Source organism: Hymenobacter psychrotolerans DSM 18569, assembly GCF_900142395.1.
In the GTDB taxonomy this organism is placed as follows: domain Bacteria; phylum Bacteroidota; class Bacteroidia; order Cytophagales; family Hymenobacteraceae; genus Hymenobacter; species Hymenobacter psychrotolerans.
In genome coordinates, this window is record NZ_FRAS01000023.1 from 1 (window position 1) to 57671 (window position 57671).

At 61.1% G+C, this 57671-nt stretch carries 46 protein-coding genes and 2 pseudogenes; 19 read left to right on the top strand and 29 right to left on the bottom strand.

What is annotated here, in order from left to right:
- The 5 genes and pseudogenes from BUE15_RS17130 to BUE15_RS17150 all read right to left on the bottom strand — a co-directional run.
- Positions 1-957: pseudogene (locus BUE15_RS17130) on the bottom strand (hypothetical protein); the annotation flags it as partial.
- Positions 958-1000: 43 nt separating this feature from the next.
- Positions 1001-2515, bottom strand: a complete 1515-nt coding sequence (locus BUE15_RS17135) for a sialate O-acetylesterase (RefSeq protein ID WP_073287853.1) — start codon at positions 2513-2515, stop codon at positions 1001-1003.
- 145 nt (positions 2516-2660) lie between these two features.
- Positions 2661-3740 carry a glycoside hydrolase family protein gene (locus BUE15_RS17140; protein WP_073287855.1) on the bottom strand — a complete coding sequence of 360 codons (1080 nt, stop codon included), beginning with the start codon at positions 3738-3740 and terminating at the stop codon, positions 2661-2663.
- Between the two features lie 137 nt (positions 3741-3877).
- Positions 3878-6538, bottom strand: a complete 2661-nt coding sequence (locus BUE15_RS17145) for a glycosyl hydrolase (protein WP_139252378.1) — start codon at positions 6536-6538, stop codon at positions 3878-3880.
- Positions 6539-6566: 28 nt separating this feature from the next.
- Positions 6567-6764 (bottom strand): annotated as a pseudogene (locus BUE15_RS17150) (polysaccharide deacetylase family protein); the annotation flags it as partial.
- 182 nt (positions 6765-6946) lie between these two features.
- On the opposite strand from BUE15_RS17150, the gene BUE15_RS17155 reads away from it, so the two are divergent.
- From BUE15_RS17155 to BUE15_RS17170, 4 genes are all read left to right on the top strand, one after another.
- Positions 6947-7879, top strand: coding sequence for a DUF4846 domain-containing protein (locus BUE15_RS17155; protein WP_084549145.1), 933 nt, complete (start codon positions 6947-6949; stop codon positions 7877-7879).
- 79 nt (positions 7880-7958) lie between these two features.
- Positions 7959-8651 (top strand): SIR2 family NAD-dependent protein deacylase, encoded by a 693-nt coding sequence (locus tag BUE15_RS17160; protein WP_073287859.1) that lies wholly within the window; start codon positions 7959-7961, stop codon positions 8649-8651.
- Positions 8652-8712: 61 nt separating this feature from the next.
- Positions 8713-9264 carry a metal-dependent hydrolase gene (locus BUE15_RS17165; protein WP_073287861.1) on the top strand — a complete coding sequence of 184 codons (552 nt, stop codon included), beginning with the start codon at positions 8713-8715 and terminating at the stop codon, positions 9262-9264.
- An 83-nt stretch (positions 9265-9347) separates the two neighbouring features.
- Positions 9348-13076, top strand: a complete 3729-nt coding sequence (locus tag BUE15_RS17170; protein ID WP_139252379.1) for a BamA/TamA family outer membrane protein — start codon at positions 9348-9350, stop codon at positions 13074-13076.
- Here the strand turns inward: BUE15_RS17170 and BUE15_RS17175 are convergent.
- Entirely contained in the window at positions 12982-13842 is an 861-nt protein-coding gene (locus BUE15_RS17175; protein WP_073287865.1) for a hypothetical protein, read from the bottom strand. The two genes, BUE15_RS17170 and BUE15_RS17175, sit on opposite strands and share 95 nt — an antisense overlap.
- A gap of 127 nt (positions 13843-13969) precedes the next feature.
- Here BUE15_RS17175 and BUE15_RS17180 point away from each other — a divergent pair, with 127 nt between their 5' ends.
- Entirely contained in the window at positions 13970-14965 is a 996-nt protein-coding gene (locus tag BUE15_RS17180; RefSeq protein ID WP_244535969.1) for a Ppx/GppA phosphatase family protein, read from the top strand.
- A gap of 95 nt (positions 14966-15060) precedes the next feature.
- Here the strand turns inward: BUE15_RS17180 and BUE15_RS17185 are convergent, their stop codons facing one another.
- The 7 genes from BUE15_RS17185 to BUE15_RS17215 all read right to left on the bottom strand — a co-directional run bounded on the left by BUE15_RS17185 (position 15061) and on the right by BUE15_RS17215 (position 25345).
- Complete coding sequence (locus BUE15_RS17185; protein WP_073287866.1) at positions 15061-16053, bottom strand: T9SS type A sorting domain-containing protein; 993 nt, start codon at positions 16051-16053, stop codon at positions 15061-15063.
- A gap of 201 nt (positions 16054-16254) precedes the next feature.
- Positions 16255-18627, bottom strand: coding sequence for a polyphosphate kinase 1 (gene ppk1 / locus BUE15_RS17190; protein ID WP_244535970.1), 2373 nt, complete (start codon positions 18625-18627; stop codon positions 16255-16257).
- A gap of 154 nt (positions 18628-18781) precedes the next feature.
- Positions 18782-20764: a DNA topoisomerase (ATP-hydrolyzing) subunit B gene (gene gyrB / locus BUE15_RS17195; protein WP_073287868.1), complete on the bottom strand. Its 1983-nt coding sequence runs from the start codon at positions 20762-20764 to the stop codon at positions 18782-18784.
- Between the two features lie 192 nt (positions 20765-20956).
- Complete coding sequence (locus tag BUE15_RS17200) at positions 20957-22303, bottom strand: T9SS type A sorting domain-containing protein (RefSeq protein WP_073287869.1); 1347 nt, start codon at positions 22301-22303, stop codon at positions 20957-20959.
- A gap of 140 nt (positions 22304-22443) precedes the next feature.
- On the bottom strand, positions 22444-23445 hold the full coding sequence (locus BUE15_RS17205; protein ID WP_073287871.1) for a T9SS type A sorting domain-containing protein: 1002 nt from the start codon (positions 23443-23445) through the stop codon (positions 22444-22446).
- 95 nt (positions 23446-23540) lie between these two features.
- Positions 23541-23771, bottom strand: coding sequence for a hypothetical protein (locus tag BUE15_RS17210; protein ID WP_073287873.1), 231 nt, complete (start codon positions 23769-23771; stop codon positions 23541-23543).
- A 134-nt stretch (positions 23772-23905) separates the two neighbouring features.
- Positions 23906-25345, bottom strand: a complete 1440-nt coding sequence (locus BUE15_RS17215; RefSeq protein ID WP_073287875.1) for a T9SS type A sorting domain-containing protein — start codon at positions 25343-25345, stop codon at positions 23906-23908.
- Between the two features lie 604 nt (positions 25346-25949).
- Here BUE15_RS17215 and BUE15_RS17220 point away from each other — a divergent pair.
- Positions 25950-26516, top strand: coding sequence for a hypothetical protein (locus BUE15_RS17220; protein ID WP_073287877.1), 567 nt, complete (start codon positions 25950-25952; stop codon positions 26514-26516).
- A gap of 10 nt (positions 26517-26526) precedes the next feature.
- Here the strand turns inward: BUE15_RS17220 and BUE15_RS21730 are convergent, their stop codons facing one another.
- The 6 genes from BUE15_RS21730 to BUE15_RS17245 all read right to left on the bottom strand — a co-directional run bounded on the left by BUE15_RS21730 (position 26527) and on the right by BUE15_RS17245 (position 30194).
- Positions 26527-26898 carry an integrase core domain-containing protein gene (locus tag BUE15_RS21730; protein ID WP_139252380.1) on the bottom strand — a complete coding sequence of 124 codons (372 nt, stop codon included), beginning with the start codon at positions 26896-26898 and terminating at the stop codon, positions 26527-26529.
- The gene (locus BUE15_RS21735) at positions 26880-27398 is read right to left on the bottom strand and encodes an IS3 family transposase (RefSeq protein ID WP_139252381.1); all 519 of its coding nucleotides are present in this window, start codon (positions 27396-27398) and stop codon (positions 26880-26882) included. The genes BUE15_RS21730 and BUE15_RS21735 overlap by 19 nt, the downstream gene beginning before the upstream one ends.
- Positions 27395-27697 carry a transposase gene (locus BUE15_RS17230; protein WP_073287879.1) on the bottom strand — a complete coding sequence of 101 codons (303 nt, stop codon included), beginning with the start codon at positions 27695-27697 and terminating at the stop codon, positions 27395-27397. The genes BUE15_RS21735 and BUE15_RS17230 overlap by 4 nt, the downstream gene beginning before the upstream one ends.
- A gap of 114 nt (positions 27698-27811) precedes the next feature.
- Positions 27812-28213: a type VI secretion system tube protein TssD gene (gene tssD / locus BUE15_RS17235; protein WP_073287881.1), complete on the bottom strand. Its 402-nt coding sequence runs from the start codon at positions 28211-28213 to the stop codon at positions 27812-27814.
- A gap of 105 nt (positions 28214-28318) precedes the next feature.
- On the bottom strand, positions 28319-29689 hold the full coding sequence (locus tag BUE15_RS17240; RefSeq protein WP_073287883.1) for a DUF5458 family protein: 1371 nt from the start codon (positions 29687-29689) through the stop codon (positions 28319-28321).
- Between the two features lie 64 nt (positions 29690-29753).
- Positions 29754-30194, bottom strand: coding sequence for a hypothetical protein (locus BUE15_RS17245; RefSeq protein ID WP_073287885.1), 441 nt, complete (start codon positions 30192-30194; stop codon positions 29754-29756).
- Positions 30195-30477: 283 nt separating this feature from the next.
- Here BUE15_RS17245 and BUE15_RS17250 point away from each other — a divergent pair, with 283 nt between their 5' ends.
- The 4 genes from BUE15_RS17250 (at position 30478) to BUE15_RS17265 (ending at position 35389) form a co-directional block, all read left to right on the top strand.
- A complete protein-coding gene (locus BUE15_RS17250; RefSeq protein ID WP_073287887.1) occupies positions 30478-33045 on the top strand; it encodes an ATP-dependent Clp protease ATP-binding subunit in 2568 nt (855 codons plus the stop codon).
- A 61-nt stretch (positions 33046-33106) separates the two neighbouring features.
- Entirely contained in the window at positions 33107-34084 is a 978-nt protein-coding gene (gene tssD / locus BUE15_RS17255) for a type VI secretion system tube protein TssD (protein WP_073287889.1), read from the top strand.
- A 4-nt stretch (positions 34085-34088) separates the two neighbouring features.
- A complete protein-coding gene (locus BUE15_RS17260) occupies positions 34089-34370 on the top strand; it encodes a hypothetical protein (RefSeq protein WP_139252382.1) in 282 nt (93 codons plus the stop codon).
- A gap of 242 nt (positions 34371-34612) precedes the next feature.
- A complete protein-coding gene (locus BUE15_RS17265) occupies positions 34613-35389 on the top strand; it encodes an ankyrin repeat domain-containing protein (RefSeq protein WP_170865300.1) in 777 nt (258 codons plus the stop codon).
- Positions 35390-35527: 138 nt separating this feature from the next.
- Here the strand turns inward: BUE15_RS17265 and BUE15_RS17270 are convergent, their stop codons facing one another.
- The 5 genes from BUE15_RS17270 to BUE15_RS17290 all read right to left on the bottom strand — a co-directional run bounded on the left by BUE15_RS17270 (position 35528) and on the right by BUE15_RS17290 (position 40866).
- Complete coding sequence (locus tag BUE15_RS17270; RefSeq protein WP_073287897.1) at positions 35528-37372, bottom strand: type VI secretion system baseplate subunit TssF; 1845 nt, start codon at positions 37370-37372, stop codon at positions 35528-35530.
- A 27-nt stretch (positions 37373-37399) separates the two neighbouring features.
- The gene (locus BUE15_RS17275) at positions 37400-37825 is read right to left on the bottom strand and encodes a GPW/gp25 family protein (RefSeq protein WP_073287898.1); all 426 of its coding nucleotides are present in this window, start codon (positions 37823-37825) and stop codon (positions 37400-37402) included.
- A gap of 28 nt (positions 37826-37853) precedes the next feature.
- A complete protein-coding gene (locus tag BUE15_RS17280) occupies positions 37854-38747 on the bottom strand; it encodes a hypothetical protein (protein ID WP_073287900.1) in 894 nt (297 codons plus the stop codon).
- 33 nt (positions 38748-38780) lie between these two features.
- Entirely contained in the window at positions 38781-39914 is a 1134-nt protein-coding gene (locus BUE15_RS17285; RefSeq protein WP_139252383.1) for a hypothetical protein, read from the bottom strand.
- 112 nt (positions 39915-40026) lie between these two features.
- A complete protein-coding gene (locus BUE15_RS17290; RefSeq protein ID WP_073287904.1) occupies positions 40027-40866 on the bottom strand; it encodes a TssN family type VI secretion system protein in 840 nt (279 codons plus the stop codon).
- 213 nt (positions 40867-41079) lie between these two features.
- Here BUE15_RS17290 and BUE15_RS17295 point away from each other — a divergent pair, with 213 nt between their 5' ends.
- From BUE15_RS17295 to BUE15_RS17320, 6 genes are all read left to right on the top strand, one after another.
- Positions 41080-42114 carry a type VI secretion system baseplate subunit TssG gene (locus tag BUE15_RS17295; RefSeq protein WP_073287906.1) on the top strand — a complete coding sequence of 345 codons (1035 nt, stop codon included), beginning with the start codon at positions 41080-41082 and terminating at the stop codon, positions 42112-42114.
- 76 nt (positions 42115-42190) lie between these two features.
- Complete coding sequence (locus BUE15_RS17300) at positions 42191-42805, top strand: trimeric intracellular cation channel family protein (RefSeq protein ID WP_073287908.1); 615 nt, start codon at positions 42191-42193, stop codon at positions 42803-42805.
- Between the two features lie 111 nt (positions 42806-42916).
- Positions 42917-44962, top strand: a complete 2046-nt coding sequence (locus BUE15_RS17305) for a HelD family protein (RefSeq protein ID WP_073287910.1) — start codon at positions 42917-42919, stop codon at positions 44960-44962.
- A gap of 215 nt (positions 44963-45177) precedes the next feature.
- On the top strand, positions 45178-46779 hold the full coding sequence (locus tag BUE15_RS17310; protein ID WP_073287912.1) for a sensor histidine kinase: 1602 nt from the start codon (positions 45178-45180) through the stop codon (positions 46777-46779).
- A gap of 221 nt (positions 46780-47000) precedes the next feature.
- Positions 47001-47330, top strand: coding sequence for a YbaB/EbfC family nucleoid-associated protein (locus BUE15_RS17315; RefSeq protein WP_073287914.1), 330 nt, complete (start codon positions 47001-47003; stop codon positions 47328-47330).
- 43 nt (positions 47331-47373) lie between these two features.
- The gene (locus tag BUE15_RS17320; RefSeq protein WP_317614843.1) at positions 47374-48396 is read left to right on the top strand and encodes a glycosyltransferase; all 1023 of its coding nucleotides are present in this window, start codon (positions 47374-47376) and stop codon (positions 48394-48396) included.
- A gap of 103 nt (positions 48397-48499) precedes the next feature.
- Here BUE15_RS17320 and BUE15_RS17325 read toward each other — a convergent pair whose 3' ends face one another.
- Positions 48500-48718 (bottom strand): PspC domain-containing protein, encoded by a 219-nt coding sequence (locus tag BUE15_RS17325; protein ID WP_073287915.1) that lies wholly within the window; start codon positions 48716-48718, stop codon positions 48500-48502.
- A 237-nt stretch (positions 48719-48955) separates the two neighbouring features.
- On the opposite strand from BUE15_RS17325, the gene BUE15_RS17330 reads away from it, so the two are divergent.
- Positions 48956-50683, top strand: a complete 1728-nt coding sequence (locus BUE15_RS17330) for a tetratricopeptide repeat protein (RefSeq protein WP_073287917.1) — start codon at positions 48956-48958, stop codon at positions 50681-50683.
- Between the two features lie 974 nt (positions 50684-51657).
- The gene (locus BUE15_RS17340) at positions 51658-52641 is read left to right on the top strand and encodes a pyruvate dehydrogenase complex E1 component subunit beta (RefSeq protein WP_073287921.1); all 984 of its coding nucleotides are present in this window, start codon (positions 51658-51660) and stop codon (positions 52639-52641) included.
- Between the two features lie 103 nt (positions 52642-52744).
- On the opposite strand, the gene BUE15_RS17345 is transcribed toward BUE15_RS17340, so the two are convergent.
- Together BUE15_RS17345 and BUE15_RS17350 are read right to left on the bottom strand one after the other, a co-directional pair.
- Positions 52745-54142, bottom strand: coding sequence for a hypothetical protein (locus BUE15_RS17345; RefSeq protein WP_073287923.1), 1398 nt, complete (start codon positions 54140-54142; stop codon positions 52745-52747).
- A 26-nt stretch (positions 54143-54168) separates the two neighbouring features.
- Positions 54169-55623: a hypothetical protein gene (locus BUE15_RS17350; RefSeq protein WP_073287924.1), complete on the bottom strand. Its 1455-nt coding sequence runs from the start codon at positions 55621-55623 to the stop codon at positions 54169-54171.
- Positions 55624-55718: 95 nt separating this feature from the next.
- On the opposite strand from BUE15_RS17350, the gene BUE15_RS17355 reads away from it, so the two are divergent.
- Positions 55719-56255, top strand: coding sequence for a DinB family protein (locus tag BUE15_RS17355; protein ID WP_073287926.1), 537 nt, complete (start codon positions 55719-55721; stop codon positions 56253-56255).
- A gap of 44 nt (positions 56256-56299) precedes the next feature.
- Here the strand turns inward: BUE15_RS17355 and BUE15_RS17360 are convergent, their stop codons facing one another.
- Positions 56300-56746, bottom strand: a complete 447-nt coding sequence (locus tag BUE15_RS17360; RefSeq protein ID WP_073287927.1) for an acyl-CoA thioesterase — start codon at positions 56744-56746, stop codon at positions 56300-56302.
- A 37-nt stretch (positions 56747-56783) separates the two neighbouring features.
- On the bottom strand, positions 56784-57530 hold the full coding sequence (locus BUE15_RS17365) for a class I SAM-dependent methyltransferase (protein WP_073287929.1): 747 nt from the start codon (positions 57528-57530) through the stop codon (positions 56784-56786).
- Between the last annotated feature and the right edge of the window lie 141 nt (positions 57531-57671).

Here is a 57671-nt window from a genome sequence, read left to right on the forward strand (position 1 = left end):
GCGCGCAGAAAATCGTCGATGAAGCAGTACATTGCCACGGTCTGTTCTGTCATAGGAAGGGGGCTTGAAGGGGTCGAATACTTCAAACCTAGTCTTTCCCGTGCGGAACAGACTTTTTTTAGCCCCAACCTTCTCCGCAACTTGGGTTAAATAGTACTTGGTGGTGTCAAGCTGATGCATAATCAAGGCTCCAACCTTTTTCTTTTGCACGATGCCGGACTTGTGCGCTTCGGCATGGCTGTAGTCGGTGCCCATGTCGGCCCAGCCGGCAGTGGGCCACGGGAAGCGTAGCGCCACCTTGACGCGGCCGGATTTCAGCAGCTCCGACTCCACGCGGGCCGCCACCACGTCCTGCTGCTGGTGCTCCACCGTCACGACATCCACGGCGGTGCCTTCCAGCGAGAAGTGGCTTTTGATTTCGCCGGTCCAGGGGTTGAGCTCCTGCCGCACGTCGCGCAGGTCCTGGATGGTGGCGGGCTGGCCGTTCTTTTTGAGCAGCACAAACCCGAGGTTGCCGAGCTGCAGGCGGTGGGGGTTGGCGCGCAGGAAGTCTACGGCCTCTTTGTTGGCGGGCTCCTTGCGCTGCACCGAGTAGCTGATCTTGCGGCCGTTCAGGTCGTAGTCGCGCAGGCTTTGCTCAAACGTGTAGCCCTTAGTGTTGGGGAAGCTGTGCCAGCCCCACTCCGACTGCATACCCAGCGGCACGCCCTTCTCATAGTAGGTCGGGAAGGTTTGCAGCCCCGTGACGTCCACAGTATACGCAAAGGCCCCGTTGCCGACCGACACCGACGACAGCATATCGGTGGTGGTGTTGACAACCTTGTGGCGCTCTACCACGGCTTGGCGGTTGATGGGCGCGGACGTCTGGGCCGCTACCGGCAGCGAGCCGGCCAGCAGCAGGCCCAGGGCAAAGAATATCCAAAGCTGCCATTTTCTTCTATCGGCACCCTCCCGCACTCACCTGCAATTTGCTGTTTGCAGAAATTTTGTTGGTGAGTACTTAATTCTTGCCTTGTGTGGGCGTAGGCCAGGCATCGGTGCGGAAGGGCGAAGCGGGCAGCCCGGCCGCGTTAAACAGGTTCGGCATCGGCGACTTGCTCCACCCGAAGCGTACGGCCACCGGCTGCGGCACCTGCTCGCTCCAGACTACCACCGTGCTGCCATCGAGGCGCGCCTGGGCCGGGTGAAACACGCTGTCGGCGCCGGCAACCGTGAATTCGCGCAGCAGGCCGCTGGTCTTCTGCAGGCCCTCGGCGTGCTCGAATATGATGCGGACCTTGTCGCCTTCCTTCTTCATGTACTTATAGAGCGGCCCCGAGGCTTCCAGCTTGCTTTGGCCGTACTCGTTGCGCAGGGCCCAGCGCGCCAGGCGGAGCCCCACGGTCTGCTTGTCGCGCGGATGAATATCGAGCGAGTCGCCCACGTCCGTCGTCACGACCATACCGGTGTTGGGCACCGTCTGCCAGGTTACCAGCTGCGCCTCCCTGATTTCGGGGTTCTGGCCTTTGTGCGGCGCAATCTGCACAAAATAGAACGGCATGGTGGGTTGCTGCCAGGCTTGGCGCCAACTGGCAATCAGGGCCGGAAACAGGGTGCGGTACTGGTAGGCCCGCTCGGCGTTGCTCTCGCCCTGGTACCAGATAGTGCCTCGCAGCGTGTAGGGCTCCAGCCCCCGGATCATGCCGTTGTAGAGCTTGGCCGGCGACTTATTGCTGGTGGCGCTGAGCGGCTCGGCGGGTTTGAGCTTGGTGGATTTGGGGTTGCGTTCTTTCTCGCGTTTCCAGGCGGCCAGCGCCGTTTCGTAGGCGGGCCGTTGTGTCAGGCCGTCGGCATAGCGCGTCAGAATCGGGCGCAGCTCCGGGTTTTGTTCCAGCACTTCGCGCCGCGTCCAGGACTCGGCCGGGGTGCCGCCCCACGACGAATGAATCAGGCCCACGGGCACGCCCGTCTTGGCATGGATTTCCTGCCCGAAAAAGTACGCCACCGCCGAAAACGTGCCTACCGTCTGCGGGCTGCACACCACCCAGCTGCCCTGGACGTCGCGCTGGGGCTCGTCGGCCACTTTCTGCGCTACCGTAAACATCCGGATGGCGGGGTACGTGGCCTTGGGCAGCACTTCGGCCTCGTTTTGTACGCCCGTCATCCAGTTGGAAGCGCCTTTGGAAATGGGGAAAGCCATATTCGACTGGCCTGAGCACAGCCACACTTCGCCCAGCAGCACGTTGTTGATGGTGAGCTGGTTGTTGCCCTGCACCGTGAGCGTATAGGGGCCGCCGGCTTTGCCAGTGGGCACGCGCACCAGCCAGTTGCCCTGCGCGTCGGCGGTAGCCTTGACTGGTTTTTTCTGCCAGCCGCCCATTACGGTTACGGCTTCGCCGGGCGTGGCCCAGCCCCACAGCGCCACGGTGCTTTTCTGCTGCAGCACCATATTGTCGGTGATGAGGGCCGGCAGCGTGACATCGGCAAAAGCGGAATGCGCCAGAAGCGCGAGAAGAAAACAGAAACTGCGACGCATAAAGGGAAAGGTTAGAACGCCAGCTGAGCAGCGGAAAGCCTCGCCGCCAGTTCGCCTAAAGTACTACCACAGCGGCGGCTTGCGCAATTTCGCCAGGCTCTGGATTTGGCAGCGGGCAGACCGGCGCCAAATCCAGAGCCTGCTGCTACCCCACTTTAAGCACAAACGCAGACGCCGTCATGTATTTTCCGCCTTGTGCGGCGCAGAACAGGTAGTCGGGCTTGCCGTTGCGCATCAGCAGCTGCGGGCGCTCCAGGCGGCCGTAGCGCTTAAGCTTGGGCGGCGCGGGCGGCTCCTGCACGCCGTAGTCGCGCAGGGCGAGGAAGGCAATTTTAGGGTAGCTCCACTCCTTCCCGTCCTTCGACTCCAAATAGAGGCCGACTTCGTGATTGTACACGCCCATGTCGTGGGCCAGCAGGCAGAACCGGCCGTTTTGCCGCCACACAAAGGCATCCTCGAACTGCTTGTTGTGCCCCTGCTTCGAAAAGTCGATGACCGGATTGCCGGCATATTTCACATAAGGGCCCTGGAGCTGGTCGGCCACGGCCAGCCCGTACTTGCGGTTGCCCCGAATCGTGGGGTCTTTCGACGTCACGTACTCCTGCGTATTCCACGACTTGTAGTAGAGCCAGTACTTGCCCTCGTGCTTCACAAAGGCCGGGTTGGTGGTGCAGTGGTCTTCCCAGGCGCCGGTTTCGCCGGGCAGCAGCAGCGGCGCATCAGGGCGGGTCCAGGGGCCTTCCAGAGTAGGCGCGGTAGCCAGCCCGATGCGCTTGGTATCGGTTTTGCCATTGCTGGTGCCCATGAAAAGCAGGCAGTATTGCCCATCCACGAGCTGAATACTGGGATTGTGGCAGGTGGTGGCGTCCCAGAAGCCGGGGTCGCGCGGGGCCAGCACGGTTTCCTGGTACACAAACGGGCCGGCGGGCGTATCGGCCACGGCGCGGGCTATTTCGCAGCCGTTGAGCCAGCCACCCATGCCTTTTTTGGCATCCCAGCGCGAGAAAAACACGTGCACCCGGCCATCAGGCCCATAAATCGGGCTGTTGCACCACACGTAGTAGCCCTCCATTTCCAACGCCCGCCCCACCGGTTTCAGATTCTTGCTGAATTTCGAGAAGTCTGCCTTTGGAAAATCGATGAGCCGGCCGGCCGCAAAACCGGCGGCCATTCGGGCGAAGGGCGCAAGGGCCAGCGTGGCCAGAAACTGACGGCGGGTAGGCATAGATAGAGCTTGAAAATAGCTGTCACCCTGAGCAAAGCGAAGGGCTCTATCACGTGAGCACGAGGCGTTTTATACTAGCTCAGACGTGAAAAGATCCTTCGCCATATCAGCGTGACAAGGTTTATGGACGTTTCGATTTACTGCATTTTACCAGCGGCGCCAGTGCTAGCTGCCATGGGCGTCAGTGTCACGGGGCCTATCAGGCCGGACTCTTTCGGAGTCCATTTTTCGGCGGTGAACAGGCCGTCGGCGCCGCGGTTTTCCTTCAGCTTCGACGACATGTTGATGTTGTAGGCATTCTTGTAGGACACGTGGTTACGGTCCATATCGATGATGCGGTTGGCCATGCCGTTGCTGACGTTTACCGTGAGCGTATTGCTGGCCTGCAGCTGGCCTTTCGGGATGAAGATTTGGTACGTAGGCCCGATGAGCGTGCCCAGATCCTGGCCGTTGAGCTGCACACGGGCACTTTCGGCCACGCGGCCCAGGTTCAGCAGCCAGCCTTCCCCGTCACCGGCAGGCATGGCGAAATTGATGGTGTAGGCTGCCGTGCCGGCGAATTTGCGGGTCGCCTCCCCCTTAAACTCCGTCCACGATTTCAACTCCGACGTCTGCACCGGCGCCGGCAGCTCCGGCCCGCCCGACACGAAGCGCACGTTCCAGGTGCCCTGCACCGGCTGCGCGGGGCCGGTAGCCTGCTGATAGGCATACACCGGGCCGGACAACGTGCCGCTGTTGGCTTCCAGGATGCAGGACTCGCCGGGAGCCAGCTGCAGGCGCACTTCGGGCGTGCCTTTGGCTGAGGTGCGCCAGTTGGCCAAGCCGAGCTGCTCAGTCATGGGGTTGTAGAGGGCCACCGATTTGGCGGCGGTTTGCAGCGGCACCCACGTGTCCACGGCCTTGTCGCTCCAGTTGGCCACGAAGTAGTAGTGGCCGTTGTCGTGGCGGCGGCGCACAAACTGCAGGCCGCTGTCGGTCAGGGCTTCGCGCTGCACACCGGCCGTGGCCAGCAGCCGGTTCACGTCTTTGCCCACCAGTACCGCGCCTTTGCCGAGCGCCGCTTTTTCGACGCCGGCGGAGCCGCTGGGCTTGAATTTCAGCGGAGCGAGCAGCTTTTTGAAGGCCGCGCGGCGCTTATCGAGCTGGCCCAGGCCGGGCACGTCGGTGGGCAGCTGGTTCTGGACTACCAGCGTGGCGCCGTTGCGGGCCAGCTGCAGGTAATGCTCCAGCGTGGCCAGCGGCACGAGGCGCGCATCGGGCAGCAGAATGGTCTGGTAGCGGGTGCCCCCGCCGGTTTGCAGCGTGCGGCCGGTGGTTTTCACCTGCTTCAGTTGCTTGTCGGAAATAAAGTCGAAGCCGTAGCCCTGTTTCAGCAGCTCCTCCCCGATGGGCCCGACGGGCATGTCCTTGAAACCATGTTTGATACCGTCGTAGTGCTGCAGCAGCACTTTGCCGGGGCGGGCGTAGGAGTCGTAGATGGGCAGGTACACCAGCACATCGTGGGCGGGCTGGCCGGCTTGCAGGAAGCTCTGGCAATGCGCCACGTAGCGGTTCAGCTGCCCGAAGTCGTTCCAGAACGTGTTGTTGGGGTTGAAATGCACGGCCGCGTAGAACAGCCAGCCGGGCCACGCCGCGGCCTGCGGCGAGTAGTTGGTGCCGTGGTAAAACGTATGGTTGACGCCGCCGAGCAGCATCAGATCCATGGCCTTTTTCACGTCGCTCAGCTTCGAGAGAAAGTGGGCATTCTCCCAGGTCGCCGACTCCGACGAAGTGAGCGGCTTGCCCGTGACGTGTGCCGCCGAGGAGGCAAACTTCAGCCGCAGCAGGTCCTCGCCTTCGGTTTCCGGAATGTCGGTGGCGGCGTATAGGTCCAGGATATTGGCCGGCGAGCCGTGAGCCTGGTTGCGGATAAGCGCGCCCTGCGTTTTGGCCCAGTCGTGCCAAGTTTGGGTGTAATTTTCGAGTAGCAGCTCCGACACGGTTTCGCGGTAGTCGCTGAGCACGCGCTGGTGCTGCTGGTTTTCGGCCTCTTTACTGAACAGCGCCGGCAGGTGCTGGCGCAGGTCGTAGCCGCGGCGCTTCTGAAACTCACTGAAAATGAGCGGCGTCCAGTTGGCCTCACCCTGCGCGTCGTCTACCTCATACGAGTCGTTGAAGAAGGCCCGGATGGCCTGCACGTTGCGACCCTTGAAGGCCTCATCGAAGCGCGCCAAGTAGTTTTGGGTGGCTTTTTTGGAGAAATGGTCGATGACGTCGCCTTCGCCGCCGGGGCCGGCGCGCTCTACCTGCTTGCCATGCCAGCCCTCAAACACGGCGTAGAGCATCCAGACGGAACCGGCCGGCGCCGTCCAGCTCAGCTTGCCATCGGCCACTACTTTGCTGGTCAGGTCGAGGGCCTGTCCTTTGTCGGAGTACGCCATCAGGGCCTGCAGCGGCAGCGGCTTCTCGAAGCGCACTTGGTCGAAGGCGTGGAGCTGCAGATTCGCGTTTTTGGCAATCGGGTCGGCCAGCTGCTTGATATCGATGGGCTGGCCCACGGTTTTGAGCAGTGGCTTCTGCACGAACCGAACCGCCTCGGTCAGCTGGCCGCCGCCCGGCACGGTGTAGGTCTGGTGCGCCACGTACTTGCAGGCGTCTTCGGGCGTCACCCAGGGCCCGCCAAACGGCCAGCCCGAAGCCTGTGCCATATCCACGCCCAGCCCCAGCCGGCCGGCTTCCGTGAGCGTATGCTGCAGCATGTCCATCCAGCGCGGCGCCAGGAAGCTGATGAACTGGCTTTCCCTTAGTCTTATCCGCAAAAGCCGGCTCCCGAAACTCACACACGAAAAACGTGGCCCCAAACCCGTACTTCTGCAGCAGCGGCGCTACATAGGTGGCGTGGCTCAGGGCGGCATCGTCGAAAGTCAGTACCACGAGCTTGTCGGGCACCGGGGCGGCCGGGGCCTGCGCCCGGCCGCCCACAGTTACCGCCAGCCAGAGCACCGGCAGCAACAGGAAACGAGCAGAAAGCAGGTAATTGGTCATTCAGGTGGGGTGGGAAAGGCAGGACGATAGCACAAGGAAGCGGCTTGCGCGAAGCCAACTGTCCTGTACTGTGTGGTGCCCACCCGATTTGCCGGGGCCCGCACGCGAAACAACAGGTGGCAGCCGTTGTGCAAAGGCCGGCATTTACCGTACTTGGCCGGCGCTACTTATTCTTTGCGTTTATGCTCCTGATGCGTGCTTTCGTGCCGTCTGCTTTGTTGATGGGGGTGCTGGCCTGCGGCTCCACAGAGTCGGCTCCGGCCGTAGAGGCGGCCTCCGTGCCTCCCTCCCAGCCTGCCGCCTCCCCGAATGCCACCGACGCTGCGGCGGCAGCGGCCAACCGCTACGCCTGGCTTCCGGAAGGCACTTATACCGCGAAGCAAAGCGTGGCTCACCGGTTTGCGCCCCCGGCCGGCTGCCAGCGCGTAGCCGTGGCGCCGGGCTCTTTCGGGCACTGGCTGCGCTACCTGCCGCTGCTGCCGGCCGGCACGCCCGTGAAGCTGTACAACGGCCAACTGAAAGACCCACAGAATGTGCACGCGGCCGTCCTCAACATCGACGCCGGCACCCGCGACCTGCAGCAGTGCGCCGACGCGGTTATCCGGCTGCGGGCCGAATACCAGTTCACCCACAACCCCGCGCAGGTACATTTCCAACTCACCAGCGGCCACGATATCCGATTCGAAGACTGGTACGGCGGGCAGGGTTTCCGGGTGAGTGGCGACGAGGTGCTGCCTGCGCCCCGCCCCGTGGAAAAACCCACCCACACCGTATTCCGCCGCTACCTCGACCAGATTTTCACCTACGCCGGCACTCTTTCTTTGAGCCGGGAGCTGACGCCCGTGCCACTGGCGGAGGTCCAGCCCGGCGACGTGCTCATCCGGGGCGGCTCGCCGGGGCACGCCGTGCTGGTGCTCGATGTGGCGCAGCACGGCAGCACGGGCCGCCGCTACGTGCTGCTGGCCCAGAGCTACATGCCCGCCCAGCAGATGCACGTACTCCGCAACGTGTGGGGCGAGGCGGCGCTGGGAGCCTGGTTTGCCGTCAATCCGCAGGAAGCCCGCTTCAGCACTCCCGAATGGACGTTTGCGCGGGAAGACCTGAAGCGTTTTTAAGCCGGCCGCGTACTAGCTTCGTCAGAAGTTGTTGGAAGGGCGGCTGTATCCTGCGGCTGGCCTGCTTTGCTTGTTGCCCATGAAAAAGAAGATTGTTGCCCTGACCGGGGCCGGTATCAGTGCCGAAAGTGGCCTGGCCACGTTTCGGGGCTCCGATGGCCTCTGGGAAGGCCACCGCATCGAAGAAGTTGCCACACCCGAAGGCTGGGCCGCCAACCCCGAATTGGTGCTGGAATTCTACAACCAGCGCCGCGCTGCCGCCCGGGCCGCCCAGCCCAATGCAGGCCACCTGGCGCTGGCGGCGCTGGAACAGGAATTCGAGGTCGTCATCGTGACGCAGAACGTGGATGATCTGCACGAGCGGGCCGGCTCTGGCCGCGTCATCCACCTGCACGGCAAGCTGTTCGAGTCCCGCAGCTCGCACTTCGACCAGCTGATCTACCCAATGAGCTCCGACCGGATAGAGCTAGGCGAGCTGTGCGAGCAGGGCCACCAGCTGCGGCCCAACATTGTGTGGTTTGGCGAGGCGGTGCCCCTGATGGAGCGCGCTATGGAGGAAGCCGCCACCGCCGACGTGTTTCTGGTAATCGGCACGTCGCTGCAGGTGTATCCGGCGGCGGGCCTGGTCAGCTACGTCCCTACCGGCTGCCCCATCTACATCATCGACCCGCACCAGCCGCCGCTTACGGCCCGGCGCAACCTGCACTTCATCACGGAGCCCGCCAGTACCGGCGTGCCGCGCGTCGCGGCCGAGCTGCTTCAGCAAGGATAATTCCTCTTCCGTTTTCCTGCCATCTTGTTTCTGAAGCGGCGCTTCAGGTTGTCTTTCTCTTATGGCTTCTATTTTCGGGCACTGCGCGCTGGGTGCCACGCTGGGCAAGCTCCTGCTGCCCGACCGGCAGCACTGGCGCTACTGGGTGCTGGCGGCGGCCTGCGCCTTTTTGCCCGATGCCGATGTTATCGGCTTTAAATTCCACGTCCCCTACGCCAGCCTGTGGGGCCACCGGGGGCTTACTCACTCCATCGTGGCCGCGGCCCTGCTGGCAACTGCTCTGGCAGGACTGAATGGCCTGCGCCGCTCAGCCGAAGCACCAGCGGCCGGCCGGCTGTGGCTGCTGCTGTTTCTGGCTACCGCCTCCCACGGCGTGCTCGACGCCATGACCACCGGCGGCGAAGGTGTGGCCTTCTACAGTCCGTTCGACCAGCAGCGCTACTTCTTTGGGTTCCGGCCCATTCAGGTTTCGCCGATTGGGGTGAAGAAGTTTGTGGGCGAATGGGCGGCCCGGGTTCTGAAAAGTGAAGTGCTGTGGGTGGGGGTGCCGTGCGTGCTGCTGCTGGTCGGGCAGCGCCTTACGCGGCTAAGCCGTACGCTTACCCATAGCTAAAGCTGGCGGTTCAGGACGAAATTAAATTCAGATTAAATCGTCTTTTCTATTTTCTGCGTATGGAGGAGCCTAGCTCTCTTTCTATGCATTCATTTTACCGTCGTTTGCTGCTGGCTTCGCTGGGTCTGGCAGTAACGCAGCCTGCGCTGGCGCAAACTACTTCGGCACCCGCCCACACCGTTTACCTGTTCGGCAACACCGCTACCGCCGACCTGCCCGCGGCCCGTTGGCAGACCCTGCGCCGCACGCTGGAGCAGCAGGCGGGCTCCTTCACGCTGGTGCACCTCGGCGACATAGCGGGACCCGAGGGCTTGGGCACCAAAAAAGACTCCAGCCGGGCCGACGAAACCACCCGCGCCGACGCCCTGATTGCGCTGGTGCAGGGCCTGCCCAACGGCAAGCTCTACTTCGTGCCCGGCGACCGGGACTGGGCCAACTCCGGCCCCGATGGCCTGAAGCGCGTACGCCGCCTGGAAAGCTACATTGAGAAGCGCCTGCCGGGCCAGAACGCCTTTGCTCCCACCGGCGGCTGCCCCGGCCCCGAGGTAATTGATGTGGCGCCCACCGTGCGCCTCGTGGCCCTCAACTCGCCCTGGTTTACGCACCCCTTCGACCGGCCCGAGGCCCCCGACACCGACTGCAAAACCCTGACGCAGCAGGAGTTCCGGGAGCAGCTACAGGACGTATTGGACGAAACCAAAGGCCGCAACGTGCTGCTGGTCGGGCACCAGCCCGTTATCAGCAACGGCGTGTACGGCGGCAAGCAGCCGCTGAGCCGCCACCTGCTCCCGCCCGTGCTGGGCTCGGTGTACGCCGCCTACCGCCAGAACGTGGGCACCCCGCGCGACCTGGCTAACCCGGCCTACCAAGTCTTCCGCAAGGAAATGCTGGCCACCCTGAAAGAACACCCCGGCGCTGTATACGCCGCCGCCCACGACTACAGCCTGCAGCTCACCCGCTTCGAGGACAACTACCATTTGGTGTCGGGCTCGTTTGCCGAAAAGCAGCACGTGGGCGCCGACGGAATTTCGCAGTTCAACAAGTCGGAAGAAGGTTTTTCCAAGCTCGAATACTACACCGACGGCACCGTAAAGGCCTGTTTCTACGCCTTCGATGCAGCCGGCACGGCCACTACCGAGGCGTACAACGCGGTACTGTTTCAGTCGGCGTGCCAGGAGCCGCGCCTGCCGGGCGTACCGGTCAACAGCTTTATTCCGGAGTGCCCCGCGGCCCCGAAAGGAGTAGCTGATGTGAAACCCGACGCGCCGTTTCAGCCCACCCAGACACTGGCCGCCGGCAAGCAGTACGCTGGCTCGGGCGCTTCCCACTTCTTTCTGGGTGACTTGTACCGTACGTCCTGGACGCAGCCGGTGCAGGTGCGCACCCTCGACCTAGCCACGGAAAAAGGCGGTTTGCGGGTATTCGGGCGCGGCGGCGGCCGCCAGACTACGTCGCTCAAGCTTATTGCCGCCGACTCGTCGGAATATGTGTTCCGGTCCGTGGACAAGGACGTAACCAAGATTCTACCGCCGGAGCTGCGCAACTCGGTGGCGGCCGACGTGCTGCGCGGCATTACGCCCACGGCCCACCCCTACTCGGCGCTGGTTATCACCTCCCTGCTCGACAAAACCGACATTCTGCACGCCCGGCCGCGCCTGTTTGTGCTGCCCGACAACAACACGCTGGGCCCCTACCGCCAGGAGTACGCCGGCCTGCTGGGCACCCTCGAGGACCGCCCCACCGACCCCAAGCCTAATCTGCCCGGCTTCGGTGGCGCCGACGACGTGCGCCGCTCGTTCAGCTTCTACCGCCAGCTCTACAAAGACCACGACAACCGCATCGACGCCGGGGCTTTTGGGCGGGCCCGCGCCTTTGATATGCTGGTGGCTGACTTTGGTAAGCACGAAGACAACTGGAAGTGGGCCGGCTTCAAGGATGGCAAGAAAACCGTATACAAACCCATTCCGCGCGACCGGGACCAGGCCTTCACGCTCTGGAACGGCCTGCTGACTTACCTGGCCAACCGCGAATGGGCCGTGCCCAGCATTGAGGATTTTCAGAGCGAGTTTCACGACCTGAAAAGCCTGAACTGGCCCGCCAAGGACCTGGACCGGCTGCTGCTGCAAAGCCTCACGCGCGACGACTGGCAGAAAATCGGGCAGTACATGCAGGCCCGCATCACGCCCGCAGCCATCGACGAAGCCACCGCCCAACTGCCACCCGAGCTGATGCCGCTGTCTGGCAACGACCTGAACCGTAAGCTCAAATCCCGCATTCAGGCCCTACCCAAAGCCCTCGATGACTACTACCTGCTGCTGGCCAAACGCGTGGATGTGGTGGGCTCCAACAAGGCCGAGGTGTTTCAGGTGGACCGCCAGGCCGATGGCAACGTGCGCGTGCGCATGTTCGACAAAGGCAAGGACGGTGACACGCCCAACGGCGAACCGCTCTTCGACCGTACATTCTCACCCAAGGAAACCCAGGAAGTAAGCCTCTACGGCCTCGCCGGCAAGGACGTCTTTACCGTAACTGGCACGGCCAGAAACAGCGTGCTAATCCGCATCATCGGCGGCGACGGCAAGGACAAAATCACCGACAACTCGCGCGTCAGCGGCCTGCGCACCCTTACCAAGGTGTACGACGTGCCGGATACGGACCTGCAGCTGAGCAAGGAGTCGGACAACCGCACCTCCACTGACCCGGCCGTAAACCACTACGACCAGGAGGCCTTCCAGTATAACGGCTACAAGCCCCGCGCCACCGTCATCTTCAACCAGAGCGACGGGCTGGGCGGCGGTGTGGGCGTGGACTTTGTGCGCCAGGGCTTCCGCAAGCCGGGCTACAAAAACCTGTACAGCTTCGATATTCAGGGCACCGCCAACGGCAACTTCCAGGTCAGCTTGGCCTCGCGCCACCGCCACGCCATCGGCCTCTGGGACATTGGCGCCCGCACCGAATACGGCAACTTCTTCCAGTTCTACAACTTCTTCGGGCTCGGCAACAATACCACCAAGAACGACGACCTCTACGACGCCAACTTCTACAAAGCCCGCTACAAAGGCTACACGGCCGGTTTGTTTACGGAACGGGTGTTTTTCCAGCGCAGCCTCGTGCGGCTGGGCGGCGGCTACGAGCACTACACCTCCAACTACGCCAGCACCAGCTACCTGGGCCAGCTGGAGCAGAACCCCGCCACCACCGACCTGCGCCCCAACACCGGCTTCCAGCGCCTGCTAGGCCTGAACGCCCTGCTCGACCTGGACTTGCGCGACCGGCAGCGCTTCGCGCAGCGCGGCGTGCGGCTGCGCGCCCAGCACGACACCTACTTCCAGCTGAACCGCGACCAAAGCAACTTCGGCCTCACGCAGGGCTTTGCCGAGTACTACGGCACAGCCCGCCTCGGCATTCCGGTTACGCTGGTGCTGAAGGGCGGCGGCGCGAAAACCTACGGCCCCGTCGATGAAATTCCGTTCTATAAGTTTGCCTACCTGGGGCTGCGCGAAAACCTGCGCGGCTACGTTCGCAACCGGTTTACCGGCGACGCCAGCCTGTACTTCAACTCCGAGCTGCGCTTTGCGCTGGGCCGGGTGAAAAACAACTTCCTGCCGTTCTCCTACGGCGTGTTCGGGCTCTATGACCGGGGCCGGGTGTACTACAAAGGCAGCTCGCCGGGCGGCTGGCACAGCGGCTACGGCGCGGGCTTCTACCTCGCCCCCGTCACCGAGCAGCTGGCCCTGTCGGTTTCCTATCAGCTCTCGGACGAAGAAAGCGGCCTAATCCAGTTCGGCGTCGGTTTCCGGCTTGATCAATAAACCAGGGGTCGAGGTGCCACTGCCCGGCCCTGCCGGAGGGACGGGCAGTGGTATGAGCCACCGGCACCAGCAACTGCCGAAGCGCGGCCACGTGAGAAAACAGCACCAGCGGCACAATAAACGTAGGCAGCCACACGAACGGCAGGCGCAGAACGGCCACGTTGGGTTGCCCGAAGCTCATCTGCTGCCACGGCGTGGGCAGACTCAGGGCGGCCAGCACCACCACGTTCAGCAGCAAAGCCAGCGCCCCCACGTGCCAGATCAGCAGCAGACGCCGGTCCAGGAGCTGCGTACGAAACCAGTAGGCGGCCAGCGGTGCCGTGAGGCCCGCCGCCAGGTCTAGGTTTTGGTCGGCGAAGGTCATGGTATCGGGCACGAGGGAACGCGCCGCCAGCGCATACAGGCACAGCTCCACCGGAATCCGCACGACACTCAGGCGCGTCAGATCCACCAGACTGAAGCGAGCGAGCAGGCGCCGGCCGGCACCCGTCAGCACCAGCCCCCCCAGAGCCAGCGCCGGCGGCAGCACCCCGAACAGCAGTAGCCGGGGCGGCCGGGCGTAGAGGTCGGTGTAAAAGCTGGTGTAGGCCAGCGCCCCTTGCAGCAGCAGCCACCAAAACACCAGCAGCGCCGGCGGCAGCAGCCACAGGTCGGCCCGGTAGCACAAGTGCAACAGCAGCCCAATAGCCAGCAGCAGCGTGCTTACAAAGAATGCCGCCAGCCACAGCGGGGCCGGGGTATCGAGGTAGGTCAGATCGGAGAGCATCGGCAGCACAGATTAACAACTCACATAAGTTACTATATATAAATAATATACATCAATCACTATGCTTTAGAATGTTTTTTAGCAAACGGCTATCTTTGCCCCTCTTCCTACACAAACCCTGCTGCCCGTGGATTACCCGCTACTGAAGCTCGCCGCTATTGATATCGGCTCAAACGCCGTTCGTTGTCAGATATCCGCGGTGCTTCATTACGGCGACCGGTACCGGTTGAAACGGGTGGAATACGTGCGCTACCCGTTGCGCCTGGGCGAAGACGTGTTTGCCACGGGCACCATTTCGGAGAAGAAGCAGGAGAAGTTCATCAAGTTTCTGCACGCGCTGCGGCTGCTGATGGAAGTGCACGACGTAGCTCCCAACCACTACCTGATCTGCGCTACCTCAGCCATGCGCACGGCCACCAACGGCGCGGCCGTAGCGGCCCGCATTCAGCAGGAGCTCGGCATGACCGTGCAGGTGATTGACGGGCAGGCCGAAGCTGCCTACATCAACCGTGTGATTGAGCATCTGCTCGAAGACAAAAAACACTACCTGCACATCGACGTCGGCGGAGGCAGCACCGAGTTCAACATCTACCACGACCGGCGCAAAGTAGCCTCGCAGTCTTTCGAAATCGGCTCTATCCGGCGCATGCAGCAGGAAGAAAGCGGCCTGAAAAGCTCCGATGCGCAAAACGACCTGTGGCAGCGCATGGAGGAGTGGGTCACGGAAAACGCCCGCCGCTACCACGTCACGCGCGCCATTGGTACCGGCGGCAACATCAACAAGCTCTACAGCCTGGCGCAGCCCCAGCTCGACAAACCGGTTACGCGCCGCCGCATTGCCACCGTCCTCGACCACCTCACCAGCATGAGCATGGACGAGCGGGTGAACCTGGCCCTGCTCAACCCCGACCGGGCCGACGTCATTGTGCCAGCCGGCCACATCTATCTTTCCGCCATGGAATGGGCCAATGTCAGCCAGATGATAGTGCCCGACATCGGCCTGAAAGACGGTATGCTGCAGACGCTCTTCGAGGACCACTTCGACGAAATTAGCCCCCGCACCGACCTCTCCCATATCACGGCCGCTCCGCCAGTGCAGGGCCGCCCAACCGGGATAGAATAGTTTTTGCAGTGTCTGCCGCCCGCCAATACGCACTAACGCCCCGAGGCCGGGCTGCTTCCGTAGCAGCCCGGCCTCGGGGCGTTACTGGCAGTCTATTATTCTAGTACCAGCCGGCGGGTACTCACTCCTTCCGACGTAGTCAGCCGGACCAGATACAGCCCGGCGGCCTGCCCTGCCAGTGGAAGCGGCAACGCATGCGAACCACTGCCCAGCGTGCCGGGTACTGCCACCGGCACGCTGCGCCCCAGGGCATCCAGCAGCTCAACCTGCACGGTTTCGGGGCGCGGCAGGGAGAAGTGCAGCGCCGTGCGGCCGGCCGCGGGGTTGGGAGCCAGCACGAACGACTGCCCGCCCTGCGTCTTGGCCGTACTCAGCGGAGCACTCAAAAAGCTCCAGTAGGAGTTATCCAGGACCAGCGGACTGCCCGCCGTGCGCGACTCCAGCGTGGGGGAGCCGGCCACCTGCAGCGCCGTGGTGGCATTCACCTGCACGCCGGCCGTAATGTCGAGCCCGGTAGTGGCGCTGGTGCGCTGGTCCACGATGTAGATGTGGTTGGTGGTTTCTTCCAGCACAATGCTCCAATACGTAAACAGGCTGGTATTGCCGGGCTTGCTGTACGAGTTGAACTGCACCCAGTGCTGGCGGTTAGGAGCCGCCCCGAAGGTTTTGGTAATGATAAAGTCGCCGGTGGTAGCGCCCAGCCCCCACACGCACACCGATTTGTCCGGAATCTGAGGTGAAGGCAGGGCGGTATTGGTAGCACCGGGCACAGCCGTTGCACTCGTAGTGAAAGTCAGCACGCCGCTACTCGACACTTTGTAGCTCGTAACTGCCTGCCCATTGAAGTAGAACGAAAACGGAATACCGGCCGACTGCGACCATACCGGTGTGCTGAATGAGGCGGTGGAGCCCGCAAAAAGCGTGGCCCAGCCGGTCAGCACGCCCCCATCTACCGGATACTCCTCGTCCTCATTCAGAGCCCCCGGATTGCGGCCGGCATTCAGGGAAGACACCTGCGTGTACTGGGCCAGTGCTGGCGTTGCGACGAAAGCCAGCCCCAGGCTGGCAACAAGTAGGAGTTTTTTCATAGAAACGCGAATAGCAGGAGAAGCTGAACCAACAGGAAAGCACGGCCCTACAAGTAGGCGGCCCGAAGCTAAAGCAATTTCTTAGATCTTCCCAATATTTAGTAGCATTCCTCCGATTCTACTGTACTTCTCCCCTACTACTACAAAGTGACCAGCGCCCGAGTGCCCTCGCAGGACAAAGCACCGGGCGCTGGCCAAACCTTATATGTTGGGCAGATGAGGAGCGCCTTCTTCGCCCTCCGCTACGCCCGCCGGATATACTACCGCGTCCTGTGCGCCGTGCTTATCGGCAGTATCACTGCCAGCAGCAGTTTCGCCAAGCCCGTTCGCAGTGTCGGAGTCGTCTTCGTCAGCGGCGCACACTTCGCCAGGTATTTCGGCAGTGGCATCCTTTTCTTTGGTTGCCTTGGCCGTCGCGGCATTGTTCTGCGTCTGCTGCTCCAGCAAAGCCCGCAGGCCTTCGGGCGTGGCAGCGGCCAGGCGCTCCTCATCCCGACGATAAAAGTCGCGGTGCACGTTGACGGCCGGCTCATTGGGGGCCGGCTCGCGCCGGATATAGGCTCCATCTTCCCGCATGATGTAGGAGTTCTGGTTGTCGAGCATGTTCAGCATCAGAATGCTGATGGCTTCCCGCTTGAGCTGCGGATTTACAATCAGGAACAACGCCTCAATGCGCCGGTCGAAGGAACGAACCATCACGTCGGCGGAGCCGGCGTACACCTTCGGCTGGCCGGCCTGGTGAAAATAGAACAGGCGCGAGTGCTCCAGCAGGTCCCCCACAATGCTGCGCACCTCCACATTTTCGCTCAGGCCGGGCCGGCCGGGGCGCAGGCAGCAGATGCCCCGCACAATCAGGCAGATAGGCACGCCCGCTTTGGAAGCCCGGTAAATCTCATCGATTACTTCCTTGTCTTCCAGTGAGTTCATCTTCATCACCACGCCGCTGGGCAGCCCCTTCTTGGCGTTGCGCACTTCCTCCCGAATCAGGTGGATGAGTTGCTGGCGCATGTCCTTGGGCGCCGTAATCAGGTACTCGTAGTCGTCGGGCTGCGAGTGGCCGGTGATGACGTTGAAGAACTCCGACACGTCGTGGCCATACACGTCGTTGGTCGTGAGCAGGCTTACGTCGGTGTAGAGCTTGCTGGTTTGCTCGTTGTAGTTGCCGGAGCCGATGTGCACGTAGCGCGTCACCTTTTCGCCTTCCTTCCGGATAACCATCAGCATCTTGGTGTGTGTCTTGTACTTGCTCACGCCATAAATGACGAAGCAGCCCGCCTTTTCCAGCCGCGCGCCTTCCCGGATGTTGCGCTCCTCATCAAAGCGGGCCTTGATTTCGAACAGCACCGATACGTGCTTGCCGTTTTCGGCAGCTTTCAGCAGCGCGGCTGTCACGCGCGAGTCGTCGGCAAGGCGGTAGATGGTTTGCTTGATGCCCAGCACGTGCGGGTCTTCGGCCGCCATTTCCAGCAGCCGCACCATGGGCTCGATGCTGTTGTAGGGATGGTGCAGCAGCACGTCGTGGTGCTTGAGGTACTCAAACAGGTTGTCGTCGGCACCTTCGGGCAGGCTCAGGGGCGCCACCGGGGCCGGCTGCCTCGACGATTTGCCCCGGAAGTTGGGGTGCTTCAGAATCTGCAGCAGGCCTTTCAGATCAATCAGCGAGTTGATGACGAACACGTTGCCGTTGTCAATCATCCACCGTTCCTTCAGCACCGACATCAGTAGCGGCGAGGCGTTGGGCTCTACTTCCAGCCGTACCACGCGGCCCCGCTTGCGCGTTTTCAGGCCCTGCTGCAGCTCCTTAATGAAGTCAGTATCAATGTCTTCCGATTCCTCCAGCGTAAAGTCGCCGTTGCGGGTGATACGGAACAGGTTGGCCGACTCAATTTCGACGTTGCGGAACAATTTGGGCAGGTTGGCCCGCACAATTTCCTCAATCGGCACGAACAGCACCTTTTCCTTGCGCGTCAGTTCGAAGAAGCGCGTCAGATTCTGCGGCAGCTGCACAAACGTGAGGCGCTCCTGCCCTTTCTCGGTTTCCAGGTCGCCGGTACCGGTGCGCGTCACTACGCCCAGAATCAGCATCTGGTTCATCATGAGCGGGAAGCCGTGGTACGAGTCGTACACCATCGGCGTAAGCAGCGGGAAAATGGTGTTTTTGAAGTAGCCGTCGGCTTTTTTCAGCTCCAGCTCCGTCAGTTCTTCCATCCGCAGAATGTTGAAGCCGTTCTTCTCAAACTGCGGCTTCAGCTCATTCAGGTACGTCATCGACTGGTCGTTGACGAAGCGGTGCGCAAAGTCGAGCAGCTTGCGCCGGAAGGGCAGCTCACGCAGCCCGGAGTAGTCTACCCGCTCCTTGCCGTAGTCGAGGTAGTTGTAGAGCGAGCCGACGCGAATCATGAAGAACTCATCCAGGTTCGACGACGTGATGCTCAAAAACCGCAGCCGGTCGAACAGCGTGCGGCCCGAGTCTTTGGCCTGGTCCAGCACGCGGTAATTGAAGCGCAGCCAGCTCAGGTCGCGGCTGATGTACTTGCTTTTACGAATGAGGTCGGCAGATTTGAAGAGTTTCATAGCAGAAATGGCGCTGATGAGGCGGGCTGGCAAGATACACGCTCACGCTGCACGTTCTGTTGTACCTCTGAATAAATTAATACGCGTGTGCTGCGCCCGCAGTGAAGCAAAGCATAATAAAAAAGCCCGCCGGAAGCGGGCCTTTTTAGAAGTGTTATACGTCCAGCTTCGCGTACTTGGCGTTTTTCTCGATAAAGTCGCGGCGGGGGGCTACTTCGTCGCCCATCAGCATGGAGAAGAGGTGGTCGGCCTCAACGCCGGAATCCACGTCTACGCGCTTCAGGGAGCGGGTATCGGGCTGCATGGTGGTGGTCCAGAGCTGCTCGGCGTTCATCTCACCCAGGCCTTTGTAGCGCTGCACGTTCACCGTTTCGGGCTTGCCGCGGCCCAGCTCCTCCTGCGCGGTCATGCGGTCCTGCTCAGTCCAGCAGTAGCGCTCCTCTTTGCCGCGCTTCACGAGGTAGAGCGGCGGCAGCGCAATGTAGATATAGCCTTTCTCGATCAGCTCCGGCATGTAGCGGAAGAAGAACGTCAGGATCAGCGTCCGGATGTGCGAGCCGTCGATGTCAGCATCGGTCATGATGATGATCTTGTGGTAGCGCAGCTTGTCCAGGTTCAGGGAGCGGCTGCTGCTGCCATCATCTTCGTCGGTCTTCTTCTCGAAGCTCACGCCGAGGGCCGTAATCATGTTCCGGATTTCCTCGTTTTCGTAGATGCGGTGCTCCTGCGCTTTCTCTACGTTCAGGATTTTACCGCGCAGTGGCAGAATAGCCTGGAACGCACGGTTGCGGCCCTGCTTGGCTGTGCCACCGGCCGAGTCACCTTCCACCAGGTACAGCTCGCAGATAGCCGGATCAGACTCCGAGCAGTCGGCGAGTTTGCCGGGCAGCGAGTTGGAGCCCAGCACCGACTTGCGCTGCACCATTTCGCGGGCTTTTTTGGCGGCCACACGGGCTTTGGCGGCCAGAATCACCTTCTCCACGATAACGCGGGCTTCCTTGGGGTTTTCCTCCAGGTACTGGTTGAGGATTTCACCCACCACCTGGTTCACGGCCCCGCTTACTTCGGAGTTGCCCAGCTTGCCCTTGGTCTGGCCCTCAAACTTGGGCTCGGCCACCTTCACCGAAATAACGGCCGTCAGGCCTTCGCGGAAGTCGTCGCCCTGAATTTCCACTTTGGCTTTGGCCACTTCACCCGATTTCTCGGCGTAGCCCTTCAGCACCCGCGTGATGGCCGAGCGGAAGCCCGCTACGTGCGTGCCGCCTTCGTGGGTGTTGATGTTGTTGACGTAGGAGAAGATGTGCTCCTGGTACGAATCGTTGTACTGGAAGGCCACTTCCACCGGAATACCGCGCTCCGTAGCCACGTACACGGGCTTGGTCATGAGCACGGTGCGGCTGCTGTCGAGGTACTGCACGTACTCGGCCACGCCGCCTTCCGAGTAAAACTCGGTGCGCTGAGGCTCGCCCTCCGTACCGACCGCCGCGTCGCGCAGGTCGGTGAGCACAATGCGGATGCCGCGGTTGAGGTAGGCCAGCTCGCGCAGACGGGTAGCAATCCGCTCGTAGGAATACTCCAGCGTTTCGTCGAAGATGGTAGGGTCGGGCTGAAACCACACGCGGGTACCGCGCTCCGTGGTGTCGCCAATCTGGCGCACATCGTACTGCGGCACGCCAATGGTGTACTCCTGCTCGTAGATGTGGCCTTCGCGCTTCACGGTAACGTGGGTGTGCGTGCTCAGAGCATTCACACACGATACGCCTACGCCGTGCAGGCCGCCGGAGGTCTTGTAGCTGTTCTTATCGAACTTGCCGCCGGCGTGCAGCACGGTCAGGGCAATTTCGAGGGCCGATTTGCCGAACTTCTGGTTGATGCCAACGGGGATGCCGCGGCCGTTGTCTTGTACTGAAATGGCGTTGCCGGGGTGAATGGTCACCTCGATATGGTCGCACTGGCCGGCCAGGGCTTCGTCAATGGAGTTGTCGACAACTTCCCACACCAGATGGTGCAGGCCCTTGGCTCCAGTGTCGCCGATGTACATGGAAGGACGCTTGCGTACCGCTTCGAGCCCTTCGAGTACCTGAATGCTATCCGCGGAGTAGTCCGAGGCACCGATTATCTCTTGTGTTTCGCTCATGTTTCGGGCGTAGGTTTAGCTAGGATGCTATCCTACAAAAGTACCGAAAATATCCCGTTTTCGCTAGCGTCAGCCCCGAATTACCCGGTCTGGCACCCCAGAAAAATCCCGGCGGTTTTTCAGGCAAAAAGCCCCGTTTCGGGTTGCGAAGCGGGGCTTGCAGTGACGCGGCCAGCGCCAGGCGCCGGCGGCCTAGCGCACCACCAGTTTTTCGCGCACCACGCCCTGCGGCGTGGGCAGTTCCAGCACGTACACGCCCGGCGCCTGGCCGCTCAGGTCCAGGCAGGCGGGGGCCAGGGCCGCGGCGTTCCAGACCTGCGTGGCTACTACCCGGCCCAGGGCATCGAGCACGGTGAAGCGGCTGGCTGATTTCAGGCCCGGCGCCCGGAGCGTAAACCGGCCATCAGAGGCCGGATTAGGATACACTTCCAGGCCCAAAGAAGCAGCCAGGGCCGTGTTGGTGCTGAGCGTGGCGCCGGTGTAGCGGAGCACGCCGTTGTTGCGGATGTCGCCGTTCGCATCCACCAGAAGGCTGCCCGACCAGCCCACCGTGGCGCTGGCAAAGCTGACCAGGGCGTGGTTGCGGGTGCTTTCGATGGCCGTCCAAGTCTGGCCGTCGTTGGTGGAGTAAGACGAGCCCGCGCCGCCTGGCTCCCCGTCAATCCCCACCGACACGTAGGTGCTGGTGCCGGGCACCGCCGCCACCGAAATGGCGTGCAGCGGCCCGCTAGGCGCAAGGGTGTTCCAGGTCAGGCCGCCATTGCTGGTGCGAGCGATGTTGCCGTCCTCATCCACTGCCACGCCGTTGCTGGCGTCGCGGAAGGCCAGGTTGACAACGTCATTGCCCAAGCCGATAACGGACACGCTCCAGTTAGCGCCGAAGTCCGACGAGCGGAACAGGCGGCCTTTGTCCGTCACGAACCATACGCGCGTGCCCAGCACCTGCAGCGTAGGAACCGGCGCCACCAGCTGCTCGCCCGGAATGCGGCCGGGGATGCTGCCCGCAATGGTTTGCTGCCAGCTGGCGCCGCCGTTGCTGGTGGTCAGCACCTCGAAGGCGCTGGTTGAGTTAATACCCTCCCCTACCGCAATGCCGCGCGTGGCATCCGAAAACTTCACTTGCCGGGGCAGGCTGCCGTTGTTGATGAACACCCCCGAGGCGGCCGTCCAGGTTTGGCCGCCGTTGCTGGTTTTCAGCAGCTTGCCCCCGGCCGAAAACGAGCTGGAGCCTACCGAAACCCAGGCCGTGCTGGCATCAAGGCCGCACACGGACGTCACGTAATCGTCGGCCGACAAGCCGCTTACAATGAGTGAATTCCAGGTCTGGCCGCCGTCGCGGGTGTGCACCAGCCGCTTGGTATTCTCCCCCGCAGCCGTATCAAACGTGGTAGCCCAAGCGGCGGAGGCATCTACGGCGGAGAGTTGAAATACAATTTCAGCTGGTGCTGGCAGGGCTACCGGCTGATTGATCCACTGCGCCTGGGCGCTGGCCGAGAAAACAGCCAACACCCCTGCCAATACGAGCAACTTCTTTTTCATGACTTGTCAGAATAAATATTAGCTGGTCTTACAAACCACTATGGCTGGCTGTTCTACTCCAGCTATACAGTCTCGCAGCAAAACGAGCCGGGCAATGCCGCAAAACTGAGGTATTTCCGGCTTGTCCATTTTGCGTCAGCCTAGCGCACCACTAGTTTCTGGTGGCTGGTGCCGGCCTCCGAGCGGATTTCCAGCGTGTAAACGCCGGCCTTGTACTGGCTCAGGTCGAGGGTGAAGGGTGTGGCGGTGCTGCCCTGCCAGGCGCGGCGCGTCACTTCGCGGCCCAAAGCATCAGACACGCGCAGCTCCACGCCAGTACGGGCTACCTTCGAGCCCACCACAAAGCGGCCATCGGTGCTGGGGTTGGGATATACGCTGAAACCGAGCTGCTCCGGCGAAGCGGCGCGGGAGCCCAGCGTAGTAGTGGTCAGGCGGTTCATGCCTAGGCCGCCAAACGTGTTGTCGTCAATAGCTCCCGACCAGATGGCGGTGGGGCTCACGGCGTCTACGCGCGTATGGCTGATGGCCGTTTCCAGCGTTACCCAGGTCTGGCCGTTGTCACGCGAATAAGAGGAGCCGGTTGAGTTGCCGGTACCAGCCACATCCAGGCCGGTGGCAATGTACTGCTGGGTACCGGGCACGTTGTCGAGACCAAAGCCAGGGAATAGCCCGGTGTAGGAAACCGTTGTCCAGGTGGCCCCGCCATCGGTTGTGCGTTTCAGCACTTTTGCACCCGAATCCAGGTTGAAGCTATTGGCCAGGCCATTTTGTGCATCCCGGAAAGCCAGCGCAAACACGCCATCCGGCAGAGCAGCATTGGAAACGCTCCAGGTCAGGCCTTTGTCAGAGCTGCGGAAGATGCGTCCTTCAAGGGTGCCGAACCAGATAGTGTTGCCAGATACTGCAGGCTGGGCTTCGGCACCATACTCCCCACTCAGGGTAGCTGGGGTAGTGGCCGGCGTCCAGGTAGTGCCGCCATCACTGGTTGTATATACTTCAAACGGACCCCCATCCGTGAGAGGGTCTCCTTGTGCCACACCATCGTTGGCATTGAAGAAGTGGATCAAGTTAGGGTAGCTGTCGGTGGACGAGAAAGCTGTGCCCTGAGTTACCCACGACGTGCCGCCATTGGTGGTTTTCATGATCTTGCTTCCATTCCCAAGCACTGTAACCCAAGCCGTGTTACCATCTATAGCCGTCAGTGCCGTTACAATACCAGTAGCGGGCGTCACACCGGTTACCGTGCGGCGCTCCAGGTTACACCGCCATTGGTGCTACGGGCGTAGTCGCTGCCGCTGCCTTCATCCAGGTCGTAGCCGATTGTCCAGACAGTGTTGGCATCCACGCCCTTCACGAAGTAAGGCGTAGCAAAAGAATTGGGGAAGCCGATGGGCTGCGTCGCCCATTGGGCTTGTGCGGTTGCCCCTACTGATAGCAGACCGGCGAGCAGAAGTACGTGTTTGTTCATGTCAAGGAAGGTGAAGTATGATTTACAGGTTTAGTACTAGAGCGCCAGTGCGCCCGAATGGTTGGCTGGGGACTAGCATTCATAGAAAAAGCCTCCACTCAGGCAGAGTGGAGGCTTTTTCTATCAATACTGATTTATTCTACTACCAGCTTCTGCTGAGCTACACCGGCTTCGGTGCGCAGTTCCAGCGTGTAGATGCCGGCTTTCTCGTTGCTCAGGTCTACGGTGGTAGCCTTGGCAGCAATAGCCGTAGCGTTCAGCGTCTGGGCAGCTACCTGGCGGCCTACTACGTCGAACACGCGAACCGAAGCACCCGATTTCAGGCCCGAAGCCAGCTGCACCGTGAAGATGCCGTTGCTGCTGGGGTTAGGATACACCGACAGCGACTTCTGCAGCTCCGTGTTACGGTTCGACAGAACGTTGGAGCCCGTGTACTTGCCGATAGCACCACCACCGGTCGTGCTGGAGAACCCACCGGCGTAGCCTACTGAAGGCGAAGCGAAGCTAATGGCCGTGTAGGAGGTGCCGGTATCGATATCTTTCCAGGTAGCACCAAAGTCAGTGCTGATGGAAATACCAAACTCCGTGTTGGCGGTAGGAGTCGTTACGCGGCCGTCCAGACCAGCACTAACGAAGGCATTTGTGCCGCGTACACCAGATACATCGTACCGATGGAAGGGCGTGGAATAGGCCTGGGGAGCCCAGGTTGCGCCACCATCATTGGAGCGCACCAGGTTGCCAGTGCCGTCATAGGCCAGGCCGTGCTGCGCGTCACCGGCGAAGGCAATACCCGAAACCGAGGTAGGAATGCCGGTGCTGGCAGGCGCAACCCAAGTCAGGCCACGGTCAGTTGACTTGAACACGCGCGAAGGCGTGGTAATGGGCGGCGCGCCGGTTCCACCCTGAAACAAGGTGGTGAACCACACCGTGTTACCCACGGCATAATACTGGCTTACTACGCCGTATTCGTTGGCGTTCAGCGGCGTGTTGTTAGCAGTGCGAGGCACTCGGGTCCAGGTAGTACCGCCATTGTTGGTGGTGTATAGCTCGAAGAAGTTCACTGAGCTGGTTGCCGTGCGGTTGGGGTCGCCCTGGCAAACGCCGTTCTGGGCGTCGAAGAAGTGTACCCAGTTGGCAAAGCCATTGGGAGAGCCAAACTGCACACCGGGAGTGGTTGCGGCGCCGGGGGTAGTCTGAGGAACCCAGGTAGCACCGCCGTCGGTGGTTTTGGCAATCAGGCCGGTTCCGTCGGAGCCGTGGTACATGGCAGCCCAGGCAGTGTTAGCATCCAGGGCATACATACCACCGGCAGTGTAGCCCGAGAGGCCTGTTGGCGAAATGATGCCGCCCTGCCACGTAGTGCCGCCATTAGAAGTACGTACGTAGGTATTCGCGTTCAAAGAAGTGCCTACAACCGTACCAGCCAGACCCCAGGCCGTGTTGGCATCGATAGCCTGAATGGACTGGAACTGATAGTCCGGAGCTAGCGTGGAGTTCTGCGGTGTAAATGTCTGACTGTAGCCTTGCAGGCCTAGTCCGAGCAGGAAAGAAAGGCTAAGTAGCGTTTTTTTCATGGTAAGAGGAATGTTGATTAGGGTGATTTGAGGGAAACCAGGGTTTTCGCTGGCCAATGTAACTACTTTCCTGCATTTCGAGAAAGCCTAAGGCTATTAATAGCAGAAAGCAAACCCCTGCTATTATCAGCGTTGTATAGGCTTCCAGATGGGCTGTATGCTGTGCTACGCGTAACGGCCATCTTAAGTTATAGTACTACAGCTTCATTTTCTTCAGCCTGTGTGCCAACAGGTCATCACAGTACTTGGACACTCTCCGCTGTAAATTCCTGCGTGTCGCGCAGTGAGCAGTACGGGCTGTAACCAAAGGCAGAATGGCCGGTTCTTCGGTGTGCTCACCTAAATTCGCATAATAGTTCTGAGTTTCTAAAAATGGTCCGCTAAAAAGAGCGACACAACGGTAATATCCAATTTCAGGGCATAAATTTCCACTCGTTGCTATCTAATTTTGCAGTGCAGAACACTCGTTACATCCTACCATCTAATGCATTAGCGAAATCGCACAGCTCTCAACAATTCCTAGCGAATCAAAACACGCATACGATTATCAGCTGCTGCCGTTAGCCTCATAGCGGCCTCTTTTTCGGCTCAGGCAGCTAACCCTGTGCTCACCATCAAAGGCCTATCAACCACCGGCGACAACACCGCGTTTGTTGATCAGATAGAAATTCTATCCGGCACTTCGGGCACCACTGTAGTGGGAGCTGCTGTGTTCAATAACAGCTTCGAAACTTCTGATCCCCTGTTTTTCACCAACTTTGGCTATGTGCCTACCGGGGCCGGCTGGAGCTTTAGTGGAGGCTCCGGCATCTCCGTAGAAGGTAACAGCAGTGGATTCAATTCGCCTTCAGCTCCGCAGGGCACCCGGGTAGCTTTTTTGCAGAACGCAACACAAATTCAGCAGACCCTGAACCTGGGCGCCGGTACATACCGCTTGCGCGTACGAACAGCTCAGCGCAATTACCCTGCCGGCACCACTAACACCCAGCGGCTGCAGTTCCTTATTGATGGGGTTGTTTTGACGGTTGGCACTGGCAATGCCCAGTCGGTACAGCCTTCCGCCACTACTTTCTCTAGCGCTAACACATATACTACGAACAGCTTTACGGTAGGCGCTTCAACGCCATTTTCCGCAAGCTCGTTCGAGCCTAGCCGCAATGCACGCAACTGAGGTGGTCTAGCTAAGCCGGACAGAGTTGGGACGTTGTTTGAAGGTGGGTTTCGAAGTGATTAGGCGCGAGGTATCCGAGCGCGGAATGCCGCCGCTCGGCGTTGTAGTAGCTGATTTCGAGTTTGGCTTCGGTCAGGCCGGGGAAGCTGCCGCCGTCGAGCAGTTCGGCTTTGAAGCGGCTCCAAAACGATTCGGCGTGCGCGTTGTCGTAGCAGTTGCCGCGCCGGCTCATGCTTTGCAGTGGGCCGTGTTGGGCGACCAGGGCTTTGAAGCGGGTAGCCGTGTACTGACTGCCCTGGTCGGAGTGCACGACCAGTCCAGCCGAGGGCCGGCGCACGACCAGGGCCCGGCGCAGGGCCTCGCTCACGAGGTCTTCGGGCATGGCGAAAGCGCACGTCCCAGCCCACGATTTTGCGCGAGCAGCGGTCGAGCCACACGGCCAGGTAGAGCCAGCCGCCGCCCTGGCGGGGCAGGTACGTGACGAGAGCCCACCCACACTTGGTTCGGGGCGGTGGGGGCCGGTTGGCCGAGCAGGCGGTTGGGGGCGGCGCGCACGGCCGGGTCGGAATCGGTGGTGCGGGGCACGAACGAGCGGGGCTGCTGGGCGCGCAAGCCGTGGGCGTGGAGCACACGGCGGATGCGCCAGCGGCCCACGCCGTGGCCTTCGGCCTGCACCTCGGCCCGCAGCCGGCGCGTGCCGTAGCGCTGGCTGTGGCGTACAAAGGCTTGACGTACGGCTAGTTGCCAGGCCGGCTCAGGCACGGGTTGGCCCTGCCGCCGGCACCAGGCGTAGTGGGCGCTGGGCGCGATGTGCAACACGCGGCAGAGCTGGCGCACGGGCACCCGCACCTGGCACTGGGCGATGTAGCGGTAGGTGCTCACCGGGTCGGCTGGCCGAAGATGACCAAGGCTTTTTTTAAAATATCCAGCTCCTGCGCCAGCCGCTTGTTGGCGGCGCGCAGGGCGCGCACCTCCGGGTCACGGGCCACTTCCTCACTGCCCACCTCGGCCACGAGCTGGGCCTGCTGCCAGCGGTAAAGCAGCTTGGGACTGATGCCCAGCTCGCGGGCCGCGGCTTGCGTACTGCGGCTCTCAGACGCCAGGCGCAGGGCCTCGACCTTGAACGCCTCGTCGTATTTACGCCGTTTGTCGGGCGACACCCCGCTGGTTTTTGCTGCCATAACAGAAGAAATATACGTCCTTCTTCTGTCCGCCTTGCCTAGACCACCTCAAAACGCAAAACGCCCCAGCTACTAGTAGCAGCTGGGGCGTTTTGCGTTTATTGCAGGCTTACTTTACACCCACTTGTTGTCCAGTACGGCACCGTTGGCGTTGATTTTGTTGGCCGAGATAGTTAGGCTCAGCGTCATCGACGTATTGGTATCGGCACCACGGGCATCAAAGTGCTCGGCGTAGCTTACGCAGTAGGCTTCCTCGAAGGAAATTTCCTTCAGCGTCGAATCCTGGTCGATGCGCTTGAAGGTGATTTTACCACTTTCGCGCTTGTAGGGGTCCAGCATCCAGCTGGTCAAGGAGGCGCTATCGGTAGAAACGATAGTCACTTTGATAGTGCCGCCCTGCACTTTGGAGGAAGGACGACCTTTGTCGTCGATGGCTTGGTCGAAGGAGTAGCTGCAGCTTACTACTTCGCAGTCGCCGCTGCCAGCGGCATTGAAGAATGCACTAAATGAGGCCATACTACAAACTGGTTAAGGTTGAAAAATGGTTGAAAAGAAAAAGAATAATTCTACTTCCGGTCATTTGCCTCACTACCACAGCACATCGTCACACGTATTCTCCCTCTACTGCTGTTTGTATTCAGCGTTCCAGTCGCGGCCCGGATCATCCGGGTCGTCGCCCTTAGTACCATCCAGCGACACCAGGAAGGTTTTAGCCGGGAAATACGGCACCATGTGTATATCGAGCAGAATGCGGTCCTTCTGGTTCGGGTCGCGCTCAAACTTTTTGATGGAAAACTTCTCAATCAGTTTTCCGGGGCCTGCAATACCATCCAGGAAGCGTACAATCTGGCTTTGGATGTCCATGCGCATGTTGTGGTCCCAGTTTTCGAAAGCCCGGCGGTTGAGGAAGTCTATCAGCACCTTCGTGACGTAGTCGAATACCCGCACTACTGAATAGGTCTGCAGGCCAATATTGTCACCGTTGAACAGCGTTTTGGCTGAGAAAGCCATTACCCGGCCGTACTCGTTTACCATGGGTACCAGACCCAGCTTTTCGAGGTTGGCAATTTCGCTTTTTCGCAACGGAAACCGTACACCATCTACCTCGTTCAGCGTACCGTGCTTGCGGCCTGCCGTCACCTGCGAGGCCAGCGTACTGTATATCCGGCCGGCTAGTGCTGAGGAGGGAGGTACAAACAGGTCTTCCTCCTCCCCTACTTCCTCCAGCTTGCCCCGGCCTACTAACCAGTTACAGGCCATAATGACGTTGGACTTGTGCGAATCAGCCCCTGTCAGGTTGGCTTCCTCAAACAGTTCGATTACGTCGTCGGGCGTATCGTAGTGCTCGAAGTCCGTGACGAGCATCACCTTGTTCTTGTGCGCAATCTTAGCCCACTTGTCCACCACTTTGTTGGAGCCCAGATATCCGGGCACTACCAGCAGGGAGTAGTTGTCGCGCAGGTCAAGCCGGTCATAGTTCTGCTCCAGCTCGTTGGACACCGCGTCAATAAACGTAGTATTGTCCAGGTCCTGCAGCTGGTCTTTGTCGGCGTTCAGGATAGAGATATTCTTTACCTCATCCTGATCCGTATTGCGGTAGAACAGCGCCATAGAGCGGTAAGACTGCTCCATGTCATGAGTAGCCTCAATGGCTTTTCTGAGATTGTCGGTGAGCTGTGCTTGCGAGCTTTCTACCTGCTGCTCGCACTGCTCTACGGCATCGGCAACTGAGTCTGCCTGGCTGAGCATTTCGTGCCAAAGCGCAAGCCGCTTTTTTAGTTGCTGCCGGTCGGCCTTTTTGCTGTCTTCGGTGAGGAAGATTTTTTTGCGCGCTTTCTTTTCCGGGTTGAGGTTGGAAGCGCCGTCAATGGTAGTTTCCAGCAGGTCGAAGCCGCCGAACTTAGCCAAGGTCTGGGTATTCTGCTCCAGGCTGGGAGCGTGTTCCCGCTCGCGGGAGCCCGCAACAGCAGGTTTCTGAGGTTCAGTCGCCATATAGAGAGGAGGCTCTACAGAGTTTAGTAGAAGGAAGGAAACAGATAGAGGAGTAAGCCAGCGGCTAATCCAGCTCTTCTATCATGGCCTGAATGGCCGCCAAAAACGCGGCTTTGGTTTCCGGAGTATCCAGGGCCGACTTCAGGATTTTGTTGGACTTGAGCTGCCGCAGCAGCTTCTGCAGATCATCAGTCTGCGTGCTCAGATCCTGCAGAAAGCGGCTCTGATTGATAATACCCTTCTTGCCAAAGTCGCCGAGCGACTCAAACCGCAGTGTTTCGGGGATGGAAGTGCCATCAGCCTTCTCAAACTCCACGTCCACTTCTGGCTTGAAGTGCGCGAAAACGGCCTCCGGGGTGCGAAGTCCTTCCACTACCTGTGCCCGCAAAGGCGGGTCGGCGGTGAGTTTCTGTACCAGTAAGGTCCGGTTGAGGGGAATATCAGTAATGGCCTCCTGAGCATTATCTAGTTTGCGCTCCTGGCCGCCTATTCCGTAGTTGTACATAAGAAAAGGATTACGCTTGATGCTTCACTATCAACTGCTCCGTATACGGGGCTTCGAGAAGTAAGGTACAGGAAATTCCGATATCGTCTTAGAAAATACTGTGGTTCCTAATTATTTTACATATCCCGGAAACGACGCCTTACCAGTACCAGAGTGGCCGCTTTGCTGCCCCGGGCTACTTATGGTTGATGATATTCTTCTACCTTACCACCATAGTCCTACCTCTTTGTTGCGTAGGCAGCTATGCTGATACTTCTGCGGCTTTGTTTTCCATTACTATCCTATGGCCTACACCGACGAGTTAAAACGCGCCCTGCACATTGCGCAAGCCGTGGCCCACGAGTACCGCCACGAATACTACGCTGCCCCTCACCTGCTTACGGCGCTGCTCCACAACGAAATAGGCCTGGCTTCGTGGCTGGCCGTGGACCTCGGCAAAGACATTCATTACCTGCGCGAATGGGCTGAAGTACGCCTCGAAGGCCTGCCCAAAGCCGTGCGCCCGCCCGAAATGCCCACCGCCGACAAAGACCTGAAGCCGGTGCTGGAAGTGGCCGACCTGGTGGCGCTCCAGCTGTCCAAAGACCAGACCGACCCGCTTTGTGCGCTGGCGGCCCTGCTCCGGCCGGGCCTCACCTACACCACCGAGCAGCTGAAATCGTTGCCGCTCACCCAGCGCGAAGTGGTGGAAGCCGCCGAGCCCGACGCCCTGCAGCCCGTAGCCGTGGGCGCCGATGGGCAGGAGTCGGCGCCGCTGACCGACCGCGCCGCGCCGGCCGGCAAGCAGGGCGCGCTGGCGACCTATTGCGTGAATAAAACCGAACAAGCCGCCGCCGGCAAGCTGGACCCGATTGTGGGCCGCGACCGGGAAACGCGCCAGATGGCCGAAATTCTGGGCCGCCGCACCAAGCCGAACGTGCTGCTGGTGGGCGAGCCGGGCGTCGGGAAATCGGCGCTGGTGGAGGGGTTTGCCCAGCAGATTGTACAGAAGAAGGTGCCAACCCATTTGCAGCAGGTGACACTGTTTGAGCTGGACCTGGGCACGCTGGTGGCCGGCGCGTCTTATAAGGGCGAAGTGGAGGACCGGATTAGGAGCGTGCTGAGCGAAATCAAGCAGTACACCCGCGCCATTCTGTTCATCGACGAGATTCACGCCCTGCTCGACCCCAAAGGCTCGGCCGGCGCGGGCATTGCGCAGCTGCTGAAACCCGAGCTGGCGCGGGGCGAAATAACGGTCATCGGGGCTACTACCGGCGACGAGTACCGCCAATACATCGAGGCCGACGAAGCCTTCAACCGCCGCTTTGACGTGCTGCGGGTGGAAGAGCCGAGCGTAGTAGTGGCCGAGCGGATGGTGAGCAGCGTGCTACCCTACTACGCCAGCCACCACGGCCTGCAGGTGGGCACGGGCACTGTGGAGGAGGCCGTGCGCCTGGCCAAACGCTACATCAAAGACCGGCAGCTGCCCGACTCGGCCATCGACCTCGTGGACCGCACCATGGCCGCCATCCGCATGCTCGACGACCACGCCGGGGCCGAGCTGCTGCAACTGCAGCAGGACTTCGAGACGCTGGTGGAAACCAGCCGCGAACAGCCGGAGGCGGAGCGCCTGAAAGAGCTGCGCTGGTTTCTGTATCAGGTGCAAAACCAGGTCAGCCACCTCTGGCTCAATCAGCTCGACCAGGAGCAGCAGCCCGACACGCTGGAAACCTTTGAGGCGCTGGAAACATACATTCGGGAGCTGCTGGCGGCGGTAGTGGCGCTGTCGGCTACCAGGAAAGACAGTGTGGAGCGCGCTGATATTGCGGCCGTGGTAGCCGGCAAAACCGGCATTCCACTGGGCAAGCTGCAAACCAACGAGCGGGACAAGCTCCTGAACATGGACCAGACCCTGCAGCAGCGCGTAGTGGGCCAAAACCACGCCGTGAAGGCCCTGTGCGAGGCTATTCTGGAGTCGCGCTCCGGCCTCATCAAAGCCGGCCAGCCGATTGGCTCGTTCTTTCTGCTGGGCCCCACCGGCACCGGCAAAACCGAGCTGGCGAAGTCCCTGGCCGATTTCCTGTTCAACGACGAGTCGTTTTTGATTCGGTTTGACATGTCGGAGTTCAAGGAAGAGCACTCGGCGGCCCTGCTCTACGGCGCGCCTCCCGGCTATGTGGGCTACGAGGAAGGCGGCATGCTCGTGAACAAGATTCGGGAGAAGCCTTACTCGGTGGTGCTGTTCGATGAAATCGAGAAGGCGCACAGCTCGGTGTTCGACATCTTCCTGCAGATCTTGGACGAAGGCCGCCTGCACGACCGGCTGGGCCGGGAAGGCGACTTTTCCAACGCCGTCATTCTGTTCACCTCCAACATCGGCAGTGAGCAGATTATCAAGTCGTTTGGCGAAGGGCAGATTCCGGCCACCAACACGCTGATGGAAACCATGAGCCGCCATTTCCGCCCCGAGTTCCTGGCTCGCCTCACCGAAATTGTGCCGTTTGCGCCTATTTCCGAGGAAAACGTGGTGCAGATTTTCGACATTCATTTGCGCCCGTTGCAGGAGCAGCTGCGGCGGCAGGGCATCACCCTCCACCTCTCAGACGACGCCCGCACGCACCTGGCCTTGTCGGGCTTTACGCCGCGCTACGGTGCCCGGCCCATCAAAGGCGTGATTCGGCAGCAGCTGCGGCGGCCCATTTCCCGGATGATTATTGCCGGGGAAGCAGGCAAAGGCACCATTATTTCGCTGGATAAAGCGCCGGAAGCCGAGGAGCTGACCTGGCAAGTGGCAGTGGCTCCCGAAGAACCGACGGCGCAAACTACTGAGCTGCCGGAAGCCTCCCCCACTCCGGCCGAAACGCTGCCCTAGCGGCGGCCCGGATACAGCTGGACTCCTATCAGGCGGCGACGTTAGTTTTATCGGTTACTGTATGGCGTATATCCATGCTGAGCTACACCTGGCGGGCCAGACGTATCCATTGGCAGCCTGCACGTTTGGCTTTCACCAGAACACCGACCAGCGCGGCCGGCCCAATTCCAAGGTGGTCGGCGCGCCCCTGCAGTTGCTGCTGGAGGGCGAAGAAGGCGCCGCCCTGGCCGAGTGGGCCGGCCTGCCCGACAGCCTGCGCAGTGGCGAGGTAGTGTTTTTTCCGGACGATGCCCGCCAGCCCCGGCGTACGCTCGCCTTTACGGATGCGCGCTGCGTGCATCAGCACGTGCAGCTGGTGCCAGGCGCCGGTGAGGCAGCGCACCAGTGCCTGCTGGTGCTGTCGGCGCAGCAGCTGGAGCTGGATGGGCAGGTGCTGGAGCAGCGCTGGCACAAGCCCGCCCTCACGCGCACGGCGGCCAAAGGCCTCAGGCCCAGGCCTGAGGCCACACCAACGCAGACGCTGGCCGCGGGAGGCCTGGTAGCGGAGCTTGTGCAGCAAGAACCCGCTTCTCTTGAGTGGATAGACAAAGAAAAATGGGTCGGCAAGCCTCGCAGCAAAGATGGCTTTCTGGGTAGCCGGGAATTGTCTCGCCGCGCCATAGCCGGATGGGCTAATAAGCTGGCCAACTCATACGGAGTACGCTTGGAAATTCTGTCGAAAGGCTCTCCTATTCTCACTTACATGGATCAACACAAAAAGCAGGGAGGCTTTCAGGCCGGGACTGCCGCTATCTACCTGCGGCCTGGCCCCACGCACTACGAAATGCTGCACGAAGCTGCGCACGCCGAACAGTGGCACCGCTTAGGCGCTGATGACTATGCCCGGCAAAGCCGATTGCAGAAAGAAACGTATGTATATGAGGAGCTCATGAGGCAAAAACCAACCCTCACCCCGCAAGAAATAAAACATGCAACGGCCTACATCAACGATATACGCCAAGCCAGCGGCCTTGCCCCGACAAACACCGAACACTTGTAGCCTCATGTCCTCACTTCCTTCCCTTACTGAAGAAACTGTATTGCAACTGGCTGCACAAGCCTTGGCAGACCGCCAGATTGCCTACGATACCACTACCGGGCTGCAGGCCCGCTACGAGGGCACAAGCACGGGCCTACTTGGCTTTGAAGGCCAGCCGATCAGGCACTGGACTGTTTCCTTCCTGACCAACCCAGGCTTTTTCGACCAAGAAATGTTCTTTATCAAACTAGATGACACAACCCGCAAGGTTCTCTATATACTTGGCCCCCGTGAGTTTATCTTATAAACCGACGGATGCCGCTCGTGCCTGCCAGATACGCCTACGGCAGCAGAGGCAGCTTTAGATCGAATCGGGGAGTTGAAACGCGTCATGTGGGGCCCATCCGCCGCCGGAGTTGCATGGTACATATACTTCTCAACCGCACCGGCAAAACGCCCCTGTTTACCAGTTGGCTTTGGATCTTCTTTTCCTTCGCCCAATGTCCCCCGATGGAATCAGCCGCTAATACGATATACAGGCAAAAGCCCGTGGAATACTTCCCCACCGCTCCGGCCCTGACGCTGGCCCAGGCCATTCGGGAGGATGATGCAGTAAGGATTGACGCTATTTTCAAGCAACACCCCAGCCTCGACCCCAACCAACCGGGCAAGCAGGGCGTCACGTTTCTGTTCTGGGCGTATTCGCACCACCACACCAACGCCATGCGGGCGCTGGTGGCGCATAAAGCCAATGTAAATCAGCCGTTGCGCCTGCCCGATGGCAAAGGCGGCACCGAAACGACGCACCTGATCAATATTGCCACCGAAGGCCCCAAAGACGAGCTGCTGGTGGCATTGCTGGAGCTGGGTGCTGACCCGAATGCGAAGGATGAGCGGAAGATGCCCGCTCTGCTCAACGCCGTGTATAGCAACAACTACACGCGCATGAAGATCCTGCTCGACCATGGCGCCGACATCAATGGCACAGACAGCGCCGGCGGAACGGCAGCAGCTACGCTGGCCAGCCTCAACAACTTCGAGATGGTACACTACCTACTGGAGCGCGGCGCCGACTGGCGACTTAACAACGGCGAAGTAGCGCTGAGCACGCAGGAAAAGAGCGTCGGCAATCCTGAGGCAACCCGGTGGCAGATCAAGGTGAAGCAGCTGCTACTCGCCCGCGGCGTTAAGTTCCCGGTGCCTTCGTCGGGGGCGAAACGCTACGCTGCCATCCGGGCCAAATGGGAACAGACGCCCGAGGGCCGCGCCTGGCGTGAGAAGCTCGATGCGCTGGGCGCCCAGCCCGAGGTAGTGGGCAAGGCCTAGACGCAGCAGGAAGACCAGGCGTTTGCCGCCATGAAAACCTGGATGAAGCAGCAGGGCATACCGGAGCCGCCTTTCTTCACGCCCTCCAAGTAGCGTAGCGGCTGCCGGCTCGTAGCCGGCAGCCCGCGCCTTCGCCGATTACATACCGGCCGCTGCTACGCTCACCTCATACGGCAGGTTCATGGCCGACTGGCTGGCCAGCAGCACCTGCAAATCGTGGGCGGCGCGCTGCCACTCCGGTGCCGAAAGGCGGCTGCCGGGCGCGGGCGTCAGTTGCACCTGAATGCAGCGCACAAAACCCGCCGTGGGTGTGGCGCCGTTGCGGAAGCCCTTCCCGATGTGCACCTGGCTAAGCTGGCTGCCAAGCTCGGCCCAGCATGCCGCCCGGATATCCTCCTGCGTCACGATACGGTTGCGGCTGAGCAGGTTTTTGCGGAGCGCGTGCACCCGTTCCTCGGGGCGGGGCCGCTCCCGGCCGCCGCTCGTGGAAGTCAGCAGGTGCACGCTTTCCAGGTAGTGGCCGTCGTAGACCTGCAGGCGGGTTCCGGTGGGCAGGCGGTTGGCGGCCTCCCCGTCGCTCGACCAATACTCCAGGTATACGCTGTCGTTGGCGTCGCGCGGGCGCAGCATCACATAGGGCGTCGGGTCGCCGCTGGCTTCTGCCTCCGTCTGGCTGAGGCGTTCTTCCAGCCGGGCTAGGTTCTGGTTCAGCTCGCGCAAGGTATTGGCCACAAAATCGGTGCCGGTGGCGGTAAAGGCCCGGCTTTCGTCGCGGAGCAGATCGAGCAGTTCCAGCAGGGCTTCCTTGCCCGAGCGGGCATCAAAGCGGCCGGCTCCGTAGCGCAGCGTGTAGGTGTCGGTTTCATGCTCCTGCAGGCTGCTGAGCGTAGTGGAGCGAAATACCACGTTGCGCAGGCTGTACACTTCCCTGATGGCCAGAAACGCCTCCTCCGAAGTCAGCGGAAAGATATTGAGGGCAGGCTGCAGCCGGAACAGGTGCTTGTGGAGCCGCCGGTTGAGGACCGGAAAGCAGTTGAGCCCGCAGGTGAGCGAAGCCAGGGCTTCGGGCGGCAGAGCCGGCGAAAAGCGCATTTCCAGCCAGATAAGAGGCTGCACGAACTTCTCGCGCACTTCCGGCGCGAAGCGGGCGGCCAGGGCCGCCGGAAACGTTTCGCGCAGGTAAAACTGCAGGTCGGTGGCCGGTGTGGGCAGCAGCCGCACAAAGCTGGGCGCGTACAGATTGCGCACGTGCTGCTCTACGCGCTGCAGAAAGTCGTATTCCTGATGAAGCAGCGGCGTAGCCTGCGAAGAATCATCCAGGCCCTGCGCCACCGGCAGGCTTCGGTCGCCCAGCCGCCACACTTCTCCGGGCAGATACGCCAGGTAAGACTCGCGGCGGGGCTCGTTCAGCCAGTCGAAATAGAACAGGAGGTCCGCCAGCGACGTCACGTCCGGGTGCAGCTCCAGCCCCAGCCAGAGGCGTCGGTACTCGGCGGGCTCGAAGTGCGTGGCGGCCGCCATTGGCACCTTCTGCCCCGCTCCTTCCACACGCCACACCTGGTCGTCGGTGGCTAAGTAGCGCACGGCGCCATCGGTGAGGCGGGTGGGTTGCACGGGCGAGAAGAACATGCCGGCTCCGGTGGCTGCCCGGCCCGCTCCGGCGCGCAAAAACAGAAACTGCGCCTCGGCCGGCAACAGCAGCTGCGGCTCGCGCGGCGGGGCCTGCGCAATGGCGTGGGCCGGCCGGGGCGCATCCACCACGTCGGGGTTGAGCAGGCTGGCCAGCCGCTCCACCAGCCGGTATTGGGTGTTATTGATTTCCTGCCCGATTTTCTCCAGCTCCACGGCGCAGGCTTCCAGCAGCAGCTCCACCAGCGGGTCGAAGCCGTCCATGTCGGCCTCCGTGTAGCCCCACATGTCGGCGGCTTTCTGAATAAGGCGGCTCTTGATACCGGCTTTGGTGAAATCCTCGGAAGACTGCATTGCGGATACGGCTCAGGTAAACTTTACTTACACGACGGATAGCGGAGCCACGAACAGGCTGGCCCGGAACGCAAATGGCTCGTTGGTGCGGTGCAGCACGGCGCGCACCGTTACTTCCAGCCGCTTCCGGATCCGTTGGCTCACGCCTTTCATCTCGAAATCCTCGACCCCGACCAGCACTTTTACCTGCTCCAGGCGCGGCTCCCGCCCGGCAATGACTTTCTCCACCGACCGTTGCACGTTGTCCTTCCAGCGCATGTTGGTCATGGCCTCGAAATCCTGCTGCCACACCACGCAGCCGAATTCCGGGTCGAAGCGCGACTCGCCGAAGTGCGTAGTGAGCATCAGGTACAGATGCTGGGCAATGGACTCCTGCGCCGAGCAGCGGGCCAGCGGCCGGCGCTGCAGCAGTTCCTCAAAGTTCAGGGGCAGGCGGTAGTATTCGTTGCTCATAATGTGCACCAGGGCGGCAGCCAGCGGTTTATTTATACCCGAAGATTCCCCGCTTGCGGCCCAGCTCCTTGTCGATGGAGTCAATCATCTTCTCCACGCTTTCCTTCATGTTGCCGGAGGTGGAATTAGGGTCCTGCAGAATAGCCACGAAGCCTTTGCGCGCCTGTTCCAGCATTTCCTTGCGCTGCTCCTTGCTCATGCCCGAGGCCCGCAGGCGCAGGCAGTCGGCGTTGTTGAACCGCACCTGGTCGGTGAGCAGGGCTACCTGCTCGTTGCTTTCCTGCAGGCGGTTCTGCAGGTCGGCAGTACGGCCGCCGCCCCCACCTCCCCCGCCACCGCCGCCACTGATCATCACGGGCGCGGGCCGGTTGGAGGCTGCTGCCTGGTAGGTAGCCAGCAGTTGCTTGGTCTGGGCCAGCTCGGCGGCCAGCTGCTCCTTGCCCGACACGTCAATCCCCTTCTTATCAAGCGACTGACGCAGGAAATCCACTGTATTACGGTTGCTGCGGAACAGGTCGAAGTCGCGCAGCACGTTGTGGGCCAGGCGCTTGTTAGTCATGAACTGCATGCGGCTGGAGTCGCGCCGCAACTCGCTCAGCGTTACGGCAATGGCGTTCAGGTAGTCCTGACTCCGCTTGTTGAGCTCCCCTACCACCAGGTCGTTGCTTTCGGCGCGCAGCTGCCGGTCGTTGAGTTCGATGCGCTGCAGGTAGCCCGTCAGCGTATCGAGCTGTACCAGCAGTTTCTGTTGCTCGTTGCGCGTGCGTTCCAGCTCCCGCTTCAGCTTCTGGTTTTCATCGGCAATCGAGCCATCCGAAAACAGGTAATAGGATGCCAGCAGCGGCAGGGCCAGCGCCAGCACATAGAAAACAAGGAATTTCCAGAGGCGGGTAGTGCGTTCGGCGTGGTTGAGAGGCTTCATGCAGGCGGGAGCAGTGAGGAGCTAAGAGCGAAATTAGAACGGATTCCAGCGCGTAACAGGCTTTTCCGGCGCGGCCGTGGGGGCCACGGGATTCTCATTGATGAAGGTTTTCCAGCCTTCTTTGTTCTTGCCGATATACTCCAGCTGCGTAAGCTGCCGAAACACGTTGGCAATCAGCTGCCACAGCGCGTACTGCTGGGCCAGGTGCTCGTGCACGCGGTGGTGGTCGTAGCGCATCGTGACGGCGGCACTCAGGGCGTTGAGCAGCGTGGCGGGCTGCGTTTCCGTCCATTGTTCGAAGTATTTGAGCATTTCTTCCCGCTCGGTTTCCGTCAGGCAGTCGAGGGCGGTTTTTACGTGTTTGGCCAGCCGCAGCAGTGTGTCGAGAAGGTGCAGCGGGGGCTGGGCGGCGGCACTCAGGTGCAACGTGGTGAGGTGCCCGGCCAGCGCGAATACGGCCCGCTCGGCCAGAAACTGTACCTGCTCGCCGAGGTGGCTTTTCTTGTCGGGGCGCTGCTTTACTTTATGGATGATCTTGAAGCCGTCCGTTTCAATCTCCTGCAGCAAGTGCTCCAGCTGGTGCAGCCATTTCAGCAGGGCCGGGTGGCTGCTCAGAGCGGTGCTGGGCGGAATAAACTGCGTAACGGGCCGCAAAGCGCCTTCCGCGTACACCAACTCTCCTACTACCAGATGAAAAGAGCTGACCGCGGAGGTGTTCACCTGCTGCGTTGGCACCACGCTAAGCTGGTACTCGGGGCGGGTGTAGGGGTGGCGCGGTGGTATTTCTTCGGGAGCCGGCTGGCCCATAGGCACCCGCACGTACGGGTTCACGGACACCACCACGCTGAAACGCAGCTGCTCGGTGGCCGTGGGCAGGTTGAAGTCCGTCAGTAGCTGGGCGAGGCTGGTGCGCAGCGTAAGCGGCTCGCTGCCCCCGGTAATTTCAATGCGCGCTCCGCCAGCCGTTACGGCCCGGCAGTGCGTCAGGCGGGCCTGCACGCCCTGCTGCTGGTCTACGCTGAGCAGCAGCTCAAACGAAGACAGGCCATGCGGATCGGTGGGCAGCAGACCGTAGCAGTGTGCGCTCAGCCCTACGGCCGTTGCATCGCGCAGGTGCTCAGTGGTAAACTGTTCAAGCTCGGTGAAGTGGCGCCGGGAAATTTTCATTCCATCAACCCAGTTCACGGGATAGTGCTTGATTTCGGGTAGCATAGAGAAGTGCGAAAGAAGAACCGTTGTAACGCGGCAGCCGGAGCAGGGGCTGCCGGAAAAGCGAAGCTTAGCGCTTCACGCGCTGAGCCACAATGATGTCACCTTGCTTGAGAAAATTGTCGCGGAAGCTATAATCGGGGTTAAGATAGCGCCGGGGTTGCCACCAGCGCTGCTTGGGGTAGAAAATCCAGCCGTACGGTTGGCCCTGCTCATCCAGATACTGAATGGCCTGCTCAGGCTTGAGCAGGTTGTAGTCGGTGAGAAAGATCTGAAACAGGTCGGCGAAGTGCATTTCGTAGGGCGCCTTCGACGAAAAATCGTGGTAGAGCGACTCGCCGAAGCGGCGCGACATCCAGAAGTGGACCACCATAAAGTTGTTCAGGTCCATGCGGGCCAGGTCGGGGCCGGGCGCGTTTGCCTGGTAGTACCACAGCTTGTAGGCGCGGTGCGGAATCCGCTGCCAGCTGCGGTAGGCCTCGTAGAAGAAGTAGGGAATGACGGCGGGCAGCGTGGCCATCACGAATGCGGTAGGCGCCGTGCGGCCCTCCAGCCCCGGCAGCCACACCAGCAGCGCCACGCCCAGCGCCCCGGCCATCCAGCCGAGCGTGGTCATGACAGTGCCGTGCACCCACTCGTCGGCATCAAACCAGGGCAGCCACTGCTGCTGCGCATACAGATGAAAGCAGCCCAGCAGCACCGAAGCCGCCTGTAGCAGCAGAAACGTGGTTTTGAACGGCAACGGGCTGTATACGGCGCCGGCTCCCAGCAGCGCAAACAGCACCAGGCTACTCAATAGGTATAGAAAAACGCTGATAAACGTCGGATTCTGCTGCAGGCCGGACCGCGCCGAGGAAAACATATTGTTTGCTGCACTGCGCGCCTGAGCTTCCGGGTTGGGAGTCAGCATAAGTTGTTCTGGCTTTTAGTAAGTAAAAAACACTCGTATCAATTGCTGGCAACCCGGAAAACAGAGAGTAGTGGCAGACCACATCGGCTGGCAGCCGAAGTAGCACGTAACGCCACAGATTACCTTGCTTTACCTAGTTTTAGGCTTGCAGGTTACCTGTTCCGTATCCCGGGCCGGCTTCATCCGTTTGTAAGTTGTCAGAAAAAAGATAGTATGCCAAACCACAGCCCATTTGGACACTTCTTCGGCTGGGCGGCACCGGCGCCGGCCGCGCCGCCCAGCCCCCCGCCCACCTCGGCCCGGCTGCTGCTGGAAAAGCTGCGGCGCCAACCCATCGACCTGCGGCTGGAAGTGGTACTGGCCGATTTGCTGGCACACGGCTACCAGCTCGATGAGTTTGTGGTGCGCCCCGCCAGTTTGTTTGCCCGGCGCTACCGCCGCGACATCGGGGCCATAACCGAGGAGCCTACCGACCGGTGGCACAGTCCCAAAATCGGCATCGAGGTGCATCGGGAAGGGCTCTACGACGCGCTGCCCCAGCAGTTGTTTCACCATCCCGGCGACCCCACGCCGCAGCAGGGCGCGCGGGCTATGGTAGAAGACATTCAGGCCCAGCGCCGCCGCGAAAAAGCCACCCGGCGGTTTTTTCTTCCTCTGGAGCAGGAGTTTTTCCGGTTCCGGGTGCTGCTGGAGCAGGAGGAGCGCCGCTACATGACCAACCTGTCGGCGCAGTGGTACAACGAGGTGCTGGCCCGCTTCTGGGAGCTCTCGGGGCAGCTGCCGCCCAAGCAGGTGACGGCGCTGCTCTACCTGCTGCCCCTGGCCCACCGCATCACCGGCGACCTGGACCGCACGCGACAGGTTTTCGAAAGCATCCTGGAAGTACCTGTGCGCCTGCGCACCATTGCGCCCCTCACCTTCGAGCCCGAAACCAGCCAGCCCCTTGGGGCCGCCGGGGTGGCGCTGGGCCAGGGCGAGCTGGGCCGCGACTTTGTACTGAGCGGCGCCTACCACGAAACGCTGCCGGCCCTCGAAATCAGCCTGCAGTCGTTATCGGCGGCGGAGCTGCAGCACTACCTTGCGCCGGACACGTGGCAGTCGCGGGCCCTGAAACTGCTGTGCAGCTACTTCGTGGCGTTCGAAACGGATGTGGTCGTGCGCTACGAAATGTCAGCGTCAAGCCAGTCTTTCGTGCTTTCCGACGAAGGAGATACCGCCGTGCTGGGCTACACCACGGTAGGCCTGTAGCCCGGCAGCCAGTATCAACCGACCTACCTCACAGGACCACACCGTGCCTGTGCGCCGGCCATTCAGCAGACCTTGCATGAACATAATTTATCTGACGGATTTGCTCGGAACCGGCGTGTTTGCCATATCCGGCACGCTGGCGGCCCTGAACAAGAACAAGAGCCACGATGTGCTGGCGCTGTTCATTTTCGCGTTTGTAACCGCCGTTGGGGGCGGCACCCTGCGCGACGTCATCATTCAGGCCTATCCGGTGGCCTGGATCAGCGACGCCAACTACCTGACGGTCATTACTCTGGGCGTAGTCATAGCTATTGCCTGCCGCCGCTGGTGGCTGGGCATTCTGCACCGTCCGCTGCTGTTATTTGACACGCTGGGCATCGGCATCTTCACAATTATGGGCCTGGAAAAGGCACTGAACGCGGGCGTCAATACGTGGGCGGCGGTTCTGCTGGGCATCGTTTCGGCGCTGTTTGGCGGGGTTATCCGGGATACGCTGGCCAATGAGGTGCCGCTGGTGTTTGAGCGCCAGCTGTACGCTACGCCCTGCCTGACGGGCGCGGTGGCCTACGTACTGCTGCTGCCGCTGGGCCTTCATCCTACCCTCGTGTTCCTGCTGGCAGTGGGCGTGATAACCGGCTTCCGGCTGCTGGCTATCCGCAAACGCTGGGCGCTTCCCGCCGTCCGGGCCTAGCCGGTGGCCGCGGGCTGTTGGCCGGCCGCTTTCCCCGAAAAACCGCAGGCGGCTTCTCCCGACCGGAATTTGGTGCCACCTTTAAGGTCCCTTTTGCAAGAGCCGATCAGAATGAACGCCACGGAACGAGAAGAGCGAGAGTACCTGGAACACATCAAGGAGCAATTGACGCGGGCTGTTGTCCGGGTAGATGAAGCCGTCAAACAGTCGTCCAACGAGCTGCGGCAGAAGAAAAGCTACATCCACGAGCACCAGTCCGGCATGGATGAGGCCGATATGGTGGCGGCCGGCCAGTCCATCAACCGCATGGCCTTTACGGGCGAAGCTGCCGTAACCCGGAAACGCAAGCTCCTGAAGCTCATGCAGTCGCCGTACTTCGGGCGCATTGATTTTGCCGCTCAGGGCCAGGCCACCGTGCCGGTCTACATCGGCATGTACTCCTTTTTCGATGAGCAGCAGCGCGCCAACCTGATCTACGACTGGCGCGCCCCGGTCTCGTCGATGTTCTATGATTTCGAGCTGGGTGAGGCCTCCTACCCCACGCCTTCGGGCACGGTGCGCGGCACCATCGAGCGGAAGCGGCAGTACAAGGTCCGGGACGGGCGGCTGGAATTCATGATCGAAAACGACGTGAATATCCACGACGACGTGCTGCAGCGCGAGCTGGCCAAGTCCTCGGACGACAAAATGAAGACCATCGTTGCCACGATACAGCGCGACCAGAACGCCGTAATCCGCAACGAAACCGCCCCGGTCATGGTTATTCAGGGGGTGGCCGGCTCGGGCAAAACCTCCATTGCCCTGCACCGCATTGCGTTTCTGCTCTACCGCTACCGCGAAACCATAGCGGCCCGGGACATCCTCATCATCTCGCCCAACAAGGTTTTTGCCGACTACATCTCGAACGTGCTGCCCGAGCTGGGCGAAGAGCACATTCCGGAGATGGGCATGGAAGAGCTGGCGGCCGACCTGCTGGAAAACCGGTATCCGTTCCAGACCTTTTTCGAGCAGGTTTCGGCGCTGCTGGAGCGGCACGATGCGGCGTTTATTGAGCGCATCCGGTTCAAGTCTTCGTTTGAGTTTCTGAGCCGGCTGAACCAGTATCTGCTCCACATAGAAAACAACTATTTCTCAGTGCGGGAGCTGCGGGTGGGCCGCACCGTGGTACCGGCGGCGCTGCTTCAGCAAAAATTCAAGGCCTACCACCGCGTGCCGCTGCTGAAGCGGTTTGCGCTGGTAGCCAACGATGTGCGCGCGTACGTGCGCGACGCGGCCGGCCGCAAGCTGACGGGCCAGGAAAAAGGCACTATCGGGGAAGCCATACCCTGCATGTTCCGGCTCACTAACGTGCTGGACCTGTACCGCGACTTTTACCAGTGGATCGGGCGGCCCGAACTGCTCCGCATCGACCACCGCCAGCCCCTGGAGTACGCCGATGTGTTTGCTCTCATCTACCTGCGCCTGCGGCTGGAAGGCATTACCGTGTATGAGCACGTCAAGCACCTGCTCGTGGACGAAATGCAGGACTACACGCCGGTGCAGTACGCCGTATTGTCGCGGCTGTTTCTGTGCCGCAAAACCATCCTCGGCGACGTCAGCCAGACGGTGAACCCCTACAGCGCCTCCTCGGCCGAAACCATTGAGCGGGTCTTCCCGCAGGCCGAAGTAGTCCGGCTCAACCGCAGCTACCGCTCCACGCTGGAAATTACGGCCTTTGCGCAGCAGCTCCGGCCCAACCCCGATATCCTGCCTCTGGAGCGGCATGGGCCGGTGCCCGAAATACGACGCTGCAACGGCACAGACGAAGAGCTGGCCGCCATCCGGCAGCTGACTGCGGCGTTTGGCAGCTCCGGCCACCAGTCGTTGGGCATCATCTGCAAAACGCTCCGGCAGGCCGAGCGGGTGCACGAGGCGCTGCCGGCTCCCGGCATTCATCTGCTCACGGAGGAATCCACGTCTTTCAAGGAAGGCATCATTATCACGACGGCGCATCTGGCGAAAGGGCTGGAATTCGACGCCGTGGTGGTGCCTTTTGTGTCTGCCCACTCCTACAAAACCGAAGTAGACAAAAGTATGCTCTACGTGGCCTGCACGCGGGCCATGCACCAGCTCACGCTGACCTATTCGGGGGAGCTTACTGCGTTTCTGGCCAGCTGAAGCAGGGTTGCCCGGTGTGGCGTCTGCCCTGGGTACAGGTGCCAGGCATAAACCGCCTACCTTACGTGCGGTATGCGGCGCTGATGACTTTCCTGAAGGTCCGACGCCGCTGCTTTCTTTTGCCGTTCAGCCCGCGCCGCCAGGGCCCTCCGCCTGGTTCCGGCGTGCGCGTGGCCCGGCAGCCGCTCCCCTGACCCCACTAGCTACTTTTCGGCGTGTATCCCACTATTTCGCTGCTTTCCGTCTTTCGCGCGCTACCCGACGCCACGCTGCTGTTGTCTGCCGAACTGCGTATTGAGGCCGTCAGCAACTCGTATCTGGCGGCCACGCTTACCCGGCGTGAAGACCTGCTGGGGCACTGCATGTTCGAGGTTTTTCCCGATAACCCGGCCACACCGGAAGCTCACTCCGTGCGCAACCTGCGCGCTTCGCTGGAGCAGGTCCTGGCTACCAGACAACCGCACATCATGCTCCAGCAGCGCTACGATGTGCCAGACCCCAGCCGACCGGGCCAGTTTGTGGAGCGCCACTGGCTGCCGCGCAACACGCCCATCCTGGATGAGCAGGGCCGCGTAAGCCACATTCTGCATAGCGTGTCGGATGTTACGCTGCTGGCCGCCGGGCTAGACCGGCACCAGGCTACCAGCGCCGAGCTGCTCGATACTCAGCAGCAGCTCCGGCAGGTTAACCGGGAGCTGGAAGCCCGCGTAGCGGAACGCACCCGCGCCCAGCACGAGGCCCTGGCCGCACTGCGCGAGAGTGAAACCCGTTTCCGCATCATGGCCGATGCAGCGCCCAACCAGGTGTGGGCCGTAAATCCTGACTCCACCATCCGCTACGCCAATCAGGCTTTCCTGGACTTTGTGGGAGTGAGCCTGGAAGAGTACGTGGCCACGGGCTGGTCGGCGTATCTGCCGCCGCAGGAGCTGCAACTGGCGCAGCACACGCTGACCGAGGCCATCCGAACCCGCTCGCAGTACCGGCTGGAACACCGCATGCGCCGCCACGACGGGCAGTACCGCTGGCTGCTGGCGCAGGCGGCGCCGAGCTTTTACCCCAACGGCGACCTGTATGGCTACGTAGGCTCGGCCATCGACATCACCGACCTTAAGCAGGCCAACGAGCAGCTCACCCGCACCAATCAGGGCCTGGACAACTTTGTGTATGCTGCGTCCCACGACCTGAAGCAGCCGGTCAATAACCTGGCAGGCTTGTTTGAGGAGATGCGCCGCAGCAGCACCTTTGCCGACGCGGCCGAGGAGCAGCTGCTGGTGCCGCTGGTGCATGAGGCCCTGCAGCAGCTCAGCATCACCATTGATGATCTGGCCGCGCTGGGCCAGGCGCAGCAGTTCAGCCAGACGCACGCCGAGCTGGTTTCGCTGGATGACCTGACCGAGGACGTCGTCAACACGCTGGAGCCGCAGGTGCGCGTGGCCCGCGCCCGCATCACCACCGATTTTCAGGCGTGGCCGGCCCTGTCGTTTGCCCGCGCCAACCTGCGCACCATCCTGCTCAATCTGCTGGGCAACTCGCTCAAATACGCCGATCCGGCACGGGCGGCCCGCATCCACGTGTCGATGTGGGTAGAGCAGGGCCGGCCGGTGCTGGTGGTAGAAGACAACGGCCTGGGTTTCGACGCGGAAAAGCACGGTACCGAGCTGTTTCACCTCTTCCGGCGGCTGCACACCCATATAGCTGGTACCGGCGTGGGGCTGTATCTGGTGTACCGCATCGTGGAAGCTAATGGGGGCAGCATCGAGGTAGACAGCCAGCCCGGCGAGGGGGCCACGTTCCGCATCCGGTTTGGTACGGCCTAAGTCGTGGCCGGGCGCTGCCGTGCGGGCTGTCGGAATGGGCAGCTCTTCCTAAATTGCGCCGGCTCCTGCCACCAGGCAGCCTGAGCACCGGCAGAAACCAACAGTCCGGTTTCCGCACTTTCTTATCCTTGGCAAAAGCGGGCAGACTGCCCTCACAGGCGCTGTGTTCCGCTGACAAGCCATACCACCTTCCGGCGTGCCGGAATCAACGACACAGACTTATGTTTGATATGATGGGCATGATGGGCAAAATGAAGGAGCTGCAAGAAAAGATGCAGCAGGCCCAGCAGGAAATGCAGTTCGTGACGGCCACCGGCGAGGCAGGTGGCGGCCTGGTGCGCGCCACGGCCAACGGCCAGCGCCGCGTAATCAAGCTCGAAATCGACGAAACCCTCCTCTCCGACCAGGAAATGCTGTCGGACCTGGTGGTAGCGGCCGTGAACAAGGCACTGGACGAAGCCGGCGACAAGGCCAAAGAAGAGTTGAAGCGCAAAACCAGCGGCCTGATTCCCAACATTCCCGGCCTCGACCTCGGCGGTTTTGGCCTCTAGCAGCTCCCCGCCCTCTGCTGCCGAAGCAGCTTCCTGCGCCGATGTGGCCGTGGTCATTCTGAACTGGAACGGCGCGGCCTTGCTGCGCCGGTTTCTGCCGTCAGTGCTTGCCCACAGCAACGGGGCCCGCATTATTGTGGCAGACAATGCCTCCACCGACGACTCGGTAGCGGTGCTGGCGCAGGAGTTTCCGCAGGTAAGCCTGATTGCGCACGCCGCAAACCTGGGTTTTTGCGAGGGCTACAATCAGGCGCTGAAACAGTTGGCGCCAGACCTTCGGTATGCCGTGCTGCTCAACTCCGATGTGGCCGTGACGCCGGGCTGGCTGCAGCCGCTGCGGCAGTTGCTGGAAGAGCGCCCCGCGGTGGCCGCCGTGCAGCCCAAAATCCGCGCCCAGGCCGAGCCGGAGATGCTCGAATACGCCGGGGCCGGCGGCGGCTACCTCGACCGGCTGGGGTATCCGTTCTGCCGGGGCCGCCTCTTCGATACGCTGGAACCCGACCACGGCCAGTACGACGACGCCCGGCCGGTGGCCTGGGCCACCGGCGCCTGCATGGTGGTGCGCCTGAGCGTCTGGCACGCGCTGAACGGGCTGGAACCGGAATTCTTCGCGCACATGGAGGAAATAGACTTATGCTGGCGCCTCTGGAATGCCGGGCATGAGGTGTGGTACCACGGCAGCAGCATCGTCTACCACGTAGGCGGCGGCACACTGCACAAATCGAATCCTCGCAAAACCTACCTCAATTTCCGCAACGGCCTGGCGCTGGTGTACAAGAACACGCACGCCTCGGAGCTGGCCGGTACGTTGGCTACCCGCCTCACGCTGGACTGGGTAGCGGCACTGCGCTTTCTGCTGCAGGGCGAAACTGCCGATGCCCGCGCCATTCTGCGGGCCCACCGGGACTTCTACCGCCGCCTCTCGTACTGGAAGCAGAAGCGCCGGCAGTATCCGCCACGCCTCACGCAGCAGCGGCCGGGGGTGTATCGGGGCAGTCTGGTGTGGGCGTACTTCGGGCAGGGCAAACGCAGATTCTCGGAGCTGGATGCGCGCCTGCTCTCCTGAGTGCCGCCGTTTTGGGCCTCGCTGCGCACCTGGAGCAGGCAGCTCACAAAAAAGCCCGCCCTTGAAACAAGAGCAGGCAGCAACCCAAACGCCCAGGCGCGGGCTACAGGTCCCAGACCGTGCTGCGCTGCCGGCGCATGGCACGGCGCACGTTCATCCAGAAAGCCAGGGCAAAGTAGAGCACAATCGGCGAGCCGAACGTGAAGAACGACGCGTACACGAACGAAAGCCGGACGCTGGTGGAGGAAAAGCCCAACCGGTTGCCCAAGGCATTGCAGACGCCGAAGCTCTGCTTTTCGATGTAGTCGGTAAGACGTTTCATAGCATCCTGTTGTAAAGTCGGAGTGTTGCTAACCTGGTACAAAATAACAAGATACGTGTGCCTGCACAAGCTCAGGCGATGCAAATTCTTTCGAAGATACGTCTCCTGAACGCGGTTTTCCGTTTGTTGTCTGAAATTCCGCCCGATACCCGCCCTATGAGAAGCCTCTCGCCCCCGATTACGCTTGCTGTGCTACTAGCTACGGCCGGTATGCTGCCCGGTTGTACGCTACCTAAGATGCTGAAGGTTGCGCAAAGCGGCCAGCAAGTGAGCGTACAGCCGGCGGTACTGGAAAGTAACGGCGAAAATGTGCTCTTCGAGGTGACGGCCCGCGTACCGGCCAGGCATCTGAAAAAAGGCGCGGCCTATGGCCTCAACCTGCGCTACGCCTACGATACTGGCCTGCGCGAAGACACCCTCGGCCGCCTCTCCTTCGTGTCGGGCGAGTATGTGTACGACGAGGAAAATAAAGACCTGCTGGTACTGAAAAAGCAGCTGGCATTCCCCTACACCCCGGCCAAAAGTCCCGGCGAGCTGCTGGCCCTGCCCGAAGCCCGCGAGCTGAAACCCAAAGGCAAACGGGTGAAAGGCAAGGAATTTCGGGTGGCGCGGGGCATCGTGAGTACGGGCCAACTGGTGGTGCGCCAGGATATGGCCATTGCGCTGCTGGTTGACAACGTAGACAACAACATGAGCGGCACCCGCGTGCTGCCGTTCTTCTTCGATGCCGGCAAGGCCGAAATCCGCAACTACCTGGGCACCAACGTAGCGGCGCTGGAAGATTTCATTGAAGCCAACCAGCGTACTGAGAAGGTGATGATAGTGGCCGGCCACTCGCCCGACTCGCTGGACTCCCACGACCAGCGCCTGGCCGACAAGCGCGTGCTGGCGCTGCAGAAGTATTACAAAAACCGCGTCGATACGGATTCCTACCTGAACCGCGTGCGCGACATCGACTTCGAAACCGAAGCGTACCACCGCCGCTGGGACCTGTTTCTGAGCAAGGTGCAGCAGTCGGCGCTGAAGCCCGCGCAGGTGGATTCGGTGCTGCTGCTCATCAACGATACGCCCGGCACCTATGCCCAGAAGGAAAAAAGCCTGCACAAGCTCTCCTACTTCGACTATCTGGAGCAATACATCTACCCGGTGATGCGCTTCGGGACGGTAGCGGTGCAGTACACGGCCCCTAAGCGCTACGATTCGGAAATCTATCTGCTCTCGAAAAAGATTGTGGAGAAGCAGCTGGAAGCCGATGCCCTGACGCCGGAGGAGCTGCGCTACTCGGCTACACTCACGCCGCTGCTGGCTGAAAAGCAGCGCATCTACGAAACGTCGGCCGCTACTACCGGCCGCTGGGAAGCCTACCACAACCTGGGCGTGGTGCTGCTGCAGCGCTCTGAAAAAGAAGTGAGCGACAAGGTGCGCCGGGCCTACCTGCGCCGCTCGGCCGTGAACTTCACGCTGGCGGCGCACCGCAACCCCACCGCCAACATGTTCTACCGCGTCGCCACCGCCTACCACCGCGCCGGCGACAAGCTGGAGGCCCTGCAGAACTACGACTACGCCATCAAGCTCGGCGGCCCGCGCCCGGTGCTGGACAAGGTGTTTGCCGATAAAGCGGCGCTGGAAATCGAAATCGGGCAGCTGGACGACGCGCTGGGCAGCCTCAGCTACAGCTCGAAAAGCTACCAGAACACCATGAATCGGGCCCTCATTTATTTGCTGAAAGGCAACTACCCTGGCGCCACCGGCATCTACCAGGAAGCCCTGGCCCTGAAACCCAACGACCCACTAGCTTACTACTGCCTGGCCGTGGTGGCCGCCCGCCAAAAGGATGAAGCTCAGATGGGCCAGAATCTGCGCCGCGCCGTGCAGCTGGACCGGAAATTCGCCAGCCGCGCCGTTGAGGACCTGGAGTTTGCCGAATACGCCAAAGGCAAAGTGTTTCTGGAAGTGCTGCGGTAACTAATAAATTATTGCTTCGATCAACAGCACCATTTTCTTTCCTCAATTTAGAATGAAAGTCGTAAGTAGTGGATCTGCACGTTTTCCCATCTATGAATTCCTTGGCTTAGCTATAACATATGGGAGCCTTGTGGTGGTTTTGTTATGCGCATTAACAGAGACTTGGTCTGGACAAGCCTCCGTCGTCATGTGTTACCTGCTTTTTATTGCACCACTAATTATGGGAATCATTGCTTACGTAAACCGTAGCCCAAAATCAGCACTACATAAATGGATCTACTACTTAAGCCTGTTCTATGTGCTGGCATCTATTCCTGTAACAATTCTATTCTGCCTACAATAGGCTTATGCTTATATTGACACTAAACAATGATTGTGTGATGAATTATTATATCTAATTCCAACTATGGATTGCCTAACACTATACTGATACGATGAAGTCGTTCTTATTTGCCCATCCCAGCTACTTACTATAGCGTTACGTGGCGGCTAGCTCGGCTTTTTCATTCTGAATTATGAAGAAACGAGCGTATTCCCTGCTGGCATCGGCAGTACTATTTACCGGCTGTCTTTCCACCAAAGTACCCCATACTGAGCCAGACAGCGCGCTACTGCTGCTTCTGAATAATCGGCAGCTTATCGTGACGTCCCTGAATTCCGCTGTGCAAACCAGTATCACCAGCCAAGAACAAAGAGGTGATACGCTGGTGCTGACTTACAGAAAAGGCGCCTTTCTTCGCCAGCATGCGAATACAATGGAGCTGCCCGAAACCACGCGCTACATCAGGTGCGCAAAACAGCTATATAGGGTAGTAATGGCTGATACCGGCCGAAGGCTGGAGAAGCTATAGCCTGCTTTTCAGGCCAGTTTCCACTCAGAAGCCGCCTTTATTTGCCCGTCCCGGCTAGCCGTTGTAGCTTTACGCGCCGGCTCGCCCGGCTTTTTCATTCTGACTTTCGAACTGCAACAGACTATGCGGACCATCCAATTCCGGGAAGCCCTGCGTGAAGCCATGTCCGAAGAAATGCGCCGCGACCCGCGCGTGTTCCTGATGGGCGAAGAAGTAGCCGAGTACAACGGCGCCTACAAAGTAAGCCAGGGCATGCTGGACGAGTTTGGCCCGGAACGCGTAATTGACACTCCCATTGCGGAGCTCGGCTTTGCCGGTATCGGCGTGGGCGCGGCCATTAACGGCCTGCTGCCCATCATTGAGTTCATGACCTTCAACTTCTCGCTCGTTGCCATCGACCAGGTAATCAACTCGGCGGCGAAGATTTATTCGATGTCGGGCGGGCAGTACTCCTGCCCCATCGTGTTCCGCGGGCCTACGGGCAGCGCCGGCATGCTCAGCAGCCAGCACTCGCAGAACTTCGAGAACTGGTACGCCAACACGCCCGGCCTGAAAGTGGTGGTTCCATCGAACCCCTACGACGCCAAAGGCCTGCTGAAAGCCGCCATCCGCGACGCTGACCCGGTAATCTTCATGGAGTCGGAGCAGATGTACGGCGACAAGGGCGAGGTGCCCGAGGAAGAGTATGTGCTGGAAATCGGCAAGGCCAACGTGGTGCGCGAAGGCAAATCGGTGACGCTGGTGAGCTTCGGCAAGATGATGAAAATTGCCCTGGCTGCCGCCGATGAGCTGGCCAAGGAAGGCATCGAAGCCGAAGTAATTGACCTGCGTTCCGTACGTCCGATTGACTACGACACGCTGGTAAACTCGGTGAAGAAAACCAACCGCATGGTGGTGGTAGAGGAAGCGTGGCCGCTGGCCAGCATCAGCTCCGAGCTGGCCTACACCGTGCAGCGCCGCGCCTTCGACTACCTCGATGCGCCCGTAGTTCGCGTAACCTGCATGGATGTGCCGCTGCCCTACGCTCCTACCCTCATCGAAGCCTCGCTCCCGAACGTGGCCCGCACCATCAATGCGGTGCGTGAGGTGACGTATCAGAAAGCCTAAATTTCGCGGAATTGGCTCTGCTGACTCAATTAGATAAAAATGCCTCGCCGGTTTTTCCGGCGAGGCGTTTTTGTTGGCTTGCAGCTGAGTTCCGCAACTTCTGCTACCACAGACTGCGCGGCCCCAGCTCAAGCGTAGCCTGTGCGGTGGCAGAAGCCCAGAAGCATAGCCCTAAGAATACCACATACGCCACGCCGGTGGCCAGCAGTACCGGGCGCGGCACCAAAGCCGGGCGCCACGCCGCCGGCCAGCCGAAACACAGCACGGCATACAGCAGCAGGTGCAGCGGCAGCAGAAAGCGGCATTCCATGCTCATGGGCAGCATCGGGATGCAGGGCACCAGCAGCACGGCCAGCACCAGCCACTGTTGCCAGTGCACCCGGCAGAACCGGACGCGCAACAGCACCAGCAGCGCCCCAAACCATACCGTATAGTTCAGCCACGCCAGCCCCCAAGTCGGCACGTATACCTGCTTGATGTAGGGCGTAGGATACTGCACATCGAGGCCGTTGAACAGCCGCCATGCGTACATTTTGGTGAACGTGAGCGGATGGCGTAGTACCAGCCGGAAGTAGCTACCATAGGAATCGAACCAGCCGATGTGCTCCTGCTTTACCAACTGCTCGCCGGCGGCATCCCGAAAAATCATGACGGGCTCGTAGTAGTCAGTGCGAATAGTGGTTTCGTATTTCTGGTGTAGCAGGCCCCATTTCAGCTTTTCGCGGTAGAGGTTGTCCGTCTCCAGGTTTTCATGCTGAGCCAGCACCAGCGGCGAGCTTTGCTGAAACTGGTGCTGATTGATCAGCAGTTGCGGCAGCCACGCCAGCGCCATGCCGGCCAGTAGCACCACTCCGCGAACTGCGCGCCACGCCACGCTGCGCTGAGGAGCCAGCAGCAATGCCAGCACGAGGAAAAAGGGAACGGCAATCAGATACGTAGGCCGCATATTGCAGGCCGCCGCCAGGCACATTCCGGCGCCAGCTACTGCCCACCACTTACGCCTGTATAGCAGCAGCAGGCCCAAGGCCAGCGCCCACAAAGCCGGGAAATCAGTGAGCGTGAAATTGAAATAGTCGCGCCACAAGGCAAAACCCAGGACGGCGAAGGCCAGCCGCCGCCCCCAGGCCAGCGGCTCCTGCTGCCCCCGCACGGCCTGCCACAGCAATGGCCCAATCAGCCCAAACCCCACCGCTGCTGATACTGCTCCAAACACACGGGCAAACAGAATGGGCGGCAGATGAGTGTAGAACTGCACAATCCGCAGCGGCAGCAGCAGCAGCGGCAGCAGATAGCCACGGAAACTGTCGTGAAAGTTGAGCAGCGAGAAACTGCCTTCCTTATGGAAAAAGATGGAGATGAACCAGTAATTCAGCGAGTCGTGGTAGAGGCGCGTGTAGCCGGAAAACGGCAGATACAGCAAGTACGCCAGCAGCAGCAGCAGCGTCAGGCGCCAGTACGGGAGCCACGGGCGGCCCTGCTCCGATAATAGTCGTGTCAGCAAGAGAATCTAATAGTTATCGAAGCCGCTCAATCATCCACCAAGGAGTTGCCTTTGCCGGGGTCGGGCTGCAAGTTGCGGAAAGTGGCTGCAGAAAGCCAGAAGCAGCTGCCCAGCCACAGGCCCGCCCCCACCAGCGCCACCACTTTTCGCAACGGCCGGCCCCGCCACCACTCCTGGCAGGGCCGCAGAGAAAACCGGAACGCGGCCACCGCCAGCAGCAGCAGGTGCAGCGGCAGCACAAACCGCGACTCAATGGCAGTGGGAATAGCTACCGCGCAGGGCAGCAGCAGGGCCAGCAGCACCAGCGCGCGCGGCCAACTCAGCCAGCGCCCCGTCCGACTTCCGACAATCACGCTCAGCGCCAGCCCCAGCGCCATGTAGTTCAGCATTTGCAGCAGGTGCCGCTCCGGGCCATAGTCGCGGAGCAGATATGGGGCTGGCTGCTGCACGTCCAGACCATTAAAGAGGTGGCGCAGGTAGCGCCAACCGTAGTCGAGTGGATTGCGCAGGGCAATGCTGAAAAACTGGCCGTAGGAAGTATACTGGCTGATTCCGGCCTCACGCAACACCTGCAGCCCGGCCGGGTCCACGAAAAACAGCCGCTTGCTCAGGTCGGCATCGTAGCGGAGCAGGCGGGTGCCCCAGGTGAGCTGCTTGAGGTACAGCGGCTCCTGCTGCGTATCCGAAACGCGGGCCAGCACCAGCGGTGTGTTCTGCTGAAAGTGCAGCCGGTTGATGGCCAACTGCGGAGCCAGCGCCAGGCCCAGGCCCACCAGCAGCAGCGCCCAGCGCCCGACTACCCGGCGGCCATGCTGCCAGCTCCACCAGCCCGCCAGGGCCAGGGCCGGCGGCACCGCGGCCAGATACATCGGGCGGCTATTGAAGGCGGCGGCCAGGCAGAGTCCGGCTACCAGCCACCAGCCCAAGCCGCGCCGGCCGCACGCCCACAAGGCCAGCAACAGTAGTGCCAGAGCCGGCATATCAATCATCGTGAAGCTGAAATGGTCGCGCCAGAACACGAAAGCCAGCAGCACCAGCAGCAGCCAGCGGATACCGGCCACCCGGCCCGGCACCAGCTGCCGCCACAGCGCCGGAATCAGCCAGGCGAAAAGCGCCGCGGCCCACACCACGCCCATGGCTTTGGCGGCCTGGGGCATCGTGCAGGAAGTGAAAAACCGGATGATAAGCGCCGGAAAATGCAGCAGTGCCGCCAGATAGCCGCGCGTAGGCGTGTCGAAGTACAGAAGCGAAAAGGCCTTGTGCTGCCGCTGAAACGACACGGCCAGCTCCCAGTAATGGCCGGCGTCGTAGGGCATCCGCTCCCCGGTCAGGCCGCCGCCCAGCAGGAAGTAGCCACCGTACAAGCTCACCACCACCAGTATGCGCAGCCAAAGCGGCCACTCCCGCTGCCAGAAACCGGGGGTCGTTTCCGGCCGGCTGCTTGTCGAGGAGGAAGAAAATGACGGTTTCAGCTCAGGCATAGGGTAGGCAGCAGGGCATTTTGGGCCCTCGGGCAGGATTTTACGTACCTTTTGCCCAAAGCTACGCCACGTTTCCCCTACCCCCACTTTCCTGCATGAATCATCGTCTGCACTTGCGCTTCGAGCAGCTCGAACAAGCCACCGACCACCTGCTGAAAACGGCCGAAACCCTTGGCAGCAAAGCCCACCAGTCGCCGGGGCCGGGGCAGTGGTCGGCGGCGCAGGTGGTGCAGCATCTGCTTGTGGCCGAAACGGGCATCGGACAGTACATCGAGAAGAAGCTGCACCAATCGGAAGAGCTGGAGAAGGCCGGGCTGGGCCACACGCTTAAGTCAGCGCTGCTGCGTGTGCTGCTGCGGCTGCCGTTTACCCGCTTTAAGGCGCCGGCCCGCCTCGCCGAGCTAACGCCGGAGCAGGTAGCGCCCCTGCCGCAGCTCCGCGACGAATGGCAGGCAGTGCGGCGGCGGCTGGAGCAGACTCTGAACGAGTATCCGGGCAAGCTGCTGGACCGGGCCATCTTCAAGCACCCCCGCTCGGGCATGCTCACCATCTACCAGACTATGGATTTTATGCTCGACCACGTGCTGCACCACCAGCGCCAGCTGGAGCGTATCAGCCGGGCAGTGAAGTAGAGCGAGCCTCCGGGGCAGGCACGCCAAGGTACTGTAGCGCCCCGCTACTTCTTTTCCCGCACGATGTCGGTGTAGCTGGCGTGGCGCGTCATCTGGGTGAAGGTGGTGGTCAGCTCCGCCGGCGGCATGGTGAGCTTGCGCAGCTTCAGATCCAGCCATGCCCCATCTACGGCTACCACGGCGGCTTCGCGGCCATCGGCTTTGTAGATGGTGTGAACGATGCGCCAGCGGGAGCCATCGGCGCTGAGGCCGCCCAGCTCCGCCGTCACCCGGATGGTTTCGCTCAGGTGAATTTCCTTCAGGAACCGGGTGTCTTCGCGGAACAGAATCGGCCCGATGCCTAGCTCGGCAAACCGGCGCATGGGAAACGCCTGATCGGCCAGGAAATCGAGCCGCACCTGGGCCGCGTAGTCGGTGTAGGCGGAGTGGCGCATGTGCACGTTGGGGTCCATATCGGCCCAGCGCACCGTGAAAGTTTTGCTGTAGGTCATGTAGCGGTGGTTCGGTTTAGAATAGGCTTTCGGCTGGTTACGCGTCGCGCTCCATCAGGGGCGTGAGGCGCACGAGGAACTGCTGCTGCTCGTCTTCGCCCAGAAACTCCACCTCGTAGCCGGCCTCTTCGGCGTAATCCTGCACGATGCTGGCATCGGCGAAAAGCCACGGAAACTCGGCACCGTGCTGCTCGCCGTACTGTATGGTATACGTCACCTCGCCGTAGTAAGGCCCGTTGAGGTCGAATACCAGTGCCCCGTCCTCATCTTCGTAGAGGTAGCTGATATCGGAGGAAGTGGCCAGAATCTGGCCGCCGGGGGCCAGCAGCGTGCGGGCATGGCGCAGAAACTTTGCCAGGCCCTCGAGCGTGCCCACCAGCCCGATACCGTTCATGAGCATGAGCAGCGTATCGTACTTTTCGTGGGTGAGGGCGGCATCGAAAATATCGTGGCTGGCGACTTCCCGCACGCCCCGCTCCTGCATTACCTGGGCGGCGCCGGCTGAAATGTCAATGGCTTTCACCTGCAGGCCGCGGCTTTGCAGCTCCAGCGCGTGGCAGCCGGCCCCGGCCCCCAGGTCGAGCACGCGTCCCCGGCATTCGTCCAGCGCCTGCCGTTCCAGCTCGGGCATTTCCCACAGGCTCCGAAACAGATACGCGGCGGGTAGGGGCTCTTCTTCGGCCACGTTGCTGTGCACCGTGAGCGAGGCATCCAGGCGGCCCCGGTGGTAGTCGAGCAGAGCATGGCCCATCGGGTCGGCGGGCGCGGAAGTGGTAGCAGACATAGGCAGAATAGTTGGGGCACTGACGGGGTGCCGGCCGCGCAAGTTACGGCTTTGCCAACAGCCCCGCACCGCGCCGGGCGGCAGCACATGGCCCTCCGGAGCTTCCGGGGCGGGCGTATCCTTCTGGCGCCGGTTGCGTTT

Bases quoted from the DNA above. Each gene is read 5' to 3' on its own strand.
- BUE15_RS17355 (WP_073287926.1), top strand. From the start codon at position 55,719: ATGAATCATCGTCTGCACTTGCGCTTCGAGCAGCTCGAACAAGCCACC.
- BUE15_RS17245 (WP_073287885.1), bottom strand. From the start codon at position 30,194: ATGTACAACTACGGAATAGGCGGCCAGGAGCGCAAACTAGATAATGCT.
- BUE15_RS17290 (WP_073287904.1), bottom strand. From the start codon at position 40,866: ATGCTGACTCCCAACCCGGAAGCTCAGGCGCGCAGTGCAGCAAACAAT.
- BUE15_RS17300 (WP_073287908.1), top strand. From the start codon at position 42,191: ATGAACATAATTTATCTGACGGATTTGCTCGGAACCGGCGTGTTTGCC.
- BUE15_RS17165 (WP_073287861.1), top strand. From the start codon at position 8,713: ATGGCTTCTATTTTCGGGCACTGCGCGCTGGGTGCCACGCTGGGCAAG.
- BUE15_RS17285 (WP_139252383.1), bottom strand. From the start codon at position 39,914: ATGAAAATTTCCCGGCGCCACTTCACCGAGCTTGAACAGTTTACCACT.
- BUE15_RS17315 (WP_073287914.1), top strand. From the start codon at position 47,001: ATGTTTGATATGATGGGCATGATGGGCAAAATGAAGGAGCTGCAAGAA.
- BUE15_RS21730 (WP_139252380.1), bottom strand. From the start codon at position 26,898: ATGCCCGAAGACCTCGTGAGCGAGGCCCTGCGCCGGGCCCTGGTCGTG.
- tssD (WP_073287889.1), top strand. From the start codon at position 33,107: ATGGCGTATATCCATGCTGAGCTACACCTGGCGGGCCAGACGTATCCA.
- BUE15_RS17365 (WP_073287929.1), bottom strand. From the start codon at position 57,530: ATGTCTGCTACCACTTCCGCGCCCGCCGACCCGATGGGCCATGCTCTG.
- BUE15_RS17155 (WP_084549145.1), top strand. From the start codon at position 6,947: ATGCTCCTGATGCGTGCTTTCGTGCCGTCTGCTTTGTTGATGGGGGTG.
- BUE15_RS17260 (WP_139252382.1), top strand. From the start codon at position 34,089: ATGTCCTCACTTCCTTCCCTTACTGAAGAAACTGTATTGCAACTGGCT.
- BUE15_RS17295 (WP_073287906.1), top strand. From the start codon at position 41,080: ATGCCAAACCACAGCCCATTTGGACACTTCTTCGGCTGGGCGGCACCG.
- BUE15_RS17185 (WP_073287866.1), bottom strand. From the start codon at position 16,053: ATGAAAAAACTCCTACTTGTTGCCAGCCTGGGGCTGGCTTTCGTCGCA.
- BUE15_RS17325 (WP_073287915.1), bottom strand. From the start codon at position 48,718: ATGAAACGTCTTACCGACTACATCGAAAAGCAGAGCTTCGGCGTCTGC.
- BUE15_RS17175 (WP_073287865.1), bottom strand. From the start codon at position 13,842: ATGCTCTCCGATCTGACCTACCTCGATACCCCGGCCCCGCTGTGGCTG.
- BUE15_RS17360 (WP_073287927.1), bottom strand. From the start codon at position 56,746: ATGACCTACAGCAAAACTTTCACGGTGCGCTGGGCCGATATGGACCCC.
- tssD (WP_073287881.1), bottom strand. From the start codon at position 28,213: ATGGCCTCATTTAGTGCATTCTTCAATGCCGCTGGCAGCGGCGACTGC.
- ppk1 (WP_244535970.1), bottom strand. From the start codon at position 18,627: ATGAAACTCTTCAAATCTGCCGACCTCATTCGTAAAAGCAAGTACATC.
- BUE15_RS17170 (WP_139252379.1), top strand. From the start codon at position 9,348: ATGCATTCATTTTACCGTCGTTTGCTGCTGGCTTCGCTGGGTCTGGCA.
- BUE15_RS17240 (WP_073287883.1), bottom strand. From the start codon at position 29,689: ATGGCGACTGAACCTCAGAAACCTGCTGTTGCGGGCTCCCGCGAGCGG.
- BUE15_RS17340 (WP_073287921.1), top strand. From the start codon at position 51,658: ATGCGGACCATCCAATTCCGGGAAGCCCTGCGTGAAGCCATGTCCGAA.
- BUE15_RS17160 (WP_073287859.1), top strand. From the start codon at position 7,959: ATGAAAAAGAAGATTGTTGCCCTGACCGGGGCCGGTATCAGTGCCGAA.
- BUE15_RS17230 (WP_073287879.1), bottom strand. From the start codon at position 27,697: ATGGCAGCAAAAACCAGCGGGGTGTCGCCCGACAAACGGCGTAAATAC.
- gyrB (WP_073287868.1), bottom strand. From the start codon at position 20,764: ATGAGCGAAACACAAGAGATAATCGGTGCCTCGGACTACTCCGCGGAT.
- BUE15_RS17250 (WP_073287887.1), top strand. From the start codon at position 30,478: ATGGCCTACACCGACGAGTTAAAACGCGCCCTGCACATTGCGCAAGCC.
- BUE15_RS17200 (WP_073287869.1), bottom strand. From the start codon at position 22,303: ATGAAAAAGAAGTTGCTCGTATTGGCAGGGGTGTTGGCTGTTTTCTCG.
- BUE15_RS17210 (WP_073287873.1), bottom strand. From the start codon at position 23,771: ATGAACAAACACGTACTTCTGCTCGCCGGTCTGCTATCAGTAGGGGCA.
- BUE15_RS17140 (WP_073287855.1), bottom strand. From the start codon at position 3,740: ATGCCTACCCGCCGTCAGTTTCTGGCCACGCTGGCCCTTGCGCCCTTC.
- BUE15_RS17135 (WP_073287853.1), bottom strand. From the start codon at position 2,515: ATGCGTCGCAGTTTCTGTTTTCTTCTCGCGCTTCTGGCGCATTCCGCT.
- BUE15_RS17305 (WP_073287910.1), top strand. From the start codon at position 42,917: ATGAACGCCACGGAACGAGAAGAGCGAGAGTACCTGGAACACATCAAG.
- BUE15_RS17205 (WP_073287871.1), bottom strand. From the start codon at position 23,445: ATGAAAACCACCAATGGCGGCACGTCGTGGGTAACTCAGGGCACAGCT.
- BUE15_RS17350 (WP_073287924.1), bottom strand. From the start codon at position 55,623: ATGCCTGAGCTGAAACCGTCATTTTCTTCCTCCTCGACAAGCAGCCGG.
- BUE15_RS17275 (WP_073287898.1), bottom strand. From the start codon at position 37,825: ATGAGCAACGAATACTACCGCCTGCCCCTGAACTTTGAGGAACTGCTG.
- BUE15_RS17270 (WP_073287897.1), bottom strand. From the start codon at position 37,372: ATGCAGTCTTCCGAGGATTTCACCAAAGCCGGTATCAAGAGCCGCCTT.
- BUE15_RS17215 (WP_073287875.1), bottom strand. From the start codon at position 25,345: ATGAAAAAAACGCTACTTAGCCTTTCTTTCCTGCTCGGACTAGGCCTG.
- BUE15_RS17330 (WP_073287917.1), top strand. From the start codon at position 48,956: ATGCTGAAGGTTGCGCAAAGCGGCCAGCAAGTGAGCGTACAGCCGGCG.
- BUE15_RS17280 (WP_073287900.1), bottom strand. From the start codon at position 38,747: ATGAAGCCTCTCAACCACGCCGAACGCACTACCCGCCTCTGGAAATTC.